This window comes from Paraburkholderia fungorum (assembly GCF_046027215.1).
In the GTDB taxonomy this organism is placed as follows: Bacteria; Pseudomonadota; Gammaproteobacteria; order Burkholderiales; family Burkholderiaceae; genus Paraburkholderia; species Paraburkholderia fungorum_D.
This window is the reverse complement of the sequence record NZ_JAQQEN010000001.1, coordinates 806,994-864,664: the sequence shown is the minus strand read 5'-3', so window position 1 is coordinate 864,664 and position 57,671 is coordinate 806,994. Positions and strand designations below refer to the sequence as shown.

At 62.4% G+C, this 57,671-nt stretch carries 47 protein-coding genes and 1 tRNA gene (2 of these 48 cut by a window edge); 27 read left to right on the top strand and 21 right to left on the bottom strand.

What is annotated here, in order from left to right:
- Together PQR27_RS03865 and PQR27_RS03860 are read right to left on the bottom strand one after the other, a co-directional pair.
- Positions 1-137, bottom strand: partial view of an SHOCT domain-containing protein gene (locus PQR27_RS03865; RefSeq protein ID WP_408522391.1) — the 5' end (the start) only. The gene continues 205 nt to the left of window position 1, outside the view; 137 of the gene's 342 nt are visible here — the first part of the coding sequence; it begins with the start codon at positions 135-137; the stop codon falls past the left edge of the window.
- Positions 138-216: 79 nt separating this feature from the next.
- Positions 217-879: a recombinase family protein gene (locus PQR27_RS03860; RefSeq protein ID WP_408522390.1), complete on the bottom strand. Its 663-nt coding sequence runs from the start codon at positions 877-879 to the stop codon at positions 217-219.
- Between the two features lie 393 nt (positions 880-1,272).
- Between PQR27_RS03860 and PQR27_RS03855 the strand changes: the two genes are divergently transcribed.
- The 4 genes from PQR27_RS03855 to dgt all read left to right on the top strand — a co-directional run bounded on the left by PQR27_RS03855 (position 1,273) and on the right by dgt (position 4,384).
- On the top strand, positions 1,273-1,455 hold the full coding sequence (locus tag PQR27_RS03855) for a ribbon-helix-helix protein, CopG family (RefSeq protein ID WP_408522389.1): 183 nt from the start codon (positions 1,273-1,275) through the stop codon (positions 1,453-1,455).
- Positions 1,456-1,734, top strand: a complete 279-nt coding sequence (locus PQR27_RS03850) for a hypothetical protein (protein ID WP_408522388.1) — start codon at positions 1,456-1,458, stop codon at positions 1,732-1,734.
- 110 nt (positions 1,735-1,844) lie between these two features.
- Positions 1,845-2,126 carry a KTSC domain-containing protein gene (locus PQR27_RS03845; RefSeq protein WP_408522387.1) on the top strand — a complete coding sequence of 94 codons (282 nt, stop codon included), beginning with the start codon at positions 1,845-1,847 and terminating at the stop codon, positions 2,124-2,126.
- An 812-nt stretch (positions 2,127-2,938) separates the two neighbouring features.
- Positions 2,939-4,384 carry a dGTP triphosphohydrolase gene (gene dgt / locus PQR27_RS03840; protein ID WP_408522386.1) on the top strand — a complete coding sequence of 482 codons (1,446 nt, stop codon included), beginning with the start codon at positions 2,939-2,941 and terminating at the stop codon, positions 4,382-4,384.
- A 120-nt stretch (positions 4,385-4,504) separates the two neighbouring features.
- On the opposite strand, the gene PQR27_RS03835 is transcribed toward dgt, so the two are convergent.
- The 3 genes from PQR27_RS03835 to PQR27_RS03825 all read right to left on the bottom strand — a co-directional run bounded on the left by PQR27_RS03835 (position 4,505) and on the right by PQR27_RS03825 (position 7,485).
- Positions 4,505-4,594, bottom strand: a tRNA-Ser gene (locus tag PQR27_RS03835).
- 157 nt (positions 4,595-4,751) lie between these two features.
- On the bottom strand, positions 4,752-6,047 hold the full coding sequence (gene serS / locus PQR27_RS03830; RefSeq protein ID WP_408522385.1) for a serine--tRNA ligase: 1,296 nt from the start codon (positions 6,045-6,047) through the stop codon (positions 4,752-4,754).
- A 124-nt stretch (positions 6,048-6,171) separates the two neighbouring features.
- Positions 6,172-7,485 (bottom strand): replication-associated recombination protein A, encoded by a 1,314-nt coding sequence (locus tag PQR27_RS03825; protein ID WP_408522384.1) that lies wholly within the window; start codon positions 7,483-7,485, stop codon positions 6,172-6,174.
- 231 nt (positions 7,486-7,716) lie between these two features.
- On the opposite strand from PQR27_RS03825, the gene cytX reads away from it, so the two are divergent.
- Positions 7,717-9,033 (top strand): putative hydroxymethylpyrimidine transporter CytX, encoded by a 1,317-nt coding sequence (gene cytX / locus PQR27_RS03820; RefSeq protein ID WP_408522383.1) that lies wholly within the window; start codon positions 7,717-7,719, stop codon positions 9,031-9,033.
- A gap of 79 nt (positions 9,034-9,112) precedes the next feature.
- Here the strand turns inward: cytX and speB are convergent, their stop codons facing one another.
- Positions 9,113-10,102: an agmatinase gene (speB, locus tag PQR27_RS03815; RefSeq protein WP_408522382.1), complete on the bottom strand. Its 990-nt coding sequence runs from the start codon at positions 10,100-10,102 to the stop codon at positions 9,113-9,115.
- A 160-nt stretch (positions 10,103-10,262) separates the two neighbouring features.
- On the opposite strand from speB, the gene PQR27_RS03810 reads away from it, so the two are divergent.
- A complete protein-coding gene (locus PQR27_RS03810; RefSeq protein ID WP_408522381.1) occupies positions 10,263-11,189 on the top strand; it encodes a LysR family transcriptional regulator in 927 nt (308 codons plus the stop codon).
- 318 nt (positions 11,190-11,507) lie between these two features.
- Positions 11,508-13,310, top strand: a complete 1,803-nt coding sequence (locus PQR27_RS03805) for an alpha/beta fold hydrolase (RefSeq protein WP_408522380.1) — start codon at positions 11,508-11,510, stop codon at positions 13,308-13,310.
- 164 nt (positions 13,311-13,474) lie between these two features.
- On the opposite strand, the gene lolA is transcribed toward PQR27_RS03805, so the two are convergent.
- Positions 13,475-14,209, bottom strand: a complete 735-nt coding sequence (gene lolA / locus PQR27_RS03800) for an outer membrane lipoprotein chaperone LolA (protein WP_408522379.1) — start codon at positions 14,207-14,209, stop codon at positions 13,475-13,477.
- 217 nt (positions 14,210-14,426) lie between these two features.
- A complete protein-coding gene (locus tag PQR27_RS03795) occupies positions 14,427-16,739 on the bottom strand; it encodes a DNA translocase FtsK (protein ID WP_408522378.1) in 2,313 nt (770 codons plus the stop codon).
- 336 nt (positions 16,740-17,075) lie between these two features.
- On the opposite strand from PQR27_RS03795, the gene trxB reads away from it, so the two are divergent.
- The 5 genes from trxB (at position 17,076) to PQR27_RS03770 (ending at position 21,609) form a co-directional block, all read left to right on the top strand.
- On the top strand, positions 17,076-18,074 hold the full coding sequence (trxB, locus tag PQR27_RS03790) for a thioredoxin-disulfide reductase (protein ID WP_408522377.1): 999 nt from the start codon (positions 17,076-17,078) through the stop codon (positions 18,072-18,074).
- Between the two features lie 227 nt (positions 18,075-18,301).
- A complete protein-coding gene (locus PQR27_RS03785) occupies positions 18,302-19,060 on the top strand; it encodes a Smr/MutS family protein (protein ID WP_408522376.1) in 759 nt (252 codons plus the stop codon).
- Between the two features lie 13 nt (positions 19,061-19,073).
- A complete protein-coding gene (locus PQR27_RS03780) occupies positions 19,074-19,694 on the top strand; it encodes a trimeric intracellular cation channel family protein (protein ID WP_408525398.1) in 621 nt (206 codons plus the stop codon).
- 202 nt (positions 19,695-19,896) lie between these two features.
- A complete protein-coding gene (locus PQR27_RS03775; protein WP_408525397.1) occupies positions 19,897-20,556 on the top strand; it encodes a glutathione S-transferase family protein in 660 nt (219 codons plus the stop codon).
- Positions 20,557-20,691: 135 nt separating this feature from the next.
- Complete coding sequence (locus PQR27_RS03770) at positions 20,692-21,609, top strand: LysR family transcriptional regulator (protein WP_408522375.1); 918 nt, start codon at positions 20,692-20,694, stop codon at positions 21,607-21,609.
- A 112-nt stretch (positions 21,610-21,721) separates the two neighbouring features.
- On the opposite strand, the gene PQR27_RS03765 is transcribed toward PQR27_RS03770, so the two are convergent.
- From PQR27_RS03765 to PQR27_RS03750, 4 genes are all read right to left on the bottom strand, one after another.
- Positions 21,722-22,837 (bottom strand): ABC transporter ATP-binding protein, encoded by a 1,116-nt coding sequence (locus PQR27_RS03765; RefSeq protein ID WP_408522374.1) that lies wholly within the window; start codon positions 22,835-22,837, stop codon positions 21,722-21,724.
- 100 nt (positions 22,838-22,937) lie between these two features.
- Positions 22,938-23,795, bottom strand: coding sequence for a carbohydrate ABC transporter permease (locus PQR27_RS03760; protein ID WP_408522373.1), 858 nt, complete (start codon positions 23,793-23,795; stop codon positions 22,938-22,940).
- Complete coding sequence (locus PQR27_RS03755; protein ID WP_408522372.1) at positions 23,785-24,723, bottom strand: carbohydrate ABC transporter permease; 939 nt, start codon at positions 24,721-24,723, stop codon at positions 23,785-23,787. The genes PQR27_RS03760 and PQR27_RS03755 overlap by 11 nt, the downstream gene beginning before the upstream one ends.
- Before the next feature lie 190 nt (positions 24,724-24,913).
- Positions 24,914-26,161 (bottom strand): ABC transporter substrate-binding protein, encoded by a 1,248-nt coding sequence (locus PQR27_RS03750; protein WP_408522371.1) that lies wholly within the window; start codon positions 26,159-26,161, stop codon positions 24,914-24,916.
- Positions 26,162-26,714: 553 nt separating this feature from the next.
- Between PQR27_RS03750 and zwf the strand changes: the two genes are divergently transcribed.
- From zwf to PQR27_RS03725, 5 genes are all read left to right on the top strand, one after another.
- Entirely contained in the window at positions 26,715-28,178 is a 1,464-nt protein-coding gene (gene zwf / locus PQR27_RS03745) for a glucose-6-phosphate dehydrogenase (protein WP_408522370.1), read from the top strand.
- Between the two features lie 180 nt (positions 28,179-28,358).
- A complete protein-coding gene (gene pgl, locus PQR27_RS03740; RefSeq protein ID WP_408522369.1) occupies positions 28,359-29,156 on the top strand; it encodes a 6-phosphogluconolactonase in 798 nt (265 codons plus the stop codon).
- Positions 29,134-31,050 (top strand): bifunctional transcriptional regulator/glucokinase, encoded by a 1,917-nt coding sequence (locus PQR27_RS03735; RefSeq protein ID WP_408522368.1) that lies wholly within the window; start codon positions 29,134-29,136, stop codon positions 31,048-31,050. The genes pgl and PQR27_RS03735 overlap by 23 nt, the downstream gene beginning before the upstream one ends.
- 631 nt (positions 31,051-31,681) lie before the next feature.
- Positions 31,682-33,231 (top strand): IS3 family transposase gene (locus tag PQR27_RS03730; protein ID WP_408522367.1). Its coding sequence is split into 2 segments (ribosomal slippage): positions 31,682-32,156 and positions 32,156-33,231, totalling 1,551 coding nucleotides; the frame shifts between segments, so codons are not numbered across the junction.
- Positions 33,232-33,456: 225 nt separating this feature from the next.
- Positions 33,457-34,389: a bestrophin family protein gene (locus PQR27_RS03725; protein WP_408522366.1), complete on the top strand. Its 933-nt coding sequence runs from the start codon at positions 33,457-33,459 to the stop codon at positions 34,387-34,389.
- Between the two features lie 13 nt (positions 34,390-34,402).
- Here PQR27_RS03725 and PQR27_RS03720 read toward each other — a convergent pair whose 3' ends face one another.
- The 5 genes from PQR27_RS03720 to apbC all read right to left on the bottom strand — a co-directional run bounded on the left by PQR27_RS03720 (position 34,403) and on the right by apbC (position 40,202).
- A complete protein-coding gene (locus tag PQR27_RS03720; RefSeq protein WP_408522365.1) occupies positions 34,403-35,146 on the bottom strand; it encodes a lysozyme inhibitor LprI family protein in 744 nt (247 codons plus the stop codon).
- 2 nt (positions 35,147-35,148) lie between these two features.
- Complete coding sequence (locus PQR27_RS03715) at positions 35,149-37,434, bottom strand: Orn/Lys/Arg family decarboxylase (protein WP_408522364.1); 2,286 nt, start codon at positions 37,432-37,434, stop codon at positions 35,149-35,151.
- 87 nt (positions 37,435-37,521) lie between these two features.
- Entirely contained in the window at positions 37,522-38,091 is a 570-nt protein-coding gene (gene dcd / locus PQR27_RS03710; protein ID WP_012432068.1) for a dCTP deaminase, read from the bottom strand.
- Positions 38,092-38,437: 346 nt separating this feature from the next.
- Complete coding sequence (locus PQR27_RS03705) at positions 38,438-38,971, bottom strand: superoxide dismutase family protein (RefSeq protein ID WP_408522363.1); 534 nt, start codon at positions 38,969-38,971, stop codon at positions 38,438-38,440.
- Between the two features lie 142 nt (positions 38,972-39,113).
- Complete coding sequence (gene apbC, locus PQR27_RS03700; protein ID WP_408522362.1) at positions 39,114-40,202, bottom strand: iron-sulfur cluster carrier protein ApbC; 1,089 nt, start codon at positions 40,200-40,202, stop codon at positions 39,114-39,116.
- Between the two features lie 342 nt (positions 40,203-40,544).
- Between apbC and PQR27_RS03695 the strand changes: the two genes are divergently transcribed.
- The gene (locus PQR27_RS03695) at positions 40,545-41,198 is read left to right on the top strand and encodes a YiaD family glycine zipper/OmpA-like lipoprotein (protein WP_408522361.1); all 654 of its coding nucleotides are present in this window, start codon (positions 40,545-40,547) and stop codon (positions 41,196-41,198) included.
- A 364-nt stretch (positions 41,199-41,562) separates the two neighbouring features.
- On the top strand, positions 41,563-43,701 hold the full coding sequence (gene metG / locus PQR27_RS03690; protein ID WP_408522360.1) for a methionine--tRNA ligase: 2,139 nt from the start codon (positions 41,563-41,565) through the stop codon (positions 43,699-43,701).
- Between the two features lie 106 nt (positions 43,702-43,807).
- Here the strand turns inward: metG and PQR27_RS03685 are convergent, their stop codons facing one another.
- A complete protein-coding gene (locus PQR27_RS03685) occupies positions 43,808-48,085 on the bottom strand; it encodes a translocation/assembly module TamB domain-containing protein (RefSeq protein ID WP_408522359.1) in 4,278 nt (1,425 codons plus the stop codon).
- A 28-nt stretch (positions 48,086-48,113) separates the two neighbouring features.
- Entirely contained in the window at positions 48,114-49,949 is a 1,836-nt protein-coding gene (locus PQR27_RS03680) for an autotransporter assembly complex protein TamA (RefSeq protein WP_408522358.1), read from the bottom strand.
- Between the two features lie 380 nt (positions 49,950-50,329).
- Between PQR27_RS03680 and PQR27_RS03675 the strand changes: the two genes are divergently transcribed.
- From PQR27_RS03675 to panD, 4 genes are all read left to right on the top strand, one after another.
- Positions 50,330-50,515, top strand: a complete 186-nt coding sequence (locus PQR27_RS03675) for a DUF3460 family protein (protein ID WP_408525396.1) — start codon at positions 50,330-50,332, stop codon at positions 50,513-50,515.
- A 4-nt stretch (positions 50,516-50,519) separates the two neighbouring features.
- Positions 50,520-51,395: a segregation and condensation protein A gene (locus tag PQR27_RS03670; protein ID WP_408522357.1), complete on the top strand. Its 876-nt coding sequence runs from the start codon at positions 50,520-50,522 to the stop codon at positions 51,393-51,395.
- A 187-nt stretch (positions 51,396-51,582) separates the two neighbouring features.
- Positions 51,583-52,416 carry a pantoate--beta-alanine ligase gene (panC, locus tag PQR27_RS03665; RefSeq protein WP_408522356.1) on the top strand — a complete coding sequence of 278 codons (834 nt, stop codon included), beginning with the start codon at positions 51,583-51,585 and terminating at the stop codon, positions 52,414-52,416.
- A gap of 51 nt (positions 52,417-52,467) precedes the next feature.
- Positions 52,468-52,854: an aspartate 1-decarboxylase gene (gene panD, locus PQR27_RS03660; RefSeq protein ID WP_408522355.1), complete on the top strand. Its 387-nt coding sequence runs from the start codon at positions 52,468-52,470 to the stop codon at positions 52,852-52,854.
- Between the two features lie 77 nt (positions 52,855-52,931).
- On the opposite strand, the gene PQR27_RS03655 is transcribed toward panD, so the two are convergent.
- Positions 52,932-53,573, bottom strand: a complete 642-nt coding sequence (locus PQR27_RS03655) for a ParA family protein (RefSeq protein WP_408522354.1) — start codon at positions 53,571-53,573, stop codon at positions 52,932-52,934.
- Positions 53,574-53,783: 210 nt separating this feature from the next.
- On the opposite strand from PQR27_RS03655, the gene PQR27_RS03650 reads away from it, so the two are divergent.
- Positions 53,784-54,203 (top strand): PaaI family thioesterase, encoded by a 420-nt coding sequence (locus PQR27_RS03650; protein WP_408522353.1) that lies wholly within the window; start codon positions 53,784-53,786, stop codon positions 54,201-54,203.
- 111 nt (positions 54,204-54,314) lie between these two features.
- Here the strand turns inward: PQR27_RS03650 and PQR27_RS03645 are convergent, their stop codons facing one another.
- A complete protein-coding gene (locus tag PQR27_RS03645) occupies positions 54,315-55,775 on the bottom strand; it encodes a cobyric acid synthase (protein WP_408525395.1) in 1,461 nt (486 codons plus the stop codon).
- A 162-nt stretch (positions 55,776-55,937) separates the two neighbouring features.
- On the opposite strand from PQR27_RS03645, the gene cobU reads away from it, so the two are divergent.
- The 3 genes in view from cobU to cobD are tightly spaced (each overlapping or abutting the next) and all read left to right on the top strand, a layout consistent with a single transcriptional unit that may run on beyond the window.
- Positions 55,938-56,492: a bifunctional adenosylcobinamide kinase/adenosylcobinamide-phosphate guanylyltransferase gene (gene cobU / locus PQR27_RS03640; RefSeq protein ID WP_408525394.1), complete on the top strand. Its 555-nt coding sequence runs from the start codon at positions 55,938-55,940 to the stop codon at positions 56,490-56,492.
- Positions 56,492-57,427: an adenosylcobinamide-phosphate synthase CbiB gene (gene cbiB / locus PQR27_RS03635; protein WP_408522352.1), complete on the top strand. Its 936-nt coding sequence runs from the start codon at positions 56,492-56,494 to the stop codon at positions 57,425-57,427. The genes cobU and cbiB overlap by 1 nt, the downstream gene beginning before the upstream one ends.
- Positions 57,420-57,671 carry the 5' portion of a threonine-phosphate decarboxylase CobD gene (gene cobD / locus PQR27_RS03630; RefSeq protein WP_408522351.1) on the top strand. Its footprint extends 771 nt past the window's final position, so only the first 252 of its 1,023 coding nucleotides appear in the window; it begins with the start codon at positions 57,420-57,422; its stop codon lies beyond the right edge, outside the window. The genes cbiB and cobD overlap by 8 nt, the downstream gene beginning before the upstream one ends.

The following is a 57,671-nucleotide window of genomic DNA, read 5'->3' as shown; positions in this document are numbered from 1 at the left end:
GTGAATTTACCCAAGCATTCGGAGTAGTTTGCCGTGCACGATTGCGCGCAGGTCGTATCAATCTTGCTGGTATCAATGTCCGCAACACTTGCGCAACCGGCTAGGAGCATCGTTAAAAGTAGCGCTGTTTTCATCATTGTTTTCTCTGCTGTATAGCTGCTTCACGCCCCGAGTGGCCGCGTATTCTACTACGCACCCTTGCGGGTGCAGCAGGCCTTACTGACGCGCCATGACCCGTTGCAACTGGATCAGCGACCACGCGCCGCCGCGTGCCGTCTTGATGCCAAGTATGTTCAGTTCATCGACCATCGCGCGCTGCGACAGGCCGGCTGACCTGAACCCCGCGAACACGTTCGAAAGGGAGGCGGCGAAGTCATCCGCGCCTCGCTGGCGGGCTTCGATGTTTGGCTTAAGGTTGGCGGGGCCGGTAGCGCCGAGAACAACGCCACGGGCCTTGGCGGCGCGCAGCGCGTCTTTCGTGCGCTCGCTGATCCGCTTTGCCTCGTGCTCGGCAAACGCCGCCATGATATGAATCGTCAACTCGTTAGCCTCCGGCATATCGACGGCGACAAACTTGACCTTCGATTCCATCAGGCCGCTGACGAAGTGGACGTTGCGCGCCAGTCGATCGAGCTTAGCGATAAGGAGACGGGCACCGCGCTTGCGGCACAGTTCGAGCGCTGCGCGCAACTGCGGCCGCTTTGCCAGTGCGTCGGCTCCCTTCCCCGTTTCCGTTTCCGTGAACTCGCCAACCAGATCCCACGCGCCGCCATTCAGGAAGCGCATGGCGGCTTCACGTTGCGCGTCGAGCCCGAGGCCGGATGCACCTTGGCGTGCGGTCGAAACCCGGTAGTACGCGACGAATTTGCCGTTAGCCATGATCGCCTCCCCGTTTGACTACATTTCAGAACGAACGTCTAATGTGTAGTCACTATAGACTGAGATGGACTGAAACACAATGAGACGTTGCGAGATGAGTTTAGAACTCCTCTGCACTACGCAGGCCGGTAGCTCGCACACACCTGCGCGGCGCATGCGCGAGCCGGCGCCCGGCTGCGCGCTCCGTGCGCCGCCCTATGCTTGCGCCTAACTCTGGGGGTACCCCGGCCCCCGACTCCTAGGTGTCGAAGTGCGCCCACCGCCTCTCCAATCCGCAAGCCGAAAAAACACGCCATAGCAATTTCCGAATAAAACGCAATAAAATCAATGGCTTGCTCATTTTTTAAGTAGTACTTATGATAGTACTTACAGACATACCTAAAGGTGCGTGCAATGCGTCGAACGGCAATCCATCTGGCCGCGCAACAGGTTACGCGTTTGAGACTGCTGTCCAACGGCTCAGGTTTGAGCGTCGCGGAACTGATTCGTCGCGCGATCGACGAGTTCGTTGACCGCCAGGCGTTGAAAGAGGGCGATGCAGCCGCGCGCCTGACTATTGATGACGGGCAAATCTAAATGGCCTCGCCCTACACGAACGCCTTTCCGATCGCGCACGCGGGCGCGTACGCGACCCCTCAGGCGGGCGCATATGCGACCCCTCAGGCAGGTGTGTACGCCACACCCCAGATGGGCACTGCCGGTATCTCTGGCCTCGGCGGCGCCCAGCCGATAGCCGCCGGCACGGCATATTCCCCAGCGATCAGCGATCCGGAAGCGTTCCTCGAATACATGAACTCGAAATATGGGCGGGGCCTCTGGTTGCCTTCGGGCGCCCAGTTTTCCCAGGAGAACTGACATGGCAACGAAATCATGAGCGAAGGACAGGGTACGAAGCTGAAAAGCTCGCAGGCGTGGAAAGCTGATGGCAGTCGCGCATGGGCTGTTGACAGAGCGAAGGTGCACACATGGTCCTGCCACTAATTGCGGAGGCGCTGGGGGCGGCGCTTGAGGGCGCCGAAAGCGTCGAAGGCTTGGAGGGGCTTGCAAGCCTTGCCAAGGCGGCGCCCCGGCCTCTTGGGTCCCGGGCGATTGCCACGGCCGCATGGTCGAGCGGAACACTGACCATCGTCATGCGTGACGGTACGATCTGCGCCTATCCCGGAGTGCCCGAAGACGTGTACGACGATCTCATGTCGGCATCGTCCCCCGGCACGTTCTACAACACCGAGATACACGGGCGGTATTGACCGGCGACATGGCGCGCCGCCCAAACTCTGGGGGGATGGGGGGCTGGTCGGACCCACGTGTGTTTAAGCGCCCCGCTCCTCTCCAAAGTCCGCAGCGAAAAAACATTGATGAAGTCACGCTCGCGCCGCCGCGCGGGATCTTGAGAGGTTGACTGGTGCCGGGTACTACGCTCGCTTTCGTCATCGCAGCCTCGGGAGCGATGAGCTTGCGCACATTGCTGCCGAAGGCAATCCGGCCTTCATGGTCCGATCTGGTGGGCGCCATACTGATCACCGGCTTTTTGACAGCCGTCGGCGCGATGACGGCGCTATGTACGTGGTTTTCGGGTACTGCCGTTTGCTCGTGAAGTTGTGACGTATGGCACGGGCGCATTCAGTGCCGAAATGTGTCCGAGCGCACGGTGAACTTAGTGTTCCCCCTGCAGCCTAACCTGTATACGTCGTCCCGGCACTGCGACAAAAAAGCAACAGCGAGTGACCTCGGTTATGCTTGTTTTTCTGGATTGGATGCTTGACAATTCGACGCAGTTGCCGCAACAACCGCACGGATTGGAGCCCATTATGCCTATCAAATTTGCAGACTCTGACGCTTTCGACACAGCCGCGAAACAAGTGGCGCGTGAGACCAAGGCGGCATTTCTTCAGACTCATCCGAATAGGTCCTCCACTACGAGAGACTCGTCCAGGGAACAGGCGAAGACCGGCAACTCCGCAGCTTCGTCGTCCGGAAAGAAGGGACAGAAGGGACGCTAAGTTAATGGCGCACAAACAAGCTAGGGGTTGACCCTAGCTTTTTTTTTCGGGCGGCCGAAATGGCAACCTCCGTTAAGAAAAAGAAATCAAAGGTTGACTCTCTCTACCGAGATTCGGACACGCGACGAGAACATGAACTTCGCCGCAAGGACGTTTTCGACGGGCTAAAGGGACACAACGCTGAATTTCGTCGGGACTATGCCCGGCTCATTCACGCCCCGGCGTTTCGACGATTGCAGGGAAAAACGCAACTCTTCCCCGGTGTCGAATCGGACTTCTTCCGAAATCGAATTACGCATTCGATAGAGGTTGCGCAGGTTGCCAAAGGTATCGCGCTACGCATTAACGCGACGGGCTTTTTCAAAGAACAGCCGATCAACACAGACCTCGTTGAGCTCGCCGCGTTAGCTCATGATTTGGGGCACCCGCCGTTCGGGCACAACGGGGAGGAGGCCTTGGACAGGTGCATGCAAGACGACGGTGGGTTTGAAGGCAACGCCCAGACACTACGGATATTAGCGAGGCTCGAAAAACGTGAAGCAAGCGCTGCAGCTGCAGATCGCTGTGGATTAAATCTCACCTACAGGACGCTAGCGGCGGTACTGAAGTACGACCGAGAGATACCTGGCCTGAGATCAATGCGTAAGGAGCCAGAGAAGATCGCAAAGGGCTACTACGCAACCGAAGCGGATTTGGTTAAACGAATAAAGTCCGCGGTATTCCCAGAGTGCACGGCAAACCACACATTCCGGTCTATCGAATGCGACATTATGGATATTGCCGACGACATCGCGTACTCAACCTTTGATCTGGAGGACGCATTCAAGGCCGGGTTCTTCAACCCGCTGGAAATCCTAAGTCACTCAACAAACGATGACCTGCTGCAAAAGGTGGCGCGCAAGGTAGGTAATGTTCTCGACGAACCCGATGTGAGTGCGCATGAGGTGCGGGAAATCATCGTCGAATCGTTCGGCGGATTCATCGATAAAATCATCAAAGAAGGCATTGACACTTCGAACCCCATGCAGGTGATCGAGAAAATAGTCCGGATATACTCGACATCGAAGCAGATGGCTTATGACGGATATCTGCGCACTGCGTTTTCGTCTGAGTTAATAAAACAATTCATTGGGGGAGTCTATGTCGACAAATTGCATATGTGCCCCGCAATGACGGCGATAAAGGTAGAAAGGAACACGCGCTTCAAGCTAGAAACGCTAAAGCACCTGACATTCGAAGCGCTGACCATGTCGCCAAGACTTCGACTCGTTGAATTTCGAGGACGTGACATCATTACTTCGATATTTCAGGCGCTGACAGGTGCCGGGGGCCACATGTTGCTTCCCGACGACTGGCGGGACCGTTATTTCGTTCTCAGTTCGGATCCTGAACGAAAACGCTTAGTGTGTGACTTTATGGCAGGCATGACAGACAGATATGCAGTCGAGTTCTTCTCCCGGCTGAACTCAGCCGGCAATCATTTATCCATCTTCAAACCTTTTTAGGACCGGTCTGTCGCCGACCGTCGAACCGAATCAGCCGTCCGAACTTCGGAACCACAGGTATGGGTAGGAGTGGGGGTAGAAACGAAAACAGGCCCCGGAGGGCCTGTAGTCTTGATGTCTTGGCGGAAAGGGTGAGATTCGAACTCACGGTACCCCTAAAGGTACACTGGATTTCGAGTCCAGCGCATTCGACCACTCTGCCACCTTTCCGGGTCTTCCAACTCACAGCAACTGCACTGCCTGGTTACTGGTGAATCAGATCCAAGCGGGTCGTTGCTTGGGAGAAAAAGATTATAGAACAGCTAAATCCGATTTCCAAGCCCCTCGACAAAAATTGTTCGAGGAAAAACCGCAACCGGCGACGGCATCAAGCCGCCGGCACGTCCAGCCGTTCCACGCCGCCGAGGTACGGGCGCAATGCCGCCGGCACCGTCACCGAGCCATCGGCATTCTGGAAGTTTTCCAGCACCGCTACCAGCGTGCGGCCCACCGCCAGACCCGAACCATTCAGCGTGTGCACCAGCTCCGGCTTGCCTTGCGCATTGCGATAACGCGCCTGCATCCGGCGAGCCTGGAACGACTCGGTATTCGAGCAACTCGAAATCTCGCGGTACGTGTTCTGCGCGGGCAGCCACACTTCGAGGTCATAGGTCTTGGTTGCCGAGAAACCCATGTCGCCCGTGCACAGCGTGATCACGCGATACGGCAGTTCCAGCTTCTGCAGGATCGTCTCTGCATGACCGACCATCTGCTCCAGCGCGTCATACGACGTTTCCGGCGCGACGATCTGCACCATCTCGACCTTGTCGAACTGATGCTGGCGGATCAGGCCGCGCGTATCGCGGCCATACGAACCTGCTTCCGAGCGGAAGCACGGCGAATGCGCGGTCAGTCTGATCGGCAACGCGTCCGCTTCGACGATGCTGTCGCGCACCGTGTTGGTCAGCGAAATTTCCGACGTCGAAATCAGATACTGCGTGACCGTGTTCTCGTCACCGCCCTTCTCGACGCGGAACATGTCGTCGGCGAATTTCGGCAGTTGGCCGGTGCCGTACAGAATCTCCGGATTCACGATATACGGCGTGTACACCTCGGTGTAGCCGTGATGCTGCGTGTGCGTGTCGATCATGAACTGCGCCAGCGCGCGATGCAGCCGCGCAATCTGGCCGCGCAGCAACGTGAAACGCGCGCCGGAGAGCTTCGCGCCGGTCTCGAAATCGAGGCCGAGCGGCGTGCCGACATCCACGTGATCCTTCACCTCGAAATCGAACTGGCGCGGCGCGCCCCAGCGACGCACTTCGACGTTGTCGGTTTCGTCGCGGCCGGCCGGCACGCTTTCGTGCGGCAGGTTCGGCACACCAAGCAGCAGGTCGGACAAGCGATTCTGGATATCGTCGAGCCGGTTCGCCGACGCCTTCATCTCGTCGCCGAGCCCCCCCACTTCGGCCATCACCGCCGATGTGTCCTCGCCCCGCCCTTTCATCGCGCCGATCTGCTTCGACAGGCTGTTGCGGCGCGCCTGCATCTCTTCGGTACGGGTCTGGGTGTCGCGGCGTTCCGCTTCGAGCGCGGTGAACGCCGCCACGTCGAGGGTGTAGCCGCGGTCGGCGAGGCGTTTGGCGACGCCGTCGAGGTCTTTGCGCAGCAGCTGGATGTCGAGCATGGGATGGGGCGAATGTTCGTTGTATGAAGGTGGGATTTTAGCGCACCGGCGCGGGCGCCCGGCGCCTTAGATGGTCAACGCGTGCGCAATGCCGACACCGGCATCCGCCGCGCCCAAGCCAGGCTCAACTCTTTTTAGGCTTGTTTTCGCTGCGCCACTGCGCATCCAGTTCGGCCAGACGCGCCATCTTGTCGCCGATCTTGCCTTCCAGGCCACGCGGCGTCGGCTCGTACCAATGCGGATCGCGCATGTTGTCCGGCAGATAGGTTTCGCCGGCTGCGTAGGCGTCGGGTTCGTCGTGTGCGTAGCGGTATTCGTGACCGTAGCCAAGTTCCTTCATCAGCTTGGTCGGCGCGTTGCGCAGATGCACCGGCACACCGCGCGACTGGTCCTTGCTGACGAAGCGCCGCGCCTCGTTGTACGCGTTGTATCCGGCATTCGACTTCGGCGCGACTGCCAGATAGATGATCGCCTGCGCGAGCGCCAGTTCGCCTTCCGGCGTGCCGAGGCGCTCGTAGGTTTCCGACGCATCCAACGCAATGCGCGCGGCGCGCGGGTCGGCGAGACCGATGTCTTCCCACGCCATCCGCACGATGCGCCGCGCGAGATAGCGCGGGTCCGCGCCGCCGTCGAGCATGCGGCAGAACCAGTAGAGCGCGCCGTCCGGACTGCTGCCGCGCACCGATTTATGCAGCGCGCTGATCTGGTCGTAGAAAGCGTCGCCGCCTTTGTCGAAGCGGCGCAGATTCTCGGCGAGCGCGCTGCCGAGCAAGGCGCCGTCGATTTCGGTTTTCTTCTGCTGGGCCGCGGCGCGGGCGACAATTTCGAGGTTGTTCAGCAGCTTGCGGCCGTCGCCGTCGGCGGAACCGATCAGGGCGTCGCGGGCTTCGTCGGTGAACGTGAGGCCGCCGAGTTCCTGTTGCGCGCGGTCGAGCAGCTCGGTCTGTTCTTCGTCGGTCAGGCTTTTGAGCACGTACACTGCGGCTCGCGAGAGCAACGCGCTGTTCACTTCGAACGAGGGGTTCTCAGTCGTCGCGCCGACGAACACGAACAGCCCCGACTCGACGTGCGGCAAGAACGCGTCCTGCTGGCTCTTGTTGAAGCGATGCACTTCGTCGACGAACACCAGCGTCTGATGCCCGTTCGCGCGATGGATCTGCGCGGTCTCGACCGCTTCGCGGATATCCTTCACGCCCGAGAGCACCGCCGACAACGCGATGAACTCGGCATGAAACGCGTCGGCCATCAGCCGCGCGAGCGTGGTTTTGCCGACGCCGGGCGGGCCCCAGAGGATCATCGAGTGGGCCTCGCCGGATTCGAAAGCGACCCGCAGCGGCTTGTTCGGGCCAAGCAGATGCTTCTGGCCGATTACTTCGTCGATATTGCGGGGCCGCAGGCGTTCAGCGAGCGGAACATTGGCACGGGTTTCTTCAAACATGACGTTTTAGGGATAATCTCGGCTTTTCCGGACGCGGTCCGTGTGAAGGCGGCGTGCTGCCGGTGAGCCGCGCCGGCACGCGGACATACTGGCGTGCGGGGCAAGGTCCTGCATTATGACAGTGACGGCGCCCAAGCGATGTCCGCACGGAATCGCCCAGCCGCGTTTGCGCGGCAAAAATAGCTAAAAATCACGCAACATCGGAAGCAACATCAACAGGGACACGATTAGATGGCACAAGATCCACTTGCCGGCGACGCCGGTTCCACCTACGCACCGCTCACGCCGGTGCCCGACGCACGCCGCGCGTTCCGCACCGGTGACGCCTTCGCGCTGTGGTTTTCGCTCGGCATCGGCCTGCTGGTCGCGCAGGCAGGCGCGCTGCTGGTGCCCGGCCTCTCGCTGCCGCATGCGTTGCTGGCGATCGTGATCGGCAGCGTGATCGGCGTGGTGTTGCTGGCGCTGGCCGGTGTGATCGGCACGGATACGGGGCTTGCGGCGATGTCGTCGCTGCGGCCCACGCTCGGCGTGCGCGGCGCGTCGGTGCCGGCGGTGCTGAACGCGGTGCAACTGGTCGGCTGGGGCTCGTTCGAAGTAATCGTGATGCGCGATTCCGCCGACGCGCTCGCCAGGCAGTCGTTCGGCCTCTCGATGCCGCTGATCTGGACCGTGGTGTTTGGCCTGCTCGCAACGTTACTGGCGATCAGCGGGCCGTTGTCGTTCGTGCGGCGCTTCCTGCGCACGTGGGGCATCTGGCTGCTGCTGGCGGGCGCCGCCTGGCTCACATGGAACCTGCTCGCAAAGCACGACCTGGCCGCGCTGATGCGCCGCCCGGGCACGGGCGAGATGTCGTTCGGCGGCGCAATCGATCTGGTGGTCGCCATGCCGCTGTCGTGGCTGCCGCTAATCGCCGACTACACGCGCTTCGGCCGGCGCCCCGGCGAAACCTTCCGCGGCACGCTGCTCGGCTACGGCATCGCGAATATCTGGTTTTACGCGCTTGGCGCGATCTACGGCCTCGCGGCGGGCGGCGGCGACGCGCTGCTCACCGGCGCATTGGCACAAGCCGGCGGCGGCCTCGCGCTGCTGCTGATCCTGATCGACGAAGTCGATAACGCCTTCGCCGACATCCACTCCGCGGCGGTCTCCACCGGCACGTTCTGGACGCGCGGCAGCGTGCCGTTGCTGTCCGCGGCATTCGGCGCGTTGTGCACGGCGATCGCCTTGCTCGTGCCGATGGCGAAGTATCAGAACTTCCTGCTGCTGATCGGCTCGGTGTTCGCGCCGCTGTTCGGTGTCGTGCTGGTGGATCACTTCATCGTGCGCAAGCGCCGTATCGAGGCCGCTGTGCTCGCCGATGTACGCGGCCGCTATGGCTTCTCGGGCGGCTGGCATTTGAGCGCGTTCGTCGCGTGGGCGATTGGGATCGCGGCCTACCAGGTGATCAACCAGTGGCTGCCGAATCTCGGCGCGACGCTGCCCGCATTGGCGATCGGCGCGCTGTGTTATCTGGCATTCGTGTCGACTCGCAAGACGGCATACGCTTAAGCTTTAAAGTCATCGCTACAGACAGAAAAGGCCTGCAATGCAGGCCTTTTCTATTCATACATCACTAGCGTGTATTCGCTCAGCGCCGCGCCGCGCGATATTCGACGCCCGGCAGCACGCACAGCAATTCGTACGCCAGATTCGCGCCGAGCAGCGCGGTCGTGCCAAACGGATCGTACGGGGGCGCCACTTCAACCAGATCGCAGCCGACGATATTCAGGCCGTGCGAACCACGAATGATTTCCAGCGCCTGCGGCACCGTCAAACCCGCGATTTCCGGCGTGCCCGTACCCGGCGCGAAGGCCGGATCGATACCGTCGATATCGAACGTGATGTACACGGGACCGTCGCCCATGCGCTCACGCACGCGCGCCATCAGCGGCACGAGCGACTGGTTCCAGCACGCCTCGGCCTGCACCACTTCGAAACCCTGATCGCGGCACCAGTCGAAATCTTCCGCGGCGTAGCCCGTGCCGCGCAGACCGATCTGCACGACGCGGTCGCAATCGAGCAAGCCCTCTTCCACCGCGCGGCGGAACGGCGTGCCGTGGGCGATCTTCTCGCCCATCATCGTGTCGTTGACGTCGGCGTGGGCGTCGACGTGAATCAGGCCGACCTTGCCATGCTTGCGATGAATCGCGCGCAGGATAGGCAGTGCGATCGTGTGGTCGCCGCCCAGCGTGATCGGCTTGCAGCCGTGTTGCAGGATTTCGTCGTACGCGGTTTCGATGCGCCTGATCGAGTCGTGCAGGTTGTACGGATTGATCGCGACGTCGCCGAGATCGGCCACCCGCAGCGAATCGAACGGCGCGGCGCGCGTCGCCATGTTGTACGGGCGCAGCAGCACCGATTCGCTGCGGATCTGACGCGGCCCGAAGCGCGCGCCAGTCCGGTTCGAGGTGCCCAGATCGAACGGCACACCGACGAAACAGGCGTCGAACCCTTCGGCCGAACCGACGTTCGGCAGCCGCATCATCGTCGCGATGCCGCCGCAGCGGGGCATCGCGTTGCCGGACAGCGGTTGCGGCCGTTCACCGGCATCAGGGGAAATGAAGGAGGAGGTATTCATCGTGTCTCGCCAATGAAATGGGGCAGCAAGCAATTCTGTGCAAACCAGCCATGGAAAAAAGCACAAGGCCGGGCGAATCTCGATTCTTGAGCAGTTTCGCGGAAGTTAAAATACGAACAGAATAAACTTAACATCGATCCCGGGCGATGTATCCTGCCGTATGTTCTCTCAACTCACCGATCTTGACCTGCGCCTGATCCGCGTTTTCCTCGCGATTGTCGACGCCGGCGGCGTCTCGCCGGCCCAGGCCACGCTCAACGTGGGCCAGTCGACCATCAGCACGCAACTCGCCACGCTGGAAACCCGTCTCGGCTACCGGCTGTGCGAGCGCGGCCGCGGCGGCTTCAGCCTGACCGCCCGGGGCGAGCAGTTCATCGACGCGGCGCGCGCACTATTATCCGCCGTCGACACCTTCGGGATGCAGGCGCGCAATGTGGGCCGCAAGCTGGTCGGCACGCTCGACATCGGCATGATCGGCCACACGCCGGTATCGGCGAGCGCGCGCATCAGCGAGGCGATCGGCCGGTTTCGCGCGCGCGATCAGTCGGTGCGTTTTTCGATTCTGGTGCGCTCGCCGGGCGAGCTGGAAGAGCTGCTGCTGAACGGGCGGATCCAGATCGGCATTGGTTACTTCTGGCATCGCGTGCCGTCGCTCGAATACACCGAAGTGTTCGCCGAAGATCAATTCGCCTATTGCGCAAAAGGGCATCCGCTGTTCGCGCAGGCAGGCGAGGTGTCGCCCGCCGAAGCCGCGCAACACGAATGGGCGTGGCGCAGTTATCCGCTGCCCGAAGCAGAGAGTTCGACCACGCCGCAAAACGTCACCGCGGTCGCGGACAACATGGAAGCGGTCGCGATGCTGGTGCTGTCCGGTCACCACCTCGGCTACCTGCCGGGGCATTTCGCCGCGCCGTTCGTCAAACAAGGTTTGCTGGCCGCCGTGAATCCGGCACTCATGCGCTACCGTGTCGCATTCCATATGGTCACGCGCGCACGGCAACATCGCACCGATATCGTCGAAGCGTTCATCGACGATATGAAGGCGGCGCACCCCACACCGCACACGGAAGCGGAAACGGACGGATAGTCAGCAGGGCTTCGATTAACGTCCCGTTGCCCCACCCATGCACGGTCGAAGTTTGACCTTGTGCCATCCGCGGCGCTGCGCGACAGATTGCGCGCCAGCGCTACAAAACCTGACGCTTGCTACAAAACCAGACATTCAACTCGTGCGCGACATGCCAGCATCCGCGGGCAGGGTGCAAGTCTGTCTTCACCCTCTACGCTCTCGCCGGATATGTGCTCCGTTATGCGCCGAAACATTCGCTCAACACATGCGATAGCACGCGCAGCGCGGACTACATGCAGGCCGGTCGACGTGATCGCCAGGAGTTAGGAGTCGGGTATGAAAATCGGAAAGGCAAAAGCAACAGCAATCCTGTTCGCCACGGTATTGACCGGCTGCGGACGCGGCGAAGATACAACATCGGCACAGAACCTCACTTCGGCGCAGAAGCCGTACCTCGAACAAAGCGTCGCCTGGCTCCCATGCGACAAGACCAGTTTGGGGGGATATGCGGACGTGGTGGAATCTTCCCGCTTGCGTTGCGCGAATATCCGCACACCAATGGATTGGAGCAATCCTGCGCGAGGTGACATAACCGTAGCCGTGACCCGGATTGCCGTGAAAGACCCGGCCAAACGCAAAGGTTCGCTACTGTTCAATCCCGGCGGCCCAGGCGCAGATGCGCTGACGACGAACGTGGAGTTCCTGTCCAGGTTCGTTGAACGCATACGCAATGGCACGGCCACATCGGGTGAACGGCAATTGATCGAACAATTCGACCTGATCGGCTTTTCACCCCGTGGCATGGGCTCAAGCACGCAGTTGACCTGTGGCTCAAACGAGCGCCGCACCAATACATTGTGGGCGGGTGATACCAGCAAGACGGTTGTCGACGGCTTGCTGCGCAACGTCGAACTCGAATCGAAGGCCTGCCAGAAAAACCCGCTCACCCCCTATATCAATACCGACCAGACCGCTCGCGACATGAATCTGATTCGCGTGCTGTTGGGCGACGCCAAGCTCAATTACCTCGGTCACTCGTACGGAACGTGGCTCGGCGCCTGGTATGCGGCGCTGTTTCCGGAGCAAACCGGACGAATGGTATTAAGTAGCAATGCGGATTTCTCCGCATCTAATTTCCCCGAGTCCGGAGCCTTCCTACAGCCATGGGCGAGGCAGCGGATAATCGAACAGATTATCGGACCGTATGCGGCACGCCATGACACCTATTTCAATCTGGGCAGCAATCCCGCGGGGATGCGGCAATTGTTTATGGCTTTGCCGCCGGCACTGAAGACGGCGACGTCCCACGCGCTCGACGCGTCATACGCGTTAAATGACGTCAGTGAGATTGATAAGGGCGTGTCAATATTCGTTGCATCCAAAGGCGTCCAGCAATTGCTGAAGCAGCATCCCAATGGCACGCAGGAGCAGATTCTGGCGCTCGTAAAACAGCACGTTTTTTCACGCCATGAGCGTGCAAATCAGATGGCGCGCGATGTCGCAATGACGACATTGGTTCCAACGTATTTCGAATTGAAGCAACAACCGCTCTTCGAAGAGCAGCCGCTGCACATGCCAACGGACCATGCAGTGATCATGAGTGTCATTTGCAACGACACGCCTGCGCTCAGCACAGACAGGCAGTTCTGGATCGACAAACACACGGAAGACGCGACGGCCTATCCGCTTCACGCCGGATCCCTGTTTCCCAGCAGCTGTCTGTTCTGGAAGCCGACGCAGCCGACTCTCGTCAAGCCAACCATCGACAAGGTGGCGCGTACGCCATCGATCGTGATGGTCCAGGCCCAATTCGACGGTTTCACTCCTGCGGAGAGTGCATTGCGGATGTTCGACAGATTGCCCAATGCGCGACTCATTTACATTAAAAACGAATACACGCATGCCGACTATCCGTACGGCACGCCTTGCGTAGACGACCCGGTGACGCGCTATCTGCTGGACGGCACACTGCCGCCTCGAAGAGCCGACTGCGAAGGCAAGACGCTTTGGCTCGATGCGGGGCACGAGTTGGAGTACACCCCTAATTCAGCGTCACACGACAATACCGCTGGGAGCGCTGCGGACAAGGGCCGCGAGGCGCTCCTCTCGAAGTCCGGGGGGGCTGCAACCAGCCACTGAACATAGTCCGGGCCAAGCGCTATTTCCGCTCCTGCTCGCTTTCCAGTGGCTGGCATATAAGTTCTGAGCCAATCCGACCGCCGCGCACGGATCCGTACGCGCAGTCGTGCAACGGGAGACCGTGTGGCCGGTCCCCATTCCCATTGCATGGCCAAACGTGCGGCTTAGCCGTTAATCACATCCGCGCCCTTGGGCACCGTGAACTTGAACGCATCCGCCGGCAGCGGCGGGTTCTTCTGGATGTTCGAGAAGGTCAGCAGCGTCACGTTACCGAACACGTCGTGCAATTCCATCGCTTCAAGATTGCCGTCCTTGAAGCCGATGCCGACGCGCTGGAACTGCGTGTCTTTCGCCTTCGGCGTGAGTTCGAGCCAGTCGATGCCGGCCTTCACACCCGCGTCGTGCAGCGTGAAGTTCTTGTCCAGATCGTTGCTGCCGAACAGAATCGCCGCCGGGCTCGCGCCGAGTGCGCCACCGAGACTGCGTACCGTGACCTGATTCAGATCCTTGTCGTAAACGTAAAGCTTGTCGCCGTCGGCCTGCAACAGTTGCGAATAAGGCTTCTCGTATTGCCAGATGAACTTGCCGGGACGCGCGAACGTGAAGGTGCCGCTAGACGTGCCGTTCTTACTGCTGCCGGTGGACAGTACGCCGCTCGCGCCCTGCTGCGCCTTGCTGGGCGCGCGCACTTCCTGCTGCACGAAGGTGCCGCGCGCCGAATGCACTTGCGCGACGAACGCCTTCAGTTGCTCGGTGCCGCTCGCAAATGCCTGCGACGCTACCAGCATCGACGCACCGATCGCGACGCTGCCGACGCCACGCACGATCGTGCGGGCGAGTTGGCTGAAACGGCTGGCTTGAGCACGCTCTCGGGCGTGCTGCTGCAGAATTGGCTGCATCGTATTTTTCTCCCTGAATTGAATTCGTCTCGCGATCCGGCGGCCGGCGATCCGGCGGCCGGCGGTCCGGCGGCCGGCGGTCCGGCGGGGCCGCGGCAGCGAGCCTGCAGGCCGAACCCCGGACTACAAGGCCCTTGGCCCTCAGCAATCGAGCTTAAGCAACGAGCCTTAAACGAGGCTTATTTCTTCGCTTATTTCCCCGCTCACGCCACCGGATTTATTCCGCTTCCCGCGCCGGCGCGAGAATCTCCCGGTTGCCATTGGACGACATCGCCGATACCACGCCCGAGTTTTCCATCTGCTCGAGCAGGCGCGCCGCGCGGTTGTAGCCGATCCGCAAATGCCGCTGCACCAGCGAAATCGACGCACGGCGGTTCTTCAACACCACGTCGACCGCCTGGTCGTATAACGGGTCCGACTCGCCGTCGCCCGCGCCAGATCCGCCGCCCGCTGAGCCTTCGTCGCCCTCGCCCGTCACGCCGCCTTCGAGAATGCCCTCGATATAGTTCGGCTCACCCTGTTCCTTGAGCTTGTCGACCACGCGGTGCACTTCTTCGTCGGACACGAACGCGCCGTGCACGCGTACCGGCAAGCCGCTGCCCGGCGGCAGATAGAGCATGTCGCCCATGCCGAGCAGCGATTCCGCGCCCTGCTGGTCGAGAATCGTGCGCGAGTCGATCTTGGACGACACCTGGAAGGCCATCCGCGTCGGCACGTTTGCCTTGATCAGACCGGTGATCACGTCCACCGACGGACGCTGCGTGGCCAGAATCAGATGGATACCGGCGGCGCGCGCTTTCTGCGCGATCCGCGCGATCAGTTCTTCGACCTTCTTGCCGACCACCATCATCAGGTCGGCCAGTTCGTCGATCACGACGACGATGTTCGGCAAGCGCGTGAGCGGTTCCGGATCGTCCGGCGTGAGGCTGAACGGGTTCGGCAGCTTCTCTTCGCGCTTGGTGGCTTCGTCGATCTTGTTGTTGTAGCCGGCGAGGTTACGCACGCCGAGCTTGCTCATCAGCTTGTAGCGGCGCTCCATTTCGGCGACCGCCCAGTTCAACGCGTGGCCGGCCTGGCGCATATCCGTCACCACTGGACACAACAGATGCGGAATGCCTTCGTAGACGCTCATTTCGAGCATCTTCGGATCGATCAGGATCATGCGGACCTGGTCGGCGCTCGCCTTGTAGAGCAGCGACAGAATCATCGCGTTGATCCCCACCGACTTGCCCGAACCTGTAGTGCCCGCCACCAGCAAGTGCGGCATCTTGGCGAGGTCAGCGCACACCGGCTTGCCGCCGATATCCTTGCCGAGACCCATGGTGAGCGGCGAAGCGGCATCCGCATACACCGCCGAGCCGAGAATTTCCGAGAGGCTCACGGTCTGGCGGCGCTGGTTCGGCAACTCCAGCGCCATGAAATTCTTGCCGGGAATCGTCTCGACCACGCGAATCGACACCAGCGAAAGCGACCGCGCCAGATCTTTCGCGAGTCCGACGATCTGGCTGCCCTTCACACCCGTGGCCGGCTCGATTTCATAGCGCGTAACCACTGGGCCCGGATACGCCGCGACCACGCTGACTTCGACGCCGAAGTCCTTGAGTTTCTTCTCGATCAGACGCGAAGTGAATTCGAGCGTATCGGCCGAAATGGTTTCCTGGGCCGCCGGCGCCGCGTCGAGCAGCGAGATCGGCGGCAAGGTGGAATCGCCTGGCAGGTCTGTGAAGAGCGGCACTTGCCGTTCTTTTTCGACACGTTCCGACTTGGCGGGCGTGACGACCGGCGGCACGATCATGACCGGCTCGTGTTCCTCGATCCGCACGCGGCCCTTCTCGACCTTGCCTTCGCGCTTCACGGCCGCGGCTTCGCCCAGCTTGCGGTCGCGGCCCGCCTCGCGGCGCAGTTTGGCGAACGTCACGGCAGAAATGATCGATTCACCGACCTTTTCCGACACCGACAACCACGAAAAGCGGAAATACAGCGACAAACCGATCCCTAACACGATCAGGAGCGCCAGGGTGCCGCCCGTGAAGCCCAGCGCGTGCGACACACCGCGCGCGACCGCCTCGCCGATCACGCCGCCCGGCGCGCGCGGCAACTGCACTTTCAGCGACCACATGCGCAGCGCTTCGATACCGTCGCAGGCGAGCAACACCAGCACGAAGGCGAAGGCGTCCGCGAGCCAGCCGGCGTCGCGCGGCACGTCTTCCTGCAATTCCTCGTTACGGGTGATGCGGCGGTAATTGGCGGAGATATGGCGGCCGAGCAGCACGATCCACCAGTAGGCGGACAGGCCGAACAGCAGCAGCAGGATGTCCGACGTCCACGCGCCGACACGGCCCGCCCAGTTGGCGATGTGGTCGACCTGCGCGGCGTGGGTCCAGCTTGGATCGCGCCGGCTGTAGCTGACGAGCGCCATGAGCAGGAACACGCCGAGCGCCACCTGCAAGATCCAGCGGATTTCGGTGAAAAGGCGCGACATGCGGTGCGGCAATGCCTGCGCGCTCGCGGAATAGGGAGCTTTTGCCATTGATCCTGTTGCTTGTGTGGCGCTTGAGTGGCCAATCCGTGGCCCGAAACGACGCCCAGCGCGGCTTCGGGCCCAGTCCTGGCTACCGGGTCCATCGATGCGGGCTATTGTAAACGCAGTGCCGGACGCAAGGCTGTAAATGACGGTAACTTGGCTGATCGGCCACACGAAAGGCCGGCGAGACGCGTGCGAACGCTATCGCGCCGATCAGAAAGCTTCATGGAGCAGGCCGGCGCCCCGCCCTTTATAATGCCCGACTGATACCCATCTACAGTTTCAGCTTCAGTCGCACTGGCCTCGCATGGGCGAGCCGGGCGCCGTATAAGGAATTCGATCATGCCCGCAACTTCCACGAAACACGCCAAGGTTCTGATTCTCGGTTCCGGTCCCGCCGGCTACACGGCCGCGGTCTACGCGGCACGCGCCAACCTGTCCCCGGTGCTCGTCACGGGTCTGGCGCAAGGCGGCCAGTTGATGACCACGACCGACGTCGAAAACTGGCCGGCGGACGGCAACGGCGTGCAAGGCCCGGAACTGATGCAGCGCTTTCTGGAGCACGCCGAGCGCTTCAACACCGAAATCATCTTCGACCACATTCACACGGCCAAGCTGGATGAGAAGCCGATCCGCCTGATCGGCGACTCGGGTGAATACACCTGCGACTCGCTGATCATCTCGACCGGCGCCTCGGCGCAGTACCTCGGCCTGCCGTCGGAAGAAGCGTTCATGGGCAAAGGCGTGTCGGCTTGCGCCACCTGCGACGGCTTCTTCTACAAGCAACAACATGTGGCCGTGATTGGCGGCGGCAATACCGCAGTCGAGGAAGCCCTCTACCTTTCCGGTATCGCCAAGAAGGTCACCGTGATCCATCGCCGCGACAAGTTCCGCGCCGAACCGATCCTGATCGACCGTCTGCTCGCGAAGGAAAAAGAAGGCGTCGTGGAAATCAAGTGGAACCACACGCTCGACGAAGTCACTGGCGATCAATCGGGCGTCACCGGCCTGCGCGTCAAGAGCACGCAAACCGGTGAAACCACGGATATCGCGTTGCAGGGCCTGTTCGTCGCGATCGGCCACAAGCCGAACACGGACATTTTCGAAGGCCAGCTGGAGATGAAGAACGGCTACATCATCACCAAGGGCGGCCTGAACGGCTTTGCAACCGCCACCAGCGTGCCGGGCGTGTTCGCTGCGGGCGACGTCCAGGATCACGTGTATCGCCAGGCGATCACCAGTGCGGGCACCGGCTGTATGGCCGCGCTCGACGCGCAGCGCTATCTGGAAACGATCGAAGAGATTGGCGAACATGTGATGAGTGCCGAAGCCGAGCGTTAATCAAAAACGCGCACCCCGCGAATCTGCGAGGGCTAGCGCAACGGTAAAATGGCGGCGGGGCGTGGCCCGGCCGCCAGTTGAAAGAAAGGCCGCGGCTGCCAAGCCGGCGGCCTTTTTTGCATCTGCTTGCGCTGACGGCCCGGCACTGCATGACGGCGCCCCGCGACACGTTTCGGCGCCGGCGTGGCGTCGCACGATCGATCTACTTTTCTGCGTGTATTAGCGATATGCCGAAGAATCAGCCCCACCCCAGCGAACCGAAACGCGCACGCGCCGCTGCCAGGCCCGCGCCGGAAACGGCTGCGCCCGCCGTCAAAGCGAAGCTCGAACCAGCCGCGGGCCTCGCCGGCCTGGGCGCGTTGCGCGAGGCATTAAAGGGCGATGCACAACGGCGTGAGCGCGAGTGCACGGCCGCCGCGGCAGCGCAGCGCGAAGCCTCGGCAGATGCCGACCTGTTTCGCCGCGAAATCGGCTCGGTCGCGCCTCTCGCGGTCCCGCCACGCGCCAGCTTGCCGCGCAATCCCCCGCCGCCGCTGCCGGTGCAAACCAGACTCGACGAAGAAGCCGTGCTGCACGAAGCGATCTCTGACGAGTTCGATCCCGAGATCCTGCTCGAAACCGACGAAACGCTCTCCTATTGCCGGCCCGGCATCAGCCAGGAAGTCGTGCGCAAACTGCGGCGCGGCGACTGGATCGTCCAGGCGCAAATCGATCTGCACGGCATGCGTCGCGAGGAAGCCCGTGAAGCGCTGGCCGAGTTCATCCGCGAGTCGGTCAAGCGCGGCTTGCGATGCTTGCGCGTGATTCATGGCAAGGGCCTCGGATCGATCGGCAAGGAGCCGGTGCTGAAGGGCAAAGTGCGCGCGTGGCTGGTGCAGAAGGCCGAGGTGATCGCGTTCTGTCAGGCGCGTGCACATGACGGCGGCGCGGGCGCGGTGGTCGTGCTGCTGCAGCCGGGTGCAACGCCGGCTCACCCCAAAGCCTGACGGGGCCCCGGTGATTCATCCCAGGCTGACGCTCGCGCTGACCATCATGGAGGCGCTGGCTATTTTCGCCTACGCGATTTCGGGGTTTATCGAAGCGAGGACGCGCCGGCTCGACGCAGTGGGAACGTTTCTGGTGGCGATCGCCACGGCCTTCGGCGGCGGTACGTTACGCGACGTGCTGCTGGAGCGGCGGCCCTTCTATTGGGTCGAGAATCAGCCGTATGTGATCGCGATCTTCGGGATGTCCCTGTTTGCGCCGATGGTGCTGAAGATGACCTCGCGTCTGCTGTCCGAGCGGGTCTTGCTGGTGGCCGACGCGATCGGACTTGGCTTGTTCAGCATTTCCGGCACCTCGATCGCACACGATGCGCAGATGCCGTGGTTCACGTCGGTGATGATGGGTGTGCTGACCGGGGTGTTCGGCGGCGTGATCCGGGATGTGCTCTGCAACGAAGTCCCGTTGATCCTGCGCGACTCGAGGCCGTACGCAACCTGTGCGTTTGTCGGATGCTGGTTGTACGTCCTGCTCGACTACCTCGACTTCGATACGATTTACAGCGTGCTGATCGGCACGGCATTCATTCTGCTGGCGCGGCTCGTGACGTTCAGATTCAACGTGCGCTTGCCGCACTAGCCGCGCGCCGCCCGTCGGATTCACGGGTTTGCGCCCTGAAAGTTTGTGAGGTTTTGTCTAGACAAATCGCGGCGCATATCCTTATGTGCGTAGCGGCAGGCGCTCGTTGTCGATTTCCGGCACCCTCGTTCGTCGTCAGGTAAACGGCCGCCTGGCCGCCGCCGCGCCACAGCGCCCCTCGAACCCCTCGAAAGTGACCGCGATGCCCCTGAAACTCTATGCCCACCCCTTTTCGTCCTACTGCCAGAAGGTCCTGATCGCGCTTTACGAAAATGGCACACCCTTCGAATTGCGCCTGCTCGCGCATGACGACCCGCAGGTGATGGCGGAGTTTGCCGCGCTCTGGCCGATCAGGCGTTTCCCGCTACTCGTCGACGGCAACCGCACGGTCGTGGAGGCGAGCATCATCATCGAGTATCTCGGGTTGCATTACCCCGGGCCGGTGTCGCTGCTGCCGGCCGACGCCCGCGCCGCGCTCGAAGTGCGCAGCATGGACCGCTTCTTCGACAACTACATCTCCACACCGCAGCAAAAAATCGTCTACGACAGCATGCGCGCCGAACCGGAGCGTGACCCACGCGCGGTAGCCGAAGCACGCGAAATGCTCGACACCGCCTACGGCTGGCTCGACAAGGTCATGGCGGAGCGCGAATGGGCTGCCGGCGACGCCTTCAGCATGGCGGACTGCGCGGCGGCACCTTTTCTGTTCTATGCCGACTGGACCCATCGCATCGGCCCGGCGTTTGTCAACGTGCTCGCCTACCGGCAACGGCTGCTGGCGCGTCCGTCGTTTGCACGCGCGGTCGACGAAGCGCGCCCCTATCGCCCGCTGTTCCCGCTCGGTGCGCCCGACCGGGATTGAGCGCCGGGTGCGCTGAAGTCCCGTGCGCGGCCCGGGCGCGAACATGCGTCGCGCTTCTGTAACGGGACAACAATTTTTCCAACCTATACACTTCACTTCGAAACCACCTTCCGCCCATTACTCACAAGGCAAAACATGGACCGTTTCGAAGCGATGGAGATATTTACGCGTGTGGTCGAAGCGAACAGCTTCTCCAAAGTATCCGAATCGCTTGACCTGCCCCGCGCCAAAGTCAGCCGCACGATTCAGGCGCTGGAAGAACACGTCGGCGTACGGTTGCTGAACCGGTCGACGCGCCAGGTGAGCGTCACCGAGGACGGCGCGCTGTTCTACGAGCGATGCGTGCGCATTCTCGCCGAGGTAGCCGACGCGGAATCGTCGCTGTCGAACAAGCGGGAGAACCCGACCGGCACGATCCGCGTCGACACGTCCGGCACGCTCGCGCGCGCACTGCTGCTTCCCGCGCTCGATGACTTCTACAGACAATACCCCGAGATCGACGTGCGGCTCGGGCTCGCGGATCGCAATATCGACCTGATTCAGGACGGGGTGGATTGCGTGATCCGCATGGGCACGCCGGAAGAATCGAGCCTCGTCGCGCGGCGGATCGGCCAGGCGCGGATCGTCACCTGCGCGTCGCCCGCCTACCTGGAGAAATACGGCACGCCGACAACGCTCGAGGAGCTCAGCGGACATCGCGCGGTCAACTACGTGTCGGCGCGCAGCGGCAAGACCTTTCCGTTCGAATACGAGGTGGACGGCGAGATCGTCAAGGTGTCGATGAAGGGTGTGCTGGCCGTGAACGACGGCTCTGTCTATATCGGCGCGGGTGCGCTGGGCCACGGCATCATTCAGCCGTCGCGGTTCATGGTGGCGGATCTGATCGAACAGGGCGTGCTCCGGGAAATCCTCACGACCTATACGAGCCCCGGCACGCCGCTGTCGATCCTCTACGCGCATCGCCGCAATCTGAGCTCGAGGCTGCGCGCGTTCACGGAATGGGTCGGTGAACTGACGCGCAAGAATCCGGATCTGCGCATTTCTGACGCCTGAGTCCGCGCCGCTTCCACTTAAACCTGGCTCAGGCAGCAAAAAGCCCCATGCGTTTCGCAACGCATGGGGCCTTTTGCATCCAGACCTTCGCGGTCCGGTCATGCAACTGCCATCAGGCGAGCCGCTCTTCGTTGGCCGGATCGAACAACACCGCCTTCGATGCGTCGAACAACAGCGTCGTATTCGACAGGGGCTGCGGATTCGAAGCCGGGTGCACGCGGCTCACGATACGCTTGCCGTTCACCTGCGCGAACACCAGCGTGTCCGGACCCGTCGGCTCGATCACGTCGACCTTCACTTCGATCGGCTGCAGGTTCGCGTTGTCGCCATGGGCACCGCGTGCGTCCGTGATCCGCTCAGGGCGCAGGCCGAGAATCACTTCGCGCCCGACGTGCGACTTCACCTTCGCCGAATCGAACGGCAGGCTCAACACGCTGCGCGCCACGCCGGTATCCAGTTCGATGCCGACGCCCGAGCCCTGCTCCACCAGCTTGCCTTGAATGAAGTTCATCGGCGGCGCGCCGATGAAGCCCGCCACGAACAGATTCGACGGCGAGTCATAAATCTCCTGCGGGGCGCCGAACTGCTGCACCACGCCGTCTTTCATCACCGCGATACGGTCGCCGAGTGTCATCGCTTCGATCTGATCGTGCGTCACGTAGACGATCGTCGTGCCGAGGCGCTGATGCAGCAGCTTGATTTCCGAACGCATTTCGATGCGCAGCTTGGCGTCCAGGTTCGACAGCGGCTCGTCGAACAGGAACATCACCGGATCGCGCGCGAGCGCACGGCCCATGGCCACGCGCTGGCGCTGACCGCCGGACAGTTGACCCGGCTTGCGATCCAGCAAATGCGTGATCTGCAGCGTGTTCGACACGCGATCCACGATCTGCGTCTGCTCCTGCTTCGGCACCTTGCGGATGCCGAGGCCAAAGGAGATGTTCTCGCGCACCGTCATGGACGGATACAGCGCGTACGACTGGAACACCATCGCGATGTCGCGATCTTTCGGCGACAGGTTGTTCACCGTCTTGCCGTCGATCTGGATCTCGCCCTTGGTCACGGTTTCGAGGCCGGCGATCATGTTGAGCAGCGTCGATTTCCCGCAGCCCGAGCCGCCCACGAGAATCAGGAACTGGCCGTCTTCGATGTCGATATTGACACCCTTCAGGACCGGCACCCCGTTCGGGTAAGTCTTGTACACGTCACGGATGGAAAGGCTTGCCATGCTGTGAATCCTCTTGTCTCTGGTACTGCTTGAAAACGTCTTTGTCGGGTGACGGCGGCGCATCATGAAGCGCCGCCGCGCTCGGAATAAACAACCAGCGTTAGCCCTTCACTGCGCCCGCCGTCAGGCCGCGCACGAAATAGCGGCCGGCGATGATGTACACGAGCAGGGTCGGCAGTGCGGCAATGATCGCGCCGGCCATGTCCACGTTGTATTCCTTCACGCCGGTCGAGGTGTTCACGAGGTTGTTCAGCGCCACCGTGATCGGCATCGAATCGACGCCGGAGAACACAATCCCGAACAGGAAGTCATTCCAGATCTGCGTGAATTGCCAGATCAGGCACACCATGAAAATCGGCAGCGACACCGGCATCAGAATCTTCGTGAAGATGGTGAAGAAGCCCGCGCCGTCGATACGCGCCGCTTTCACGAGTTCAGCCGGAATGCTCACGTAGAAGTTGCGGAAGAACATCGTGGTGAAAGCGATACCGTAGATCACGTGCACCACCACCAGACCGGTCGTCGTGTTCGACAGGCCGAGCGCGCCTTCGAAGCGCGCCATCGGCAGCAGGATGGCCTGGAACGGAATGAAACAGCCGACCAGGATCATCGTGAAGATCGGATCCGCGCCGCGAAAACGCCAGTGCGTGAGCACATAACCATTGAACGCGCCGATGATCGACGAGATCAGCACGGCCGGAATCACCATGCGCACCGAGTTCATGAAGAACGGCTGCATGCCGTCGCAACGCACGCCGGTACAGGCACCGCTCCATGCCTTGATCCAGGGATCGATGGTCCAGTGCGTGGGCGGCGTGAGCAGGTTGCCGGTGCGCAACTGGTCGACGTCCTTGAACGACGTGGACAGCATCACATACAGCGGAAACAGGAAATACAGGGCGAACAGAATCAAGGCCGCATAAATGACGGCACGGCTGATCGTCATCTTAGGCTGCATTGCGCGTGCTCCTCGATTCCAGATACATCAGCGGCACGAGCACGGCCACGACGGTGGCGAGCATCATCATCGACGATGCCGCGCCGACGCCCAGCTGCCCGCGATTAAACGAAAACGTGTACATGAAAATAGCCGGTAGCGACGACGACGTACCCGGACCGCCCGCCGTCAATGCGACGACCAGGTCGAAGGTCTTGATCGTGATGTGGCAGAGAATCAGCAGCACGGAGAAGAACACCGGGCGCATGCTCGGAATCACGATCTTGCGATAGATGGTCGGCAAGCCCGCGCCATCCATCTGCGCCGCCTTGAAGATTTCAGCGTCGACACCGCGCAAGCCTGCAAGGAATAGCGCCATCACGAAGCCGGTGGATTGCCACACCGCCGCGATCACGACGCAGAAAATCGCCTTGTCGGGGTCGCCGAGCCAACTGAACGAGAAGCTCGTCCAGCCCCAGTCGTGGAACACTTTTTCGAGGCCGATGCTCGGCGTCATGATCCATTGCCATGCCGTACCCGTGACGATGAACGACAGCGCCATCGGGTAAAGGAACACCGCGCGCAGTGCGCCTTCATTGCGGATCTGCTGATCGAGCAGAATGGCAAGGAACAGACCGAGGCCGATACAGACACCGATGAACGGGATGCCGAACCAGCCGAGGTTCGCAGCCGAGGTCCAGAACACGTCGTTATCGAACAGTTCGCGATAACGGTCGAGACCGACAAATTCATAACGTGGCATCAGTCGCGAATTCGACAGCGACAGAAAGCCGGTAATTGCAATGAAGCCATACACGAAGATCAGGCTGATCACGACGCTGGGTGCGAGCACCAGCTTCGGAATCCAGCGATCGGCAAGGGCCGCCATCGGCGACGTGCGGCGGGTGACGGTGGCCGTCTTCCCGTTTCCGCTGATAGAAGCAGTCACTACTCGACTCCTGCTGAAACTGTGCCACCGGGACGTTCGCGCATGAAAAACGCGAGGCCGCAACGGCATAGGTGTGACTCTATGAAACCAAGGGTAAAGCCGCCTGCAACTCACGCATTCAGCGGACCCGAAGGACGCGCCAGGCGTCCACTAAGGGAATGTCCTGGCGCGCCGCTTCGCTTGACGCTACTTACTTGGTCTTCGCTGCCTTCGCGAGCGCTGCAACTGCGCTCTTCGAATCCTGCTGCGAGTTCATGAACTTCGTGACCACGTCCGAGATCGCGCCGGCTGCTGCATCCGGTTGCGCCATGCCGTGTGCCAGCGAAGGCACATAGCCGCCCGACTTGATCGCCACTTGTTCATCCGCATACGACTTCTTCGCGCAGTCGTCGAACTTGGCCATCGACACGCCCAGACGCACCGGGATCGAGCCCTTGTTCAGGCTGAACTGTTCCTGGAACTCCGGCGACATGATCGTCTTCGCCAGTGCGAGCTGGCCCGGCGTGGCGGCCTTCTGGCCCTTCTGCTGGAAGAACACGAACGAGTCGACGTTGAACGTGTACGACTTTTCCGTACCCGGCACCGCGGCGCAGATGTAGTCCGAGCCCGACTTCTTGCCGGCGTTGGCGAATTCGCCCTTCGCCCAGTCGCCCATGAACTGCATGCCGGCCTTGCCGTTGATGACCATTGCCGTTGCCAGGTTCCAGTCACGGCCCGTGCGGCCCGCGTCGAAGTAACCCTGGATCTTGCGGACCGTGTCGAACACACCGACCATCTTGTCCGAGGTCAGCGTCTTTTCGTCGAGGTCCACCAGCGCCTTCTTGTAGAAGTCCGAGCCTTGCGACAGCACCACGTCTTCCCACAGCGTCAGGTCTTGCCACGGCTGGCCACCCATCGCGATCGGCTGGATGCCCGCGGCCTTCATCTTGTCGGCCACAGCGAAGAACTCAGGCCACGTGGTCGGCACCTTGCCGCCTGCCTTCTCCAGCGCTTCCTTGTTGATGTACAGCCAGTTCACGCGGTGCACCGAGAACGGCGCCGCCACATAGTGACCGTCTGCGTGCATGATCTTGTCGATTTCCGGCGGCAGGTTCTTCTTCCAGTCGCCAGCGGCCGCGTCGATCGGCACCAGCACGCCTTGTTGCGCCCAGTCCTGGATCAGCGGACCCTTGATCTGCGCAGCGCTCGGCGCGTTGCCGGAGATCACCTGCGTCTTGAGTGCCGTCATGGCAGCCGCACCCGCGCCGCCAGCAACCGCGAAGTCCTTCCACGTGTAACCTTGCTTCGTCATGTCGTCCTTGAGGACGCCGACGGCTTTCGATTCGCCGCCCGAAGTCCACCAGTGCAACACTTCGATCGATTCGGCAGCTTGCACAGCCGACACGCCACACATCAGACCTGCGGCGCACAAAGCGCCCATGATCGCGCGAAATTTCATTGCTTATCTCCTCCAGACACCTGAACAAAAAACAAATGGCCCCTGATGTCGCCAGGGTGCTGTGGTTGGTTCAAACAGGCAAAACACTGGGCGATCGAGCACGGTCGGGCACATGCGCAAGGCACGTGCCGGCGGACCGATGTCCGGCCGCTGGAAGCTCAAGAGATGAGTGGTTCGGGATGCAACTGACTGTCTCCTCTTTTGATTTTTGCCTGCCCGCGTCGCGCGCGGCAGACTCGAGGTGCCTCACACGCTAACTGGCAAATCGCCCGGCCATCATGTTGCCGGCCGCTCAGCCGTCCGGCTTTCCATAAGGGCCGCCGGGCCATGCTGGCACGTGCCGGCACGCAATGTCCGTTAACATGCAGGGGACGCCTGCCGATTCGGGAAAACGCGCATCTTGCCGAACAGCGCACGCTTTTTTCATCGAATTAGGCCTACCTCTTGATTTGGATTGTAGTTAAACTACAATTCAGTGTCAAAAAATATTTTATCGGACTACGGTCGCCCTTTCCGGTCATCACGGCGGCCCCCAGGATATCGACGGAGACTCATGCAAACCGACTCAAGCTTCACCTTCGTTCTCTTCGGCGGAACCGGCGATCTGTCGATGCGCAAGATCCTGCCGGCACTGTTTGAAGCGCACCGTGCAGGCGGCATGCTGGCCGACAGCGGCAAGATCGTCGCGGTGGCACGTCACGCGGCTGATCGTGGCGAGTACATCCAGTGGGTGAACGAGCACGTCAAGCCGCACGTGTCGAAGAACGGTGTGGATGAGGCCGCATGGGCGAGCTTCCTTGAACGCATCGAGTTCGTGAAGATCGATCTCGGCAATCCGGAAGACTTCGTGCATCTGCGCGATGCCATTCAGGACTTGCCGGGTATCCGCGTGTTTTATCTGGCAACGGGTCCCTCGCTATTCGTGCCGATCTGCCACGCGCTCGCCTCCGTCGGGCTCAATGAGAATGCGCGCATCGTGCTGGAAAAGCCGCTGGGCTACGACCTGAAGTCGTCCAATGCGATCAACGACGCGGTCGGCGAAATCTTCGCTGAAGAGCAGATCTACCGGATCGACCACTACCTCGGTAAGGAGCCGGTGCAGAACCTGCTCGCGCTGCGTTTCGGCAATGTGCTGTTCGAGCCGATGTGGCGCCGCGAGTGGGTCGAGAGCATCCAGATCACCATCGCTGAAGAACTGGGCGTGGAAGCCCGCGGCGACTTCTACGACAACACCGGCGCATTGCGCGACATGGTGCAGAATCATTTGCTGCAACTGCTTTCGATTGTCGCGATGGAACCGCCGCATTCAATGGATTCGGATTCAGTGCGCGACGAAAAGCTGCGCGTGCTGCGTGCGTTAAAGCCTATCGATCCGCGCGACATCGGCAAGGTCGCCGTGCGCGGCCAGTATCATGCGGGCGTGATTCGCGGCCAGGCAGTGCCGGCTTATGCAACGGAACCCGGCGTGAAGCCTGACAGCACGACCGAAACCTTCGTTGCGGTGAAGGTGGAAATCGAAAACTGGCGTTGGGCCGGCGTGCCGTTTTTCCTGCGCACCGGCAAGCGCCTCGCGGACCGCGTCGCGGAGATCGTGGTGAATTTTCGTGCGGTGCCGCATTCGGCGCTGGGCTCGTCCGCGTTGCGCGGCGGAGCGAACCGTCTGGTGATCCGCCTGCAGCCGAACGAAACCATTCGCCTCTACTGCCTTGCCAAGCAGCCGGGCGAAGGCATGAACCTCGCCAGCGTGCACCTCGACCTCGCGTTCGACCAGTTCTTCCGCGAAGGGCAGATGGAGGCGTATCAGCGTCTATTGCTCGACGTGATCAATGGCCGTCTCGCGCTGTTTGTGCGGCGCGACGAACAGGAAGCGGCATGGCGTTGGGTCGAACCGATCCTTAACGAATGGGCGGGCACCAACAAGCCGCCCAAGCCGTACGCATCCGGCACGTGGGGACCGGCCGCCGCGAGCGCGATGCTGGCGCAGCACGGCACCTGCTGGCTCGAAGAAGAGAATTGAATCACGGTGGCGGCCCGCGCTTGAGCGAGCGCGGCCTGCCGCCCGCAAGACCCACCGACGAACTGAACGGGATCGCGCCGGTATCTCGAAGGCGCCTGCGAGTCATCTCCCTCGCAGGCGGTGTACGGGAGCAATACGGTACATCCCGCAGATCCAACAAGAAAGCAGCACGGAGGAGAAGTGATCGAGCTTCACGCTTTCGACGATCAACGCGCCCAATCCGGCGCGTTGGCGAAGGCGGTTGGCGACGCGTTACATGCGTCGCTCGCCGTACAGGCGGACGCGTCCATAACCAGCACGTCCGTCACCGGCATGTCCGCTACCGGCATGTCCGCTACGGGCATGCCCGTCACCGGCATGTCCGCGACCGGCATGTCAGCCCATGGCGCGCGTCCGGCCATGCTTGCAGTGTCCGGTGGCACCAGTCCGCGTCCGTTCCTGCAGACATTGTCCACGCAATCTTTCGACTGGGCGCGCATTGCCGTGACGCTGGTCGACGACCGCTGGGTGCCGGAAACCGACAGCGCGAGCAACTCGCAACTCGTGCATGACACGCTGTTGCTGAACGCCGCGAAAAGCGCCGTTTTCTGGCCGCTGGTCGATACCAGCCAGGATCTGAATGCGCACATTGCCGCGCTGAACGCCGACCCGCGCTTTAGCGCCGTGCCGGACGTCGCGATTCTCGGCATGGGCGAAGACGGCCACACCGCGTCGATCTTCGCGGACGCCCCCGAGTGGGATCACGCGATCACCACCACTGAGCGCTTCGTGGCCGTGCATCCGGGCAACGCGCCGCATTCGCGCGTCAGCTGGTCGTTATCCGCGTTGCGAGAAGTGAAGCACCTGTTTCTGCTGATCGCCGGACCGCGCAAGCTCGACGTGTTGAATGCCGCCGCCGCTGCGCCACAAAAAAATGCCATCTCGAAGTTGGCGAACGACAAGGGAGTGAGACTCGATGTCTACTGGTGTGCAAACTAAGGCTATTCCGGGCGCGGGCCAGCACGCCGATGGACCGAGGCTGCTAGCCGACATCGGCGGCACCAATGCGCGTTTCGCGCTGGAAACCGCACCGGGCGAAATCGCCTCGGTGCAGGTGTATCCGTGTGCGGACTATCCGGGCGTGGCCGATGTCATCAAGAAGTATCTGAAGGACACCAAGATCGGCCGCGTGAATCATGCGGCGATTGCGATTGCGAACCCGGTCGACGGCGACCAGGTCAGCATGACGAATCACGACTGGAGTTTTTCGATCGAAGCCACGCGCCGCGCGCTCGGCTTCGACACGCTGCTGGTGGTGAACGACTTTACCGCGCTGGCGATGGCGCTTCCCGGCCTGACCGACATGCAGCGCGTGCAGGTGGGTGGCGGCACGCGTCGTCCGAACAGCGTGATTGGCTTGCTCGGCCCCGGCACCGGCATGGGCGTATCCGGCCTGATCCCCGCCGACGACCGCTGGATCGCGCTCGGCAGCGAAGGCGGCCATGCCACCTTTGCGCCGGCCGACGAGCGTGAAGACATCGTGCTGCAATATGCGCGCAAGAAGTGGTCGCATGTGTCGTTCGAACGCGTGGCCGCCGGCCCCGGCATCGAAGTGATCTACCGTGCGCTGGCGGGCCGCGACAAGAAGCGTGTGGCGGCGAATGTCGACACGATTGAAATCGTCAAACGCGCGCTGGAGGGCGAGCCGCTGGCGGCCGAATCCGTCGACGTGTTCTGCGGGATTCTCGGCACCTTCGCGGGCAATATTGCCGTGACGCTCGGCGCGCTGGGCGGCATCTACATTGGCGGCGGCGTGGTGCCGCGGCTCGGCGAGTTCTTTGCGCGCTCCTCGTTTCGCAAGCGCTTCGAGGCGAAAGGCCGCTTCGAGCCGTATTTGCAGAACGTGCCGACTTACGTGATTACGGCTGAGTATCCGGCATTTCTCGGCGTCTCGGCGATTCTGGCCGAGCAGTTGTCGAACCGCGCGGGCGGCAGCTCGTCTGCCGTGTTTGAACGGATTCGCCAGATGCGCGATGCGTTGACGCCGGCTGAGCGCCGCGTGGCCGATCTCGCGTTGAATCATCCGCGCTCGATCATCAACGATCCGATTGTCGATATCGCCCGCAAGGCTGACGTGAGCCAGCCTACCGTGATCCGTTTTTGCCGTTCGCTGGGTTGCCAGGGCTTATCCGATTTCAAGCTGAAGCTGGCGACGGGTTTGACCGGCACGATTCCGGTGAGTCATAGCCAGGTGCATCTGGGCGATACGGCGACGGACTTCGGCGCGAAGGTGCTGGACAACACCGTGTCGGCGATTTTGCAGTTGCGTGAGCATTTGAATTTCGAGCAGGTCGAGCGGGCGATCGATCTGTTGAACGGCGCGCGGCGGATCGAGTTTTATGGCCTCGGCAATTCGAACATTGTCGCGCAGGACGCGCACTACAAGTTCTTCCGGTTTGGCATTCCGACGATTGCCTACGGGGATCTGTATATGCAGGCTGCGTCTGCTGCGTTGCTTGGCAAGGGTGATGTGATTGTGGCGGTGTCGAAGTCAGGGCGCGCGCCGGAGTTGTTGCGGGTGCTCGATGTTGCCATGCAGGCAGGGGCTAAGGTGATTGCTATTACTTCTAGCAATACGCCTTTGGCCAAGCGGGCTACTGTCGCTCTCGAAACCGATCACATTGAGATTCGTGAGTCGCAATTGTCGATGATTTCGCGGATTCTGCATCTGGTCATGATTGATATTCTTGCTGTTGGTGTCGCTATTCGGCGCGCTGTTCCTAGCGCTGATGTGGCGGAGACTGTGGCCAAGGCCCGGCAAGGGGCTGATGATGATGCTTCAGCTGTGCTGGATTGGTTGAGTCATGGGGTGGCTTCTTCGCCACGAGATTAGGGTTTGTTTTTTGCCTTTGGCGGCGGCATTTTCCTGGTTCTGGCCGCTTTGGCCTTTTCTTGATTTCTTATTGGTCTATTAGTGTCGCCCCTGTGCGGGGCGGCACCTACTTTTCTTTGCCGGCCGCAAAGAAAAGTAGGCAAAAGAAAGCGGCTCCAACCGCTAATTTTTAAGCGGCTCCGTTGGCTTGGAGGGGATCGTGGCTCCGTAGAGATTGAGCCTGCAGACCTTCCCGCCTGAGTGACCAGGCCGTCATGCTTCCGGCGGCGCTACGCGCGCCGATGCGGTACTTCATAAAACCAATTGGTGTTTTCGGCGCCTCGCCGAGGCGAAGCCGATGTTCCCGCTACGCGCAACCGAAGCACCTAGTTTCCCCGGTGGACCCAACCGCGACGCACGTAGTGCGGAGTGGGAGCGGATGACGGCTGTGTCACGGGTGGTTACGGACCGAGGTGTGATCCGTTAATCGGACCACCAGCCCCTCCAAGCCAGGGGACCCACTTAAATGTTGGCGGTTTGAGCCGCTTTCTTTTGCCTACTTTTCTTTGCGGCGGCCCCTCCATGTCAGGCTAGTTGTCGCCTCACCCGAACCGATTAATGTAAAGATGGGGGGGCGGACAGCGAATGGAAGATGAAACGCTATTCAGCGGAAACCCGGGAGTGGGCAATCAAACAGATGATGCCGCCGTTCAATCGGGCGGTCATCGAGCTGGCTGGAGCGACGGGCATCACGACAGTGACGCTACGCACCTGGCGGCAAGGTGCAAGACAGGCTGGAGAATTCATGCCGGGCAATGGCAAAACGGGCAATCGATGGTCGAGCGCCGAGAAGTTCAGGGCGGTGCTGGAGACGGCGTCGCTCAACGAGATCGAGATCTCCCAGTACTGCCGCAGCAAGGGTATTTATCCTGAGCAGATCCGCCAGTGGCGCGAGGCGTGCGAGCAGGCCAACGGGGTGCCTGAAACGAAACCCACGGCTGCGCAGCGCAATGAGGCAAAGGCTGCGCAAAAGCGGATCCGCGAACTGGAGCGTCAGCTCAGGCGCGCTGATGCGGCCCGTGCGGAGGCGGCAGCGTTGCTGGACCTGCGAAAAAAAGCCGAAGCGATCTGGGGCAAGGAAGAGGACGACTGATCAGCAGCCCGGATCGCGAAGAAGCCATGCAGTTGATCGATGAAGCGGTACGGCAGGGGGCAGGACGGGCGCGTGCATGCGAGCAGTTGGGGCTCAGCGTGCGCAGCGTCCAGCGCTGGCGCCTGGCACCGGAGGACGGGCGCATCCAGGCGAAGCGTGAAGCGCCGCCTAACAAATTGAGTGAGGCGGAGCGTCAGGCCGTGCTTGAAGCGGCCAACCGCCCGGTGTACGCGAGCCTGACGCCGCACCAGATCGTGCCCAAACTGGTCGACGAAGGGGTTTATCTGGCCTCGGAGTCGACCTTCTACCGGATCCTGAAAGCGGCGGGACAGGGGCAGCGTCGGGGCCGTGCGAAGGCCCCGCAACCACGCACGCTCACGACGCATCGTGCCGATGGACCAAACCAGGTATGGTGCTGGGACATTACGTGGATGCCGAGCACGGTCAGGGGCCGGTACTTTTACTGGTACATGATGAAGGACATCTACAGCCGCAAGCTGGTGATGAACGAGGTGTGGGAACAGGAGTCGGCCGAACATGCGGGCGAGTTGCTGAACAGGGGATGTCTGCGTGAAGGAATCGCCGGGCGTCCGCTGGTGCTGCACTCGGACAATGGCAGTGCAATGAAAGGCGCCACGATGCGCGCGGCCATGATCGACCTGGGGGTAGAGGCTTCGTTCAGCCGGCCGAGGGTGAGTAACGACAACGCCTTTGCCGAGTCGCTGTTCCGTACGGCGAAGTACTGTCCGTTGTGGCCCGAGCAGCCGTTCGACACGCTTGAGGCGGCCCGCGTATGGGTGCAGCGCTTCGTGCAGTGGTACAACGAGGAGCACTGCCATAGCGGCCTGAAATATGTCACTCCGGGGCAACGGCACCGCGGCGAAGCCCACGACCTGCTGGCGCGCCGGCGAGCGCTGTACGAGCGCGCACGCATGCAAAACCCTGCACGCTGGTCAGGTGCCATCCGCGACTGGCACCTGCCAGATTCGGTGTATCTGAACCCGGAGCGAAGCTCGGCCTCGGCCGAAATGTACAAGCAAGCAGCGTAACGGTTCACGCGACAACTACCTTGACACACGCCGCGGCAAAGAAAAGTAGGTGCCCCCCCGCACAGGGGGAACGCTAATAAACCAATAACAAAGCAAGGAAAGGCCAAAGAAGCCAGAACCAGGAAATGCCGCCGCCAAAGGCAACAAAAAACCCCGACATCAAAGGCAAAAAAACCAAACCAGCGATAATACAAACCCCACCGCCGAAGGCAACAAGCGCCCCAAATGATCATCCGCCCACATCTCCATTGGTTCCGCATGCTGCTAGCCTGGCGCGGCTCCGTCCTCCCGCGCCTCATCCCCAGGTTGTTCCTGATCTTCTGCATCGCCGTTATCGCAGTGGCGGCCCACGATCATCTCCTCCCGATCTCGCTCAACCTCAACCTCAACTCCACCGCCCCATTTTCATTGATCGGCATAGCCTTAGCGGTATTTCTAGGCTTCCGTAACAATGCCAGCTACGACCGCTGGTGGGAGGCCCGCAAACTCTGGGGGCAACTGCTAAACGACACCCGCTCACTCACCCGCCAGGCCCTCACGCTGCCAACCAGTCAGTTGCCCCAGGAAGCCATCAAGGAATTCACCACCGTCCTCGGCGCCCTTCCCCATGCTTTACGTCATCAGCTGCGTAAAAGCGACCCACGCGAAGACCTCGCCGCACGGCTGCCTCAGCCGCTCTTCGAACGCGTCATAACGTCGCGCTACAAACCGGCGACGCTCATGCTCTGGCTAGGCGAATGGGTGCAGCGGCAGGCGCGCGCGGGCGCAATCGATCCGATGGCGGTGCTCGCCTTCGACCGGAATCTGAATGGAATATCGGATGTGATCGGCGGTTGCGAGCGCATCGCATCGACGCCGCTGCCCTTCGCCTACTCAGTGATGATTCACCGCACGGTGTACTTCTTCTGCGCGTCGCTGCCGTTCGGATTGGTCGACAGCATCGGGATTTTCACGCCGGTTTTCGCGGTGTTCGTCGCGTACACCTTCATGGCGCACGAAGCCATCGCCTCGCAAATCGAAGAACCGTTCGGCACCGACGACAACGACCTCGCGCTCAACCTGTTATCCGTCTCTATCGAAGACGCCACGCGCGATCTGCTCGGCGAACCCGCCCTCGACTTGCCGAAGCCGCAAGCCGAAGACTACATACTCGACTGAACAGGCCACGCGCTCAGTCGTTGCCGACCGTCTCCGACAAGCGCTTGAGTGTGGCCACCCGCGCACCGATGATATCGATCCGGCCGCGTTCGTCGATCAATGACGTGGTGGCGTCGAGATAGGTGGTCCAGGCATTTTGCGCATGCGTAAGTGTGGCGCGCGAATGCGCCGGCAATCTGGTTTGCAGGCGACGGTAATAGCGGTTCAGATCGAACGTCGCGTGCTCGCATTGCGCGTCCGCGGTGCAGACACGTGGGCGGCGCGGCGGGTCGCCGCCGGCACTGGTCCTGGCCACCGCGCTGCGCAGCGCAAGCGCGCGATCACGCACCGGCTGCAACTGCATATCGGCTTCAGCCAGCACATACATCGAACCATGCGTCGTGGCGAACACGGCGCTCAGCAATTGCTTCTCGGCATCGCGCGAAGCCTGCCAGCTTGCCTGGCTTTTTTCCCACTGCTTGCGCTGCGCCGGCGGCAGCTTCGGCTGAAGCTGCTGCCACGCGCTGTCCAACGCGGCCTTCCAGCCAATCCGCGCGTTGTCCATGCATTGCACCTGCCCACTCGTCGACGACATGTCGCTGCGCGCCAGACACGTGCGCATCGCAGCGTCGATCGGATCGGCGGCGGCCACTTCTGCACGTGCCGCCGAGGGCGCCACAGCACACGCCACGCCGAGTATCGCCGTCGACGTCAAGGCCAGCGCGCAGAACGCGCGCCGCCAGCCGTCGACGCCCAGCCGGAACTTCGCCTGCCGCATCGTCAGCCGCGCACGCAATCGACGAAATATTCGATGCGTCCGTTAATCGTTTCGCCGACGAGCCCGTGGATGTCCGTGTGGAAACCCGGGAAGCGCTCGTTGAATTCGCGCGCGAAACGCAGATAGTTGACGATGGTCTTGTTGAAGCGCTCGCCCGGAATCAGCAGCGGAATGCCCGGCGGATACGGCGTCAACAGAATCGACGTGACGCGGCCTTCGAGTTCGTCGATAGGCACGCGGTCGATCTCGCGGTGCGCGAGCTTGGCGAACGCGTCGGACGGCTTCATCGCCGGCTCCATGCTCGACAGGTACATCTCGGTCGTCAAACGCGCAATGTCGTTCGCACGGTAGACGCTGTGGATCTGCTCGCACAGATCGCGCAGGCCAACGCGCTCGTACATCGGATGATGTGAGACGAACTCGGGCAGCACGCGCCACAGCGGCTGGTTGTTGTCGTAGTCGTCCTTGAACTGCTGGAGTTCGGTGACCATCGAGTTCCAGCGGCCCTTGGTAATGCCGATCGTGAACATGATGAAGAACGAATACAGACCGGTCTTCTCGACAATGATGCCGTGCTCGGCCAGATACTTCGTGACGATCGCCGCCGGAATGCCGGACTCGCCAAAGCCGCCGTCCATGTCCAGACCCGGCGTGACGATGGTCGCCTTGATCGGATCGAGCATGTTGAAGCCTTCGGCGAGCGGGCCGAAACCGTGCCACGCGTCGTTCGGACGCAGCATCCAGTCTTCGCGCGAGCCGATGCCTTCTTCGGCGAACCGGTCCGGGCCCCACACCTTGAAGAACCAGTCGTCGCCGTATTCGGCGTCGACCTTGCTCATCGCGCGGCGGAAATCCAAAGCTTCCGCGATCGACTCTTCGACCAGCGCGGTGCCGCCCGGCGCTTCCATCATCGCCGCGGCCACGTCGCACGACGCGATGATCGCGTACTGCGGGCTCGTCGACGTATGCATCAGATACGCTTCGTTAAAGCGATGCTTGTCGAAACGGCTGTTCTTCGAATCCTGCACGACGATCTGCGACGCCTGCGAAATGCCGGCCAGCAGCTTGTGCGTGGAGTGCGTGGCGAACACCAGCGCGCCGATGCGCGGACGACCCGCGCCGATCGCGTGCATGTCCTGATAGAACTCGTGGAACTCGGCGTGCGGCAGCCAGGCTTCGTCGAAGTGCAGCGTATCGAGCCACTCGCCGAGCATTTCCTTGATCATCTCGACGTTGTAGATCACACCGTCATAGGTGCTTTGCGTAATGGTCAGAATGCGCGGCTTCAGATCCGGGTTTTTGGCGAGCGCTTCACGGGCGAACGGATTCGCCAGGATCTTCTTCTTGATGTTTTCCGGCTCGAACTCGCTGCGCGGAATCGGACCGATGATGCCGAAGTTGTTACGCGTGGGCGTGAGGAAAACCGGAATCGCACCGGTCATCGTGATCGCGTGCAGGATCGACTTGTGGCAGTTGCGGTCCACCAGCACGATGTCGCCCGGCGCCACCGTGCCGTGCCAGACGATCTTGTTCGAGGTCGACGTGCCATTGGTCACGAAGAACACGTGGTCGGCGCTGAAAATGCGCGCGGCGTTGCGCTCGGACGCGGCCACCGGGCCGGTATGGTCGAGCAGCTGGCCGAGTTCGTCGACGGCGTTGCACACGTCCGCGCGCAGCATGTTTTCGCCGAAAAACTGATGGAACATCTGCCCGAGCGGGCTCTTCAGGAACGCCACGCCGCCCGAGTGCCCCGGGCAGTGCCACGAATACGAGCCTTCGTCCGCGTACTGCACCAGCTCCTTGAAGAACGGCGGCGCGAGCGAATCCAGATACACCTTGGTCTCGCGGATAATGTGGCGCGCGACGAACTCCGGCGTGTCCTCGAACATGTGGATGAAGCCGTGCAGCTCACGCAGGATGTCGTTCGGCAGATGGCGCGAGGTGCGCGTTTCGCCGTACAGGAAGATCGGAATATCCGCATTGCGGCGGCGCACTTCCGTCACGAACGCGCGCAACGCGACGATCGCGGCAGCCAGTTCGGGCGTTTCGCCTTCCACCACCACGTTATCCACGTACGGCAGCAGCTCGTCGTCGTCGATCGACAGGATGAAGCACGACGCGCGGCTCGACTGCTGCGCGAACGAAGTCAGATCGCCATAGCTCGTCAACCCGAGCACTTCCGCGCCTTCTTTCTCGATTGCTTCGGCCAAAGCCCGGATGCCGGAACCCGAGATATTCTCGGAGCGGAAATCTTCGTCGATGATGACGACGGGAAAACGAAACTTCATGGGCGATTCTCCAAAAAGAACGACCGCTGCATTCTGTAAATTGCAGCGGTCACCCGGTATAGCTGGTGGGTCAGTGCGCTGCCGACGTCACGTTTTAGGCAACGTGACGCCGTGCTGACCTTGATATTTGCCGCCGCGATCCGCGTACGACGTCTCACAAATTTCGTCGCTTTCGAAAAACAGCACTTGAGCGACGCCTTCGTTTGCGTAGATTTTCGCAGGCAAAGGTGTCGTATTCGAGAATTCGAGCGTCACGTGCCCTTCCCATTCCGGCTCGAACGGCGTCACGTTGACGATGATCCCGCAACGCGCATACGTGGACTTGCCCAGACACACGGTCAGGACGCTGCGCGGAATGCGGAAATACTCGACCGTGCGGGCCAGCGCGAACGAATTCGGCGGGATGATGCAAACATCGCCCTTGAAGTCGACAAACGACTTCTCGTCAAAGTTCTTCGGATCGACGATGGTCGAGTTGATGTTGGTGAAGATCTTGAATTCGTCGGCGCAGCGGATGTCGTAGCCGTAGCTCGAGGTGCCGTAGCTGACAATCTTCCGGCCGTCTTCGGAGACGCGCACCTGATCGGGCGCAAACGGCTCGATCATATTGTGCGACGCGGCCATGCGCCGGATCCACTTGTCGGATTTGATGGTCATAGTTAAACGCTGCTCGACTTGAGTAACAGGAATGTGACAGGTAACAACCCGGCGATTACCAGGCAACAACCAGGCAACAACCGGGCGGCTATCGGCAAACTGCCGGGGACGGGCTCAGGCGGCGCGCCGGTCGACCCGGCGCTGCCAGACGGGTCTCCTGTGCCAGGCCACCGGCTACGCGCGCCGGAATGCGCGCCCCAGGCTGCGCGCCCCGACGAAAGGCGCTTATTTTACGCGATCGGGAGAATGCTGCTGCAGGTAGGGCTGACAATCGCGCGCTACGCGCCCGGAGGCTCGCTGTGAAGCGCTCACGCGGCCACACACAACACGCCTGTGCGGCCGGCGCTTAAGGACGAATCAGACCGCACGCAAGCGCGGGGCCGGCGCCGTGCTGCGGATAGGCGTAGGGATCGGTCGCATCGTGATGCAGCAGCACCGCGCGCTGCAACACGGAGCGGATGCCATCGAGCGACACATCCGGCGCGACGATGAAGCCGGTTGCCACGCCATTCGAATCCGCATGAATGTTGCCGAGGTCACCCTCGACCCGCGCCCCGGCTTTCAGACGCTCGGCAGCCGGGGAAAACACCTGGCCGGCACTCGAACCGTCCGCCGCATTGCAGTCGCCGCGTTCGTGCACTTGCAGAGCGTGGTCGCTATTGGGCGGCATGCCGGAAAGGTTGTAAGTGACCTGCACGCCGTCAGAGCGCTCGATAAACGTCACGAGGCCGCGTGCCTGATTGCCCACGGTAGGCAGCAACTGCGCGTCCGCGCGCTTTTCCTGTGGTCTCAGGAACGCGCTACAGCCGCATAACAGCACACTGCTGGCAGCCAGGACGATGAACGCATGCACCGCCTGCCCGTCAATTCGTTTTCCCATGCGATCCTCTTGCCGGTCAGGCGGGCGCCCCTGCGTCCACCGAGCCGAACTCGTGAAGTCGACATGATACCGCGAGACCCGGCGCAAATTGACGCCTTGGGCGCGCTTTGGGCCCGCTTTGGGCCCTGATCCGAACGGGTACTCAGGTGTTCTGCACGACGATGTTGGGAAACTTCGAAGTCATATCGCGAGCCCGCTCGGCGATATGGATCGCCACCTTGCGCGCGATCGACCGGTAGATCTCCGCAATACGCCCTTCCGGGTCGGCCACCACAGTCGGCCGGCCCGAGTCGGCCTGCTCGCGAATCCCGATGTCGAGCGGGAGGCTGCCGAGCACATCCACACCGTATTCCTTGCCCATCCGCTCGCCGCCGCCCGCGCCGAAGATATGCTCTTCGTGGCCGCAGTTCGAGCAGATATGCATCCCCATGTTTTCGACGATGCCGAGAATCGGAATACCGACCTTCTCGAACATCTTGAGACCCTTCTTCGCATCGAGCAGCGCAATATCCTGCGGCGTCGTGACGATCACCGCGCCCGTCACCGGCACGCGCTGCGACAAGGTCAGCTGAATGTCGCCGGTGCCCGGCGGCATGTCGACGATCAGGTAGTCGAGGTCCTGCCAGTTGGTCTGCCGCAGCAGCTGTTCCAGCGCGGAAGTGGCCATCGGACCGCGCCACACCATCGGGTTATCCTGTTCGATCAGAAAGCCGATCGAGTTGGCCTGCACGCCATGGCCGGTCATCGGATTCATCGACTTTTCGTCGGGCGATTCGGGGCGGCCGGTGATGCCGAGCATCATCGGCAGCGACGGGCCGTAGATGTCCGCATCGAGAATGCCGACCGAAGCCCCTTCGCTCGCCAGCGCCAGCGCCAGATTCACGGCGGTCGTGCTCTTGCCGACGCCGCCCTTGCCCGACGCCACCGCGACGATGTTTTTGACGTTTGGCAAGAGTTTCACGCCGCGTTGCACGGTATGCGCGGCGATGTTCTGAGACACCTCGACGCGCGCGTCGACCACGCCCGGCACGGCGCGCAGCGCGTCGGCAAACTGCGTGCGAATCGCTTCGAACTGACGTTTGGCCGGATAGCCGAGTACCACCTCGACGCTGACTGTGTCACCCTCCACGCCGACGTTCCTGATGTTCTTGGCAGCCCCATACGGCCGGCCGGTGTTGGGGTCAGTGACGGCCGCGAGGGCGGCGTCGACCAAAGCCCGATCGATACTCATTGACACTCCGTGGGGAACACTCTCGGCGCGGCGGGATCGAAGTCACGGCCACGCGCCGGAATTGAAAGAAATTGTTAGGTGGCGTTGCTAAAACGAGGCGTGCCGGGCACCCTTCGGGCAGGCGGAAACGCCATGGGGTCGCATCGCTGCGAACTCCAGCTAGTATTGTAGTGGCTGGCGCCCAGCCTTGCCGGAAGACCCTTCTTGACTGTCGGACCGGGAGTCAAAAAGGCGTAGGATTTTACGTATTGCTGTTGAGCAGTCCGCTTCACTGGCGTCACGTTCGCCGCATAAATTTAACGTTATTTGCCGCTTTACTCGCTTCACTCAAGAGGAATCAAAATGAATGCAAAAATCATGACTCGCCTGGCTGTTTTCGCCGTTGCCAGTTCGTTGCTGGCCGGTTGCGCAACCGAACAGGGTACTAACACGGCGGTCGGCACGGGCGTGGGCGCCGGCACCGGTGCGGCGCTCGGCGCGATCTTCGGCGGCGGCAAGGGCGCGGCGATCGGCGCGGGCGTCGGCGCGGCCGTTGGCGGCGTCACCGGCTACAACTGGCAAGCCATTCACAACAAGCTGTCGGGCGCCACCAAGGGCACCGGCACGCAGATCACCGAACAGCCGGACGGCTCGCTCAAGCTGAACATCCCTAGCTCGGTCACGTTCGACACCAACAGCTACGCGATCAAGCCGTCGTTCGCACCGGTGCTGGATCAGCTTACGCAAACCCTGCAGCAGAACCCGGAACTGATCGCCCAGGTGATCGGCTACACGGATAGCACGGGGCAGCCGGCTTACAACCAGACGCTGTCGGTCAACCGCGCGCAAAGCGTGATCGGCTATCTGGGGCAACGCGGCGTGGCGCCGCAACGTCTGTCGGCTGAGGGCATGGGCCAGAACCAGCCAATCGCCGACAACAACACCGAAGCCGGCCGTGCAGCAAACCGTCGTGTGGAAATCTATCTGCGCGCCACGGCTCAGCACACAACGCAATAACTTAATGGCTTGAAAGAGGCTGAACAGCCGGGTGCCGGGCCCTTGGCGGCCGGTGTCCGATGCGCCGTAAAAAGCTGACCAAAGCGTATCTCGCACGAAGACGAAAAAAATTTCGAACTCTGCCGAAAATCCGCTGTCTTTCTTTACGGTACGTGGCTGGCTATGCCGCTGCGTCACCATTCTCCTCTTGTCGTTGTTGCTCCGGGGTTAATAACCCCGGTCTTTTTTTGGGCGCTCGGTTTTCATCGCCCGCCCAGTCTGACCCCGGTCTCCACGCTGCCGCGCCCCGGGCCGCCCGCGCCGCGCCCGTCGCCTGCCCTGCTAGAATCAACGTTTCGTCCCACCGCAGGCTCCCACCATCCTTATGTCAGCACCCGCAACCGATCGCTCCGCAGGCGCGCCGTCAGGCCGTCGCCAGATTCTTGTCACGTCGGCCCTTCCGTATGCGAATGGGCAAATCCATATTGGCCATCTGGTCGAATATATCCAGACGGACATCTGGGTCCGGACGCTGCGAATGCACGGGCACGAGGTCTACTACGTGGGCGCCGACGACACGCACGGCACGCCGGTCATGCTGCGCGCGGAGAAGGAGGGTCTCACGCCCAAGCAGTTGATCGACCGCGTCTGGCAAGAGCACAAGCGCGACTTCGATAGCTTCGGCATTTCGTTCGACAATTACTACTCGACCGATTCCGAGGAAAACCGCGTCCTGAGCGAATCGGTCTACCTCGCGTTGAAGGAAGCCGGCCTGATCGAAGCACGCGATATCGAACAGGCGTATGACCCGGTCAAGGAAATGTTCCTGCCGGACCGCTTCATCAAGGGCGAATGCCCGAAATGCGGTGCGAAAGACCAGTACGGCGACAGCTGCGAAGTATGCGGCTCGACTTATCTGCCCACCGAACTGATCAATCCGTACTCTGTCGTCTCGGGTGCCACGCCGATTCGCAAGACCTCGACGCACTATTTCTTCCGGCTCTCCGATCCGCGTTGCGAGAACTTCCTGCGCGCCTGGGTGAGCGGTCTGGCGCAGCCCGAAGCCACCAACAAGATGCGCGAATGGCTCGGCGACGCCGGCGAAGCGAAGCTCGCCGACTGGGATATCTCGCGCGACGCACCATATTTCGGCTTCGAAATTCCGGGCGCGCCGGGCAAGTATTTCTACGTGTGGCTGGACGCGCCGGTCGGCTACTACGCGAGCTTCAAGAACCTTGCCGACAAGCGCGGCATCGACTTCGAGGCGTGGATTCGCAAGGGGTCGACTGCCGAGCAGTATCACTTCATCGGCAAAGACATTCTGTATTTCCACACGCTGTTCTGGCCGGCCATGCTCGAATTTTCGGGCCACCGCACGCCGACCAACGTCTTCGCGCACGGCTTCCTGACGGTGGACGGCGCGAAGATGTCGAAGTCGCGCGGCACCTTCATCACCGCGCAAAGCGTGATCGACACGGGCCTCAATCCTGAATGGCTGCGCTACTACTTCGCCGCCAAGCTGAACAGCACGATGGAAGACCTCGACCTGAACCTCGACGACTTCCAGGCGCGTGTGAACAGCGATCTGGTCGGCAAGTACGTGAACATCGCGAGCCGCGCGGCCGGTTTCCTGATCAAGCGTTTCGACGGCCGCGTGCAGGACAGCGCCATGCAGCATCCGCTGCTCGCCACGCTGCGCGCCGCGGTGCCGCAAATCGCCGCGAACTACGAAGCGCGCGAGTACAACCGCGCGCTGCGTCAGACCATGGAACTGGCCGACGCGGTCAACGCGTACGTCGACACCGCCAAGCCGTGGGATCAGGCGAAAGACCCGGTCAACGCGGTCGCGCTGCATGAAACCTGCAGCGTGAGCGTCGAGGCCTTCCGTCTGCTGTCGCTGGCCCTGAAACCGGTGTTGCCGAAGCTGGCCGAAGCGGTCGAAGGCTTCCTCGCGATCGAGCCGCTGGTCTGGGCGGACGCCAATGTGCCGCTGAGCTCCACGCGCCCGATCAACGCGTACAAGCATCTGATGACACGTGTCGATCCGAAACAGATCGAAGCCCTGCTGGCGGCTAACCGCGATTCGCTGCAGGCCACGCCAGAAGCCGCCGCACCGGCCGACGCCAAGGTCAAGTCGAAGGCAGCGAAAGCAGCCGCAGCCGCGAAGGAAGACGAAGCACCGGGCATCATCTCGATCGACGACTTCGCCAAGGTCGATCTGCGTATTGCGAAGATCGTCGACTGCAAGGCAGTTGAAGGGTCGGACAAGCTGCTGCAACTGACGCTCGACATCGGCGAAGAGAAAACGCGCAACGTGTTCTCGGGCATCAAGTCGGCGTATCAGCCAGAGCAACTGGTTGGCAAGCTGACGGTGATGGTCGCGAACCTGGCGCCGCGCAAGATGAAATTCGGTCTCTCCGAAGGGATGGTGCTGGCCGCCTCCGCCACGGACGAAAAAGCCGAGCCGGGTCTGTACGTGCTCGAGCCGGATAGCGGTGCGAAACCGGGCATGCGCGTGAAGTAACGCTCGCGGCGCATCCGGCGCTATCTCCAGAATAAAAACGGCACGCTGTGAAAAGCGTGCCGTTTTTTTTATGCCTTCGCCGCCGCGGCGGCAAACACCTCCCAAATCACCACCGGATCCGGTCGAAGCGCCGCGTATAAAGCAGTTCGAGGCCGTCGAACGTGCCGCCGTACGCCGCGACCGACCAGTAACGCGTGAGGTTGACCGTTGCCTTGATCGCATTGCTCGCCGACTGCAAGCCCTGTTCGTAGCCGATCACCAGCCACTCGTTGATCGCCTTCGACACCATCACCACCTGCGGATCGGTCAGCCCGACTTCACTCCGGCCAATCGAAAACTCGTCCAGCCCAAAAGTCTGCGCAATCCGCTTGCCGCTCGCGCTGCCGAGCAACGCGAGCGCGGTGGTCATCGTGCTTTGCTGACCGACGTTATTACCTTGATCCGTGCCGTGCCCGAACAGCAGCCACGACAGCTTTTCGTTGTCCGGCACGTTCGGCTCCGACACCAGCTTGGCAACCGGGAACTGGATCGTGCCGGTGACCTGCACGCCCGCCTCGACCTGCTGGTTACGGCGCATTGCCAGAATGTTGATACCCGGATTGGCCACCGGCCCGTTGAACGTGAAGAAGCCGTTCTCGATGCCGAGCTTGCGGCCGAACGCGGTGTAAGTCGAACCCGGCGTCACACGCACATTGCCGACCGCGCGCAACGGCAGATTCGGCGCACTCATCGCGGTGATCGTGCCGGTCAGGCCGAGATCGGCGCCCTGTCCGCGGAAACGGAAGTTGTCGCCGAGACTGATGTCGATATTGGCGCGCGGCGCGAACGGTCCGATCGGCTTGTTGGTGCCGGGCACGGGCGGCGGCTTTTCGCCCGCCACCGTGCCGTCCGGACGCACCACCACGACGTCGTCGCCAAGCGACGGCGCGGATTGCTCCGGCATATCGAACAACGCGTGATCGACCACGAACTTGCCGTTGATCGCCATGCCGCCCTCGGCGCCCGCGTTCGCCACGCTCGCGCTGCCCGACAGCGACAGGTTGCGGTCCGGTGCGGCGAACAGTTCCAGTTTGTCCGCGACGATGCTCGCGGTCAGATCGGGCTGTGCACCGTCCAGCCGCACACGGCCGGTGGCGCGCAGCGTGCCGCTTGCGCCGTGAAATTCGACCTGCTGGAAATCCACCAGGTTGTGCGACAGCGCGATGCGCACCACGCCATCCTTCAACTGCACGCCCTGATTGACCATCGTCGCCGACAAACCGTCGCCGAGGAGCGAGCCCGTCAGATTCGGCTTGGCCACCGTGCCGCCGAGCGCAAGCTTGAGCGCGAGGTGCCCGTCGAGCAGGTAGCTCGGGCCGAACAGGCCGCCAGTCGTTTTCAGGGACGGCACGTTGGCGTTCACATTGCCGCTCAGCGCGCCTTCTTCGTTGACGGTCATGAAGCCGTCCCGCAGCACGAGAGTGGTGTGGGCGTCGGCATCGATCACGCCGATCCGGCTTGCCTGCGCACGCACGGTCGCGCTGAGCTGGTTGCCACCGCTAAATTCGGCGCGCGCGGTGATATCGGTAATGCCGAGCGACGCCAGACCACGGCCGATTTCGACCGTGACGTCGCCGCTCCGGCGTTTTAACTGGACGTGGCCGCTCGCGGTATTGCCGAGCGTGAAATCCCAGTCGCCGTCGAACACCAGATCGGTTTTGACGGCCGGCGGCGTGCCGGTCATCTCACGCCGCAGATCCTGCAGGCGCGCGACCGAAATGTCGGTCAAAGTCCCCGCCGACTGGATCTTGCCGTGGTCGAAGATGAACGATTTGAGGTTCAGTACGGCCCCTTCGAGCGTGAGACGCGTCGCGCCGAGCGTGACACGCTCCGGCGCGGCGCTCACGGCAAGCGGCACCTCGAGATTCAGCGCCGGCGTGCCGCGATTCTGCAGACGGCTCACGGTGCCGTCCCACCGCGTGCCGTCGCGTGCTTCGGTCAGCTTGCCGTTGGCGGCGAGCGTCAGATCGAGCGGCCGGTCCTGCAGCTTGCCGGTAGCCGCTGCCTCCAGCGTATGGTTCGCCCGCGTGCCGGACAGCCGCGCCGTGAGCGTGGTCAGATCGACGCCGCCTGCGCTCAGGTTGCGCGCGTCGGTGGTGAAGACGAGCGCGCCGTTCGCGCCGTCGCGCAGTTCGGCGTGACCTTCCGCATGGCCGATCCGATTGGAGCTGAATACCACGCTGTCGGCCTTGTAATTCAGCACGACATCCGGATGCGCGAAGGAACCGGTCACGTCGCCGTCCGCCTCGACCAGGCCCGCGAGGCCGAAGCCGAGGCGCTCGAGTTGCGGCGCGTCGACGCGAAACCGCAGCCGGTCGCCGCGCGCGCCGAAGCTGCCTTGCAGATCCACCTGGTTGCCGGCCACCGACAGATTCGCGCGGCTCGGCAAAATCCGCGAGCCGGCGAGCTGGACCGTGCCGCCGCCGGTTAGCGGCAGGCCGTCGTAGACGCTAGGACCGAGCTTGAATTCCGCCTTGGTGGTGAACACAGGGCCCAGCATGCCGGCTGCCGTCAGCGTGCCGGTGACGCGCGCTTCGATCTTGCGGGCGGGCGGCGCCGCTTTCGACGGTCTGGGCGGCGTTTTGCGCTGCACCACCTCGGTTTTCACCACGGCCCTGGCGGTGTTCTTCACCACCGCCGCGGCCTGATCGCCGGGCGCTGCGCTCTTCGCGCCGGCCGTGCTGCCCGCGGTGCTTCCCGCGCTCGCCGCCACGCTGGGTGCCGCGTTGGGCGCCTTCGCCGCACGCGCCGTGCTCGTCGCACTTGTCGCGCCCGTCGCTTTAGCGTTGCTTGCCGGGCTGCTCACCGGCGTGCGCGACGGCATCTGCGAAGTCAGCGTCAACGGGTCGAAATCGGTCAGTTGCGCTTTCAGGTTATAGGTGGAGTTCGCGTCGTGCTTGAGCGCGCCGGATAGATCAATGCGGCCCTTGCCCGACGTGATGCGCACGTCGTTGAAACTCATCCGCGCGGGATCGAACGTCACCTTGCCCTGGGCACGCAGCCCGGCTTTCGGGTCGGCGAGATCGAGCGTGAGGCTCTGCACGTCGTCATTCAGGCGGATGCCGATCGGACCGGAAAGCTGCGTGGGACGGACGGTCGCCTCAAGCGCGTTCAGGTCGAGCCCGGCGACCTTCAGATCGAACTGGCCGTGCTTGCCGGTCAACGCGCCGCCGCCCGTCAGCGTGGCGCTTTTTACGAGCCGCACATTCAGGTTCGAGATGCGCTGCGCCTGAGCGTCGAGGCGAACATCCGCTTGTGCATCGATCAGCGGCAGCAGGTTCTGGTCGATCGCACCGGGCCTGGCGTTGACGATCGAAACATGGCCGGCCACAGCGAGACTGTCAGCGGATTTTTTGGCCGTAACGTCCCGCCCGACCGGCTGCAACTCGGCGCGCACCGCGAGATCCGCCAGCGGCGCGCCCGGCGCAAAAGCCTGCGGGTTGATGTGATCGAAAGTCAGCGTGGCGCGTCGCAATGGCACCTCGCCAAACGGCGACGCCTCGACACGCGCATGCCCGGCCAGTTTCATGCCGCTGGCGTCGAGCTCCGCAATGAGATTTTCCAGCGTGCCCGTCAGATGACCGCCAACCTGCACAGGCTCGTCGTTGACCTTGCCTGAATAGCCGATGTCACCGGTCAGCGGAAACGGCCGCACGCCGTCTAGCTTCGCCGCCGCCGTCACCACGCCGAATGGCGTGTCGAGCCGTTCGATCGCGGCCTCGTGATGGCGCCCGTCGCTGCGGCCATGAAACATGAAGCGGGAGAACTCGGTGGTCGAGCCGCCCTGCCGCAACAGCAGCTTGTCGACCTGCACGTCGCGGACCTCGAGCTGCAACGGCAAGCGCAAGTCTTGCGGCAAGGTCAGCGGTCCGCTGCTGCTCGACGAGGACGAGCCAATCCGTGCGTCGATCGTGCCGACGTGCAGATAGTCGATCGCGAAGCGCCAGGGCTTGTGCGTGAGCGCCCAGCGGCCGGCCACCCGGTCGACCTGAATATCCGTGCCGCTGCCGTCGAGGCTGCGCCAGCGCACTTGCCGCAATTGCAGGCCGTTCGCGAGCGCGCCGCTTTCCAGCGTGCCCGTCAGTCTGCCGCCGAGCAGCCTGACCGCCGCCTGCCACGCGTACGCCGTGCCGCGCTCGGTGGTCAGCGCGCCGTACAGCAGGCCGACCGCCAAAGCGACCAGCAGCACCAGCACCGCGAACGTCCATGCAAGTGTTTTCAGCAGCACACGGCCGGGCCGGCGCCGGGGCGGCGGCGACTCGGGTGGCTGCTGTCCGGGCGGCTCACCTGGCGGATGAGCGCCGGGCGGCTGCGCAGGCGGTTGGTCGGAAACGTCCGTGGTCATGCGTCGATCATGTAAAAGCAGGTTTCCATCAGAAGGCGATGCCCAGCGTCAGATACGGCCGCACGCTCTTGTTGCGAATCCCGTACGCGACATCCACATTGACCGGGCCGACCGGACTGCGCCAACGCGCACCCACGCCGACGCCCGGATAAAACACTTTCTCGCCCCATGTGTCGGTGGCCGTGCCCACGTCGAAGAACGCCGCTGCGCCCCAGTCGTGGCTAAACCAGTGCTGATACTCGGCTGCCGCCGTCACGAGGTATTTGGTTGGCAGCACCGAGCCGTCGACGTTATTACCAATGCTCTGATAGCTGTAGCCACGTATCGAATTGGAACCGCCCGCGCGGAACAGCAGCGAAGCCGGAATGCCGCTCGAACTGCCGCTCGTGAACACGCCGCCGAGTTCCGCGCGGAACAGCACGAGATCTTCCTTGCCGATCGGCAGGTATTGCTGACCGCGGGCGTAACCGCGTATGAAGGTCTGATCGGTCAGCACGCCCTTGATCGCGAAGCCCGCCTCGACGTGAATCAGGTTGCCCTTGCGCGGGAATAGCGGGTCGTCGGTATTGCGCCGCGTCCACGACCACGACGGCACCAGCGCGCGGCTGGTGGTCGGCGCGAACGCGTTCTGGTCGAGCCGGTCCTGGTAGTAGAGGATCGAATAGTTGTAGTCGATGAACTGCGAGGTACGGGCCCGCTGCACGCCGCCACGGATACTGTAGATGCGCGTGTCGGATACATCTGTCGTGGTGTAGGACGCAAGCACGCTGTTGGTCCACGCACGCGGACCCGGCGGCATGGCGAGCTGGATTTGCCCGTATTGCTGGATCTGGTCGATGCGCCCCTCGACCGTAAACGGCCACGCTTTGCCAAAGGTGTCGAGATACGAATACGAGCCCTGAATCAGCGGACCGTTGTCGGTCGAATAACCGACCCCGCCGCGGATACTGTTGTAGGGATACTCCGACACTTTCACGTGCACCGGTGTATTGACCGGTTTCTCCGGATCGCTATCCACGTCGATCGCCACGCTCGCGTAGTACGGCGTGTTCTGCAACTGACGCTGCAATTCGGTGACGCGCTGCACGTCGTAGATGTCGCCAACCGAAATGGGATTCACGTTGTCCACGATCTGCTCCGGATAACGGCGCGTGCCGGACACGTCGAGCTTGCCCATCGTGAAGCTCGGGCCGCTGTCAAAGGTGACCGACAGTTTTGCCTCTCGCGTGCGCGGGTCGATGCGCGCCTCGGAGTGGTAAATCTTCGCGCCGAGATAGCGGTGCGCCTGCAACGCTTTGAGCGAGGCGTTCTTTGCGTCGTCCCAGCCGCCCTGCGTGAACGGATCGCCTTCATGCAGCGAAAACGCGAAGCGCACGGTGTTTTCCTGGGCCGGATCTTCGGTCAGCACCGGGCCGCGAAACGACAGCGAAATCGACGTAATGACCGTTTGCGGGCCTGGATCGACGCTCACGGTGACCTGCTTTTTTTCGTCGACGGTTCTCACGTCAGTGCGAACGACCGGTGAGAAATACCCTTGGGTGGCGGCGAGATCGCGCACCTGTTGAGGGGTGGCGGTGATGAGGAACTCGAACTGGTCGCCGCTGACGTCGGCGCGTTTGGCAAAGCGTGCAATGTCCAGATGCGCTTCGAGCAGCTTGCGCAGCGAGCGTGGCGTGGCTTCGATCTCGACCTTGTAGCTGGCGCTGGCGCGCGCGGCCTGCGCGTCGGCCGCGACCAGCGTCAGCATGACGACGCCAAAAGCCAGCCACGCGCGCAGCCAGCGCCGCATGGGCGCGAGGCGCCCGCGCCCGGCTCCGGCTTTAGCGTGCCGCACATGCGGCGTTTCGATCGCGCGCCCCGCCAAACAGGACCTCCGGCCGTGGTTGATGAATTCTGTCGCTCAGGCTCGCCGCGGCGGCCGAAGCTCGCTATTTGACCACATCGGCAAGGCCGCGCATCTCTTAAACAGGCGTTTGGAGCAAGCCGGGACGGCTGGCCCTTCAGCCTATGCGCGCTATTTCCTGCCTTATCCACAATGAGGCGAACGCCGCCGGGCCAACGCCGCGCCCGCCTTCGACGCGCCGCCGCAGCATGGGTTCCAGACGTTTTCACAGGCTGGCCGCCCAGACCCGCCGCCGATTTTCGACCGCGCCCAGCGCATGCGGTAAAATCATAAAAATAGTAGCGATGCCCCGCGGATTCCTGCCGGGCAAACGCCATTTCACCCATCACGGACGTCGAGCCATGTATCAATCGGACATCACCCAGTTCCTGAACCAGCTCAAGCAACAAAAACCGACTCTGGAAGCTGAACAGCGCCGTGGCCGCGCGCTGCTGTGGGACAAACAGCCGATCGACCTGGAAGAACGCGCCGAGCAAAAAGCCTCGCGCGTAGAGCAGACGCCTTACTCGTACTATCAAAACTTCTAAGCGCGTGAGTCACGCCGACGAGGCACAGGGCGCCGCGCCGGTCCCGGCCGACGCCGCGCTTGCCGCGCCCGCCACCGATTCGACGCCCGACGTTGTCGACGGCATTGCGTTTGCACGCCTGTACGGCGAGCCGCTCTTCAAGCTGCCGACGGATCTGTACATTCCGCCGGACGCGCTCGAGGTGTTTCTCGAAACCTTCGAAGGTCCGCTGGATCTGTTGCTGTACCTGATCCGCAAGCAGAACTTCAACGTGCTCGACATCCCGATGGCGGATGTCACCGTGCAATACCTCGGTTACGTCGACCAGTTGCGCCAGACCAATCTCGAACTCGCGTCCGAGTATCTGCTGATGGCCGCCATGCTGATCGAGATCAAGTCGCGCATGCTGCTGCCAGTGAAAAAGGCCGACAGCGGCGATGAAGTCGAAGATCCCCGCGCGGAACTGGTGCGCCGCCTGCTTGAATACGAGCAGATGAAACTCGCCGCGCAGCGCATCGACCATCTGCCGCAGTTGGGCCGCGACTTCCTGCGCGCCGACGTCTATATCGAACAAAGCATTACGCCGCGCTTTCCGGACGTGAACAGCGAAGACCTCCGCGCCGCGTGGGCCGACGTGATCAAGCGCGCGAAGCTGGTCCAGCATCACAAGATTTCGCGCGAGGAGTTGTCGGTGCGCGAACACATGAGCACCATCCTGCGGCGCCTGCAAAACGCGCGCTTCATGGAATTCTCCGATCTGTTCGACACCAGCAAAGGCGTGCCGGTGGTCGTGGTGAATTTCATTGCCATGCTCGAGTTATGCCGTGAATCGCTGGTCGAAATTACCCAGGCAGAGCCGTTCGCACCGATCTATGTGCGCCTCGCCTATCTGCCGGCCTGAAGCTCCCGAACGGCGCTCAGTTCCGCGCCACCGGAGAAGACACCGCTTTTCGGTGCGGCAGGCCAACAAATCCACTACAATCCCGCGCTCCGAACCTGTCATTACCAGTGAGGCGGCGGGCCGCACGAAAACCTGAGTTTTTGCGCCAACCGAGTCTCGCGCCGCGCGAGGAAATCCCTGTCCGATCATGAAAGTCATCAGCTCGATCCATGAATTGCGCGACCAGTTGCGCGGCCAGAATCGCACCGCCTTTGTCCCGACGATGGGCAATCTGCACGAGGGCCATCTGTCGCTGATGCGTCTGGCACGCCAGCACGGCGACCCGGTGGTGGCGAGTATTTTCGTCAACCGGCTACAGTTCGGCCCGAACGAAGATTTCGACAAATACCCGCGCACGCTCGAAGCCGACATCGACAAGCTGCAGAAAGAAGGTGTGTATGTGCTGTTCGCGCCGACTGAACGGGATCTGTATCCGGAACCGCAGGAATACCGCGTGCATCCACCACACGATCTGGGCGACATCCTCGAAGGAGAATTCCGGCCGGGGTTCTTCCAGGGCGTGTGCACGGTGGTGATGAAGCTCATGTCGTGCGTTCAGCCGCGCGTCGCGGTGTTCGGCAAGAAGGACTATCAGCAGTTGATGATCGTGCGCAGCATGTGCCACCAGTTCGCGCTGCCCACCGACATCATCGCCGCTGAAACCGTGCGCGATACCGACGGCCTCGCGCTCAGCTCGCGCAACCGCTTTCTGCAAACGGCCGAACGCGCCGAGGCGCCGATGCTGGCCGCCGAGCTCAATCGCGTGCGCGATGCGGTTCTCGCCGGCGACCGCGACTTCGCAAAACTCGAACAGGCGGCGATGGCGGCACTGGCCGCGCGCGGCTGGCAGCCCGATTACATCGCAGTGCGAAAGCGCTCGAATCTGCTGGCGCCGGGCGCGCAAGACGCGAATGCGGAACTGGTCGTGCTGGCTGCCGCCAAGCTCGGCACCACCCGTCTCATCGACAACCTCGAAATCTGAAGTCGTCTTAGTTTGCGCAAACACGCATAAGAAGCCACAAGGGATTTGGTCATGCAACGCAATATGCTGAAGTCGAAGATCCACCGCGTCGCCGTCACGCACTGCGAACTGCACTACGAAGGCTCGTGCGCGATCGACGAAGATTTGCTCGAAGCCGCGAATATCGTCGAAAACGAACGGATCGATATCTGGAACATCAACAACGGCGAGCGTTTCTCGACCTACGCGATCAAGGGCGAACGCGGCAGCGGCATGATTTCGCTGAACGGCTCGGCCGCGCGGCGCGCGCAGCTGGGCGACCTGGTGATCATCGCGGCGTTTGCGGTGGTCGATGAAGCGGAACTGAAGGCAGGCTGGAAGCCAGATCTGGTATTCGTCGACGAAAACAACAAGATCAAGGGCAGCCGCGGCCACGTGCCGACCCAGAACTGGACCTGAGCGCGCGCGCCGCGCGCTTATCGCGCGGTGATCGCGTAGTCCACGCAGCGGGCGGCCCGGCCGCCTGCTTCCCCGTGTCAGGCCTTTTTGCCGTTCGCCACGCTGGTCCAGTCGATAATCGGCTGCCACTGCTCCAGATCCTTCTCCACCCGGCTTTTCGCCACATCCCACAGCGTCAGGCCGTGCGCCGCCAGCTGCACGTAGTTCTGCGTATCGCGCAGAAAACCCAGCACCGGCAGCTTCAAACCCTCCACAAAACGATGCAGCTGCTCCGCTGAGCGCGTCCGCGCATCGACGCGCATGCCGACCACGCCGATCTCGATCGCGCCCTTTCTAACCGCTTTTTCCTTTGCCAGACGTTCGAGAAAGTCCTGGGTGGCGAGAATATCGAACATGGATGGCTGCAACGGCACGATCACCTTGTCCGCGAGATCCAGCGCGATACTCAGGCGGTTGCCGTGCAAGCCGGCCGGCGTATCGATGACAGCATGCTCCAGCCCCCGGGGCGGCCTGGCCGGCGTTTCCTGGTCGATCTCCCAGGTTTCGATGGCGGGCAGCGTGGACGGTCGCAGTGCGAGCCACGCATGCGCGGACTGCTGTTTGTCCAGGTCCGCCAGCGCGACCCATTCGCCAGACGCCGCGAAATAGCCCGCCAGATTGGTTGCCAGCGTGCTTTTGCCCACGCCGCCCTTTGGATTCGCCACCACAATCACCGTCATGAATTCTCCCGGGAAGAAGGCTGGCGCCGCCAGCCGGTTTGCCGCGCTGTTTACTCAGACTTATGCCGGTGACGCCTGATCCGTTGCCATTTCAGGTCCACCGGCCGATCCAGCCGTTGATAATATCCACAAATGCACCGGGGCCGAAGCCCCCGAACGGCCAATTGACCGGTAGACACTCCCTATTTTCCCATCAAGGACCCGAATCTCATGAGCAAACTCCGCCCGGAATACACCCTTGAGCACCTGCGCGAGCGTCAGAAGGGGACGCTGCCCGACTTGCTGGGCGTGCACGCCCTCGAACTGGAGCACGGCGCGCTGACCGCTGAACTGACGGTACGTGCCGAGTTGCTAGCGCCGAACGGTTTTTTGCATGCCGCCACTGTGATCGCCCTTGCCGACACGGCTTGCGGCTATGCGTGTCTCGCGCATCTGCCGGAAAAGGCCAGCAATTTCACTACCATCGAACTGAAAAGCAATTTCCTCGGCACGGCGACGGAAGGCACGATCCGCGCGGTCGCCAAGGGCGCCCACCTGGGTCGCAGCACGCAGGTGTGGGACGCCACGGTCACCGATCCGCACGGCAAGACAATTGCCCTTTTTCGCTGCACGCAGATGGTGTTGTATTGAGTGAGTAACGCGGGGCGCGGCAGCGTCCCTCGCCCAGAAAGCGGGATACTCCTCTCAAGGCTTCGATTATTTCCCGAAGGTATTGAATCGCTGCGGTCAAGCCGGTCCCGATCAGCCAATTGCAGCAAAAAGCGTCCGCAGATCCAGGTGCGCGGCGAGCGTATCGGCAAGACGATCCAGCGACGCCTCTCGCAGCGCCGGGTAGTCGATCGCCGCCGCGTCGCTCAATCCCGCCCACGCGAGCAGCGCCCCGCAGGCGGCAGGCGTATCGAACAGGCCGTGCACGTAGGTCGCGAGAATCTGGCCGTCGGCGGATATCGCGCCGTCGGGATACGCCTGCGGCCCATCGCCCAGCTGCAGTGCCGGCGTGGCCAACGCCGGCCCTTGCGTCTCGCCCATATGAATCTCATAGCCCGCCACCTCGGGCGAGCCGGGCAACGCGAGCCGCCCGGTCACATTCTTCAGGGTCTTTTCGCGCGTGAGCACCGTGGAATAATCGAGCCAGCCGAGGCCCGCGAAGCTGCCCGGCGCACCCTCCACCCCATGTGGGTCAGCCAGCTCGCGCCCAAGCATCTGCATGCCGCCACAAATGCCGACCACCCGGCCGCCGTAACGCAGATGCCGTTGCAGCACCGCATCCCAACCTTGCGCGCGCAGAAACGCCAGATCACCCGGCACATTCTTCGAGCCCGGCAGGATGATCAGATCGGCCGGCGGTGGCGGCGTACCGCTTCTGACGTAATGAAAATCGACTTGGGGATGCGCGCGCAGCGCATCGAAATCCGTGTGATTGCTGATGTGCGGCAGCACCGGCACGACCACCCGCAGCGTGCGCGCCGTGTCGCCGCTATGCGCCGCGCGCAGCTCCGGCGGGAGCATGTCTTCGGCATCCAGCGTGAGACCGTGCAGATACGGCACCACGCCGAGCACCGGCTTGCCCGTTTTGGCTTCGAGCCAGTCGAGCCCGGGCTTCAGCAAACTGATGTCGCCGCGAAACCGGTTGATGATGAAGCCGCGCACGCGCGCCTGCTCGCTCGCCGACAGACACGCCAGCGTGCCGGTCAGATGCGCGAACACGCCGCCGCGATCGATGTCGGCCACCAGCACGACCGGGCAATCGACCGCTTCCGCGAAACCCATGTTGGCGATATCGCGCTCGCGCAGGTTGATCTCGGCGGGACTGCCCGCGCCTTCGACGAAAATCGTGTCGTACGCCGCCTGCAGACGCGCATACGATTCCAGCACCGCCTCGAACGCAACGGGTTTGTAGTCGTGATACGCACGCGCATCGAGATTCATGCGCGCCTTGCCGTGGATGATCACTTGCGCGCCGCGGTCGCTGGTCGGTTTGAGCAACACCGGGTTCAGATCGGTATGCGCGGGAATCCCTGCGGCAACGGCCTGCAAGGCCTGGGCACGGCCGATTTCGCCACCGTCGACTGTCACCGCGCTGTTGAGCGCCATGTTCTGCGGCTTGAACGGCGCGACCCGCACACCGGCGCGGCGCGCCAGCCGGCACAAGCCGGCGACCAGCGTGCTCTTGCCCGCATCGGACGTAGTGCCCTGAATCATCAGCGTGCCGCGCGGCACGGGTACAGCGTCAAGCGAGGTCGAAGTGGTAGTCACGGAATGTCAGGCTCAGCGGTGAAAAAGCGGTCAAACGGCGGCGCAGCGTTTTGAACGCGGCATTATCCCATCGCGCCGGCACGCGCTGCGCGCCGGTACAATCGCGTGATGATTTCCCGCGACCTCACCTTCGTTCTCGGCGGCGCCCGCTCGGGCAAGAGCGTGCATGCCGAACAACTGGCGAACGATAGCGCGCTTGCCGTCACGTATATCGCCACGGCACGTGTGGCTGACGACGCCGAATTCAGCGCGCGCATCGCGCATCATCGCGAGCGCCGTCCCGCGCATTGGCAACTGCTCGAAGCGCCGGTCGATCTCGCTGCCGCCGTCACGCAAGTCGACGCGCCTCGCCACTGCATTCTGATCGACTGCCTGACGCTGTGGCTCGCCAATCTGCTGTGCCCGCCCGAGGGTGAGAGCTTGCCGGTTGAACATCATCATGCGCACTTTGCGGCTTTCGAAGCGGCGCTTGCCAACGCCAAAGGCAAAATCATCGTGGTCAGCAATGAAATCGGTCTGGGCGTGGTGCCACTCGGCGCCGCCACCCGTCTCTATGTCGACGAACTCGGGCGGCTCAATCAACGCATCGCCGCGTTGAGCACCCAGGTCACGATGATGGTCGCGGGCTTGCCGCTCGCATTGAAAACAGCGGGCGCCCCGTGATGCTATCGCTTCCGCTGCTCGTGACGCTGGCGACGGCAGGCGTCGCCGTCGACCGCTGGCTCGGCGAGCCGGGCACCGCGCATCCGCTGGTCGGCTTCGGCAAATGGGCCACGCGCCTCGAAAAACGCTACAACACCGGCAGGCGCTTGCGGCTCAAAGGCCTGCTCGCGTGGTCGCTGGCGGTCATGCCGCCGGTGTTGATCGCGTGGTGGCTGGTCTCCATCCTGCCGTTTTTCGCGGCCTGCGCCGTACATGTCGTGCTGCTGTGGTTCGCGCTCGGCGCGCGCAGTCTGCACGATCACATCGCGCCGATCGCGCAGGCGTTGCAGCAACGCGATCTCGCGCAGGCGCGTTTGCTGACCGCGCGCATCGTATCGCGCGAAACCGCGCATGCCGACGAAGGCGCGCTGTCGCGCGCCGCGGTCGAATCAGCGCTCGAGAACGGTAACGATGCGATCTTCGGTGCGCTCTTCTGGTTCGCAATTGCGGGCGGTCCGGGCGCGCTGGGGTTTCGTCTGGCCAATACGCTCGATGCCATGTGGGGCTATCGTACGCCGCGCTACCTGCGCTTCGGCTGGGCCGCCGCGCGCCTCGACGATCTACTCAACTGGATTCCCGCGCGGCTCACCGCGGCGAGCTATGCGCTGCTCGGCGACACACGCACGGCATGGCGCTGCTGGCACGAGCAGGCGCCACGCTGGGACAGCCCGAACGCAGGACCCGTCATGGCGTCAGGCGCGGGCAGCCTGAACGTGCTGATTGGCGGACCGGCGGTTTATCACGGCGCGCTCGAACACCGGCCGACGCTCGGCTTCGGACATCCCGCCAAAGCCAGTCACGTGACGGCGGCGCTGGCGCTGGTCGAACGCACGGTCATTCTCTGGCTCGCAGTACTGATTGTGCTGGCCTTGCTGAGTGTGCCGTTCCATGGCTGATCGCGTCGACCAAGCCGACGCCGTGGTGCACGGCGGCAATCTGCACGAAGCGGCTGTGCGTTACGGCATTCCATACTCAGAGTGGCTCGATCTGTCGACGGGTATCAATCCACACGGCTATCCGGTCCCGCCGGTTCCCGCTGAGGCCTGGCGTCGTCTTCCCGACGAAGGCGACGGCTTCGCCGCCTGCGCCGCGCGTTACTACGGCGCGCCCGACGCGGCCCATGCGCTTCCCGTGGCCGGA

Excerpts from the sequence above, each read along its gene's own strand:
- PQR27_RS03860 (WP_408522390.1), bottom strand. The coding sequence starts at position 879 with ATGGCTAACGGCAAATTCGTCGCGTACTACCGGGTTTCGACCGCACGC.
- PQR27_RS03855 (WP_408522389.1), top strand. The coding sequence starts at position 1,273 with ATGCGTCGAACGGCAATCCATCTGGCCGCGCAACAGGTTACGCGTTTG.
- PQR27_RS03850 (WP_408522388.1), top strand. The coding sequence starts at position 1,456 with ATGGCCTCGCCCTACACGAACGCCTTTCCGATCGCGCACGCGGGCGCG.
- PQR27_RS03845 (WP_408522387.1), top strand. The coding sequence starts at position 1,845 with ATGGTCCTGCCACTAATTGCGGAGGCGCTGGGGGCGGCGCTTGAGGGC.
- dgt (WP_408522386.1), top strand. The coding sequence starts at position 2,939 with ATGGCAACCTCCGTTAAGAAAAAGAAATCAAAGGTTGACTCTCTCTAC.
- serS (WP_408522385.1), bottom strand. The coding sequence starts at position 6,047 with ATGCTCGACATCCAGCTGCTGCGCAAAGACCTCGACGGCGTCGCCAAA.
- PQR27_RS03825 (WP_408522384.1), bottom strand. The coding sequence starts at position 7,485 with ATGTTTGAAGAAACCCGTGCCAATGTTCCGCTCGCTGAACGCCTGCGG.
- cytX (WP_408522383.1), top strand. The coding sequence starts at position 7,717 with ATGGCACAAGATCCACTTGCCGGCGACGCCGGTTCCACCTACGCACCG.
- speB (WP_408522382.1), bottom strand. The coding sequence starts at position 10,102 with ATGAATACCTCCTCCTTCATTTCCCCTGATGCCGGTGAACGGCCGCAA.
- PQR27_RS03810 (WP_408522381.1), top strand. The coding sequence starts at position 10,263 with ATGTTCTCTCAACTCACCGATCTTGACCTGCGCCTGATCCGCGTTTTC.
- PQR27_RS03805 (WP_408522380.1), top strand. The coding sequence starts at position 11,508 with ATGAAAATCGGAAAGGCAAAAGCAACAGCAATCCTGTTCGCCACGGTA.
- lolA (WP_408522379.1), bottom strand. The coding sequence starts at position 14,209 with ATGCAGCCAATTCTGCAGCAGCACGCCCGAGAGCGTGCTCAAGCCAGC.
- PQR27_RS03795 (WP_408522378.1), bottom strand. The coding sequence starts at position 16,739 with ATGGCAAAAGCTCCCTATTCCGCGAGCGCGCAGGCATTGCCGCACCGC.
- trxB (WP_408522377.1), top strand. The coding sequence starts at position 17,076 with ATGCCCGCAACTTCCACGAAACACGCCAAGGTTCTGATTCTCGGTTCC.
- PQR27_RS03785 (WP_408522376.1), top strand. The coding sequence starts at position 18,302 with ATGCCGAAGAATCAGCCCCACCCCAGCGAACCGAAACGCGCACGCGCC.
- PQR27_RS03775 (WP_408525397.1), top strand. The coding sequence starts at position 19,897 with ATGCCCCTGAAACTCTATGCCCACCCCTTTTCGTCCTACTGCCAGAAG.
- PQR27_RS03770 (WP_408522375.1), top strand. The coding sequence starts at position 20,692 with ATGGACCGTTTCGAAGCGATGGAGATATTTACGCGTGTGGTCGAAGCG.
- PQR27_RS03765 (WP_408522374.1), bottom strand. The coding sequence starts at position 22,837 with ATGGCAAGCCTTTCCATCCGTGACGTGTACAAGACTTACCCGAACGGG.
- PQR27_RS03760 (WP_408522373.1), bottom strand. The coding sequence starts at position 23,795 with ATGCAGCCTAAGATGACGATCAGCCGTGCCGTCATTTATGCGGCCTTG.
- PQR27_RS03750 (WP_408522371.1), bottom strand. The coding sequence starts at position 26,161 with ATGAAATTTCGCGCGATCATGGGCGCTTTGTGCGCCGCAGGTCTGATG.
- zwf (WP_408522370.1), top strand. The coding sequence starts at position 26,715 with ATGCAAACCGACTCAAGCTTCACCTTCGTTCTCTTCGGCGGAACCGGC.
- PQR27_RS03735 (WP_408522368.1), top strand. The coding sequence starts at position 29,134 with ATGTCTACTGGTGTGCAAACTAAGGCTATTCCGGGCGCGGGCCAGCAC.
- PQR27_RS03725 (WP_408522366.1), top strand. The coding sequence starts at position 33,457 with ATGATCATCCGCCCACATCTCCATTGGTTCCGCATGCTGCTAGCCTGG.
- PQR27_RS03720 (WP_408522365.1), bottom strand. The coding sequence starts at position 35,146 with ATGCGGCAGGCGAAGTTCCGGCTGGGCGTCGACGGCTGGCGGCGCGCG.
- PQR27_RS03715 (WP_408522364.1), bottom strand. The coding sequence starts at position 37,434 with ATGAAGTTTCGTTTTCCCGTCGTCATCATCGACGAAGATTTCCGCTCC.
- dcd (WP_012432068.1), bottom strand. The coding sequence starts at position 38,091 with ATGACCATCAAATCCGACAAGTGGATCCGGCGCATGGCCGCGTCGCAC.
- PQR27_RS03705 (WP_408522363.1), bottom strand. The coding sequence starts at position 38,971 with ATGGGAAAACGAATTGACGGGCAGGCGGTGCATGCGTTCATCGTCCTG.
- apbC (WP_408522362.1), bottom strand. The coding sequence starts at position 40,202 with ATGAGTATCGATCGGGCTTTGGTCGACGCCGCCCTCGCGGCCGTCACT.
- PQR27_RS03695 (WP_408522361.1), top strand. The coding sequence starts at position 40,545 with ATGAATGCAAAAATCATGACTCGCCTGGCTGTTTTCGCCGTTGCCAGT.
- metG (WP_408522360.1), top strand. The coding sequence starts at position 41,563 with ATGTCAGCACCCGCAACCGATCGCTCCGCAGGCGCGCCGTCAGGCCGT.
- PQR27_RS03685 (WP_408522359.1), bottom strand. The coding sequence starts at position 48,085 with ATGACCACGGACGTTTCCGACCAACCGCCTGCGCAGCCGCCCGGCGCT.
- PQR27_RS03675 (WP_408525396.1), top strand. The coding sequence starts at position 50,330 with ATGTATCAATCGGACATCACCCAGTTCCTGAACCAGCTCAAGCAACAA.
- panC (WP_408522356.1), top strand. The coding sequence starts at position 51,583 with ATGAAAGTCATCAGCTCGATCCATGAATTGCGCGACCAGTTGCGCGGC.
- panD (WP_408522355.1), top strand. The coding sequence starts at position 52,468 with ATGCAACGCAATATGCTGAAGTCGAAGATCCACCGCGTCGCCGTCACG.
- PQR27_RS03655 (WP_408522354.1), bottom strand. The coding sequence starts at position 53,573 with ATGACGGTGATTGTGGTGGCGAATCCAAAGGGCGGCGTGGGCAAAAGC.
- PQR27_RS03650 (WP_408522353.1), top strand. The coding sequence starts at position 53,784 with ATGAGCAAACTCCGCCCGGAATACACCCTTGAGCACCTGCGCGAGCGT.
- PQR27_RS03645 (WP_408525395.1), bottom strand. The coding sequence starts at position 55,775 with ATGATTCAGGGCACTACGTCCGATGCGGGCAAGAGCACGCTGGTCGCC.
- cobU (WP_408525394.1), top strand. The coding sequence starts at position 55,938 with ATGATTTCCCGCGACCTCACCTTCGTTCTCGGCGGCGCCCGCTCGGGC.
- cbiB (WP_408522352.1), top strand. The coding sequence starts at position 56,492 with ATGCTATCGCTTCCGCTGCTCGTGACGCTGGCGACGGCAGGCGTCGCC.